We start from the raw sequence: 57671 nt of genomic DNA, 5'->3' as shown, positions 1-57671 counted from the left end.
GAGGGCAGGAAGCCGCGCGTGGGGTCCTCGGCGCAGACGCGGGCCTCGACGGCGTGCCCGGTCAGGCGCACGCCGTCCTGACCGAAGGGCAGATGCTCGCCCGCCGCGACCCGGAGCTGCCACTCCACCAGGTCGAGCCCGGTGATCAGCTCGGTGACCGGGTGCTCCACCTGGAGGCGGGTGTTCATCTCCATGAAGTAGTACGAGGACGGGTCGCTGCCGGGGACGATGAACTCGACCGTGCCCGCGCCGACGTAGCCGCAGGAGCGCGCGGCCTCGACGGCGGCGGCGCCCATCGCGGCGCGCGTCTCCTCGTCGAGGAGGACGCTCGGCGCCTCCTCGATGATCTTCTGGTGGCGGCGCTGGAGGGAGCACTCGCGCTCGCCCAGGTGCACCACGTTGCCGTGGGCGTCGGCGAGGACCTGGATCTCGATGTGCCGGGGGCGGTCGACCCAGCGCTCCACGAGGAGGGTGTCGTCGCCGAAGGAGGCGCGCGCCTCGCGCCGCGCGGCGGCGATCTCCTCGCCGAGCAGCGCGGCGTCGCGGACCAGGCGCATGCCCTTGCCGCCGCCGCCCGCGGAGGGCTTGAGGAGGACCGGCGTGCCGATCTCCCGCGCGGCGGCCACCAGTTGCTCGTCGGTCAGGCCGCTGCCGGACGAGCCCGGCACCACGGGCACCCCGGCCGCGCGCACGGTCTCCTTGGCGCGGATCTTGTCGCCCATGAGGTCGATCGCGGCGGCGGGCGGCCCGATGAAGGCGAGCCCGGCGTCCGCGCAGGCCTGCGCGAAGGCGGCGTTCTCCGCGAGGAAGCCGTAGCCCGGGTGGACGGCCCGGGCGCCGGAAGAGGCGGCGGCCGCGAGGAGGCGCTCCGCCGAGAGATAGCTCTCGGCGGCGGGCGCCGGGCCGAGCCGCACGGCCGTGTCGGCCTCCCGCACGTGCCGGGCGTCGGCGTCCGCGTCGGAGAAGACGGCCACCGAGCGGACGCCGAGGGAGCGCAGCGTGCGGATGACGCGCACGGCGATCTCGCCCCGGTTGGCGACAAGGACTGTCTCGAACATGCTCATCCCGTCCGTACCCCTCACATCCGGAAGACGCCGAAGCCGCGGTCGCCCAGCGGGGCCCCGGCACACGCGGTCAGGGCCAGGCCGAGCACCTGGCGGGTCTCCAGCGGGTCGATGACGCCGTCGTCCCACAGGCGTGCCGTGGCGTAGTAGGCGTTGCCCTGCTGTTCGTACTGGGCGCGGACGGGGGCCTTGAAGGCCTCCTCGTCGTCCTGCGACCACTGCTCGCCGCGCGCTTCGAGCTGGTCGCGCTTGACGGTGGCGAGCACGGACGCGGCCTGCTCGCCGCCCATCACGGAGATCTTGGCGTTCGGCCACATCCACAGGAAGCGGGGTGAATAGGCCCGGCCGCACATGGAGTAGTTGCCCGCCCCGTACGAGCCGCCGACCACGACGGTCAGCTTGGGCACGCGGGCGCAGGCCACGGCTGTGACCATCTTGGCGCCGTGCTTGGCGATGCCGCCCGCCTCGTAGTCCCGGCCGACCATGAAGCCGCTGATGTTCTGGAGGAACACCAGCGGGATGCCGCGCTGGTCGCACAGCTCGATGAAGTGGGCGCCCTTCTGGGCGGACTCGGAGAACAGGATGCCGTTGTTGGCGACGATGCCCACCGGGTGGCCGTGGATGTGGGCGAAGCCGGTGACGAGCGTCTGGCCGTACTCCGCCTTGAACTCCGCGAAGCGGGAGCCGTCGACCACGCGCGCGATGACCTCGCGCACGTCGTACGGGGTGCGGGAGTCCACCGGCACCGCGCCGTACAGACCGAGGGGGTCGACCTTCGGCTCCTCGACGGGCCGCACCTCCCAGGGCAGCTGTCCGCGCGCGGGGAGCGTGGAGACGATCGTGCGCACGATGCGCAGCGCGTGCGGGTCGTCCTCCGCGAGGTGGTCGGTGACGCCGGAGACGCGGGAGTGGACCTCGCCGCCGCCGAGCTCCTCGGCGGTGACGACCTCGCCCGTGGCGGCCTTCACCAGGGGCGGGCCGCCCAGGAAGATCGTGCCCTGGTTGCGGACGATCACGGCCTCGTCGCTCATCGCCGGGACGTACGCCCCGCCGGCCGTGCAGGAGCCGAGCACCGCGGCGATCTGCGGGATGCCCGCGCCCGACATCCGCGCCTGGTTGTAGAAGATCCGCCCGAAGTGCTCGCGGTCGGGGAAGACCTCGTCCTGCATCGGCAGGAAGGCGCCGCCGGAGTCCACCAGGTACAGACACGGCAGGCGGTTCTCCAGGGCGATCTCCTGGGCCCGCAGGTGCTTCTTGACCGTCATCGGGTAGTACGTGCCGCCCTTGACGGTGGCGTCGTTGGCGACGATCACGCAGTCGCGGCCGCTGACCCGGCCGATACCCGCGATGACACCGGCCGCCGGGGCGTCGCCGCCGTACATCCCGTCCGCCGCGAGCGGGGCCAGCTCCAGGAACGGCGAGCCCGCGTCGAGCAGCGCGTCGACGCGGTCGCGCGGCAGCAGCTTGCCGCGCGCCACGTGCCGCTGCCGGGCGCGCTCGCCGCCGCCGAGCCTGGCCGCGGCGAGCTTGGCGCGCAGTTCGGCCAGGAGTGCGGCGTGCGCCGACTCGTTCGCCCGCCAGGCTTCCGAGGCGGGGTCCGCCGCGCTCGTGAGGACCGGTGCCTGTTGCATCCGCTTGTGCTCCCCGGGTTAGTGAGCGTTAACGTCTGCCCTTAGGTTAACGACCGCTAACGGCGCTGTCTAGAATTGTTTCCATGGCCACCAGGACCGACGCCCCCACCCGCCGCGAGCAGATCCTCAAGGAAGCCGCCCGGCTCTTCGCCGAGCGCGGTTTCCACGGCGTCGGCGTGGACGAGATAGGAGCCGCCGTCGGCATCAGCGGGCCCGGTCTGTACCGCCACTTCGCGGGCAAGGACGCGATGCTCGCCGAGCTGCTCGTCGGCATCAGCGAGCGGCTCCTCACCGGCGGCAAGCGCCGCTCCGCGGAGGCCGCGGGCTCGCCGGACGCCGCCCTGGACTCGCTCATCGAGGGCCACATCGACTTCGCCCTGGACGACCGCCCGCTCATCACTCTCCACGACCGCGAGCTGGACCGCCTCCGGGACAGCGACCGCAAGATGGTGCGCCAGCTCCAGCGGCAGTACGTGGAGCTGTGGGTGGCCACCGTCCGCGAGGTCTATCCCGGTCTGCCCGAGGCCGAGGCCCGCGCGTCCGTCCACGCGGTCTTCGGCCTCCTGAACTCGACCCCGCACCTGGGCCGCCCTGGAGCCCTGCCGGGCCGGGACGCCATGGCGGACCTGCTGCACCGGCTCGCCCGGGGAGCGCTGGGAGCGGCGGCGGAGGGCCGCCGGTAACGCTTCTGGCTCTGGACGGTCACAGTGACCCACGGGTAACGTCGATGAGCAAGCGCTTAGTCGTGCCTGTCATCGAGGGAGTCCAACCGTGCGGCGCACTGTTTTCAATGAGGACCACGAGGCATTCCGGGAGACCGTCAGGGCCTTCATCGAGGCCGAGGTCGTGCCCGTGTACGACGACTGGTACGCGGCGGGCCAGGCGCCCCGCGACTTCTACTACAAGCTCGCCGAGCTCGGGGTCTTCGGCATCCGCGTCGAGGAGGAGTACGGCGGCGCGGGCATCGACTCGCACAAGTTCGAGGCGGTCATGTACGAGGAGACGGCCCGCGCGGGCGTCTCCTTCGGCGGCTCCGGCGTGCACGTCCTGCTCGGCCTGCCGTACCTCCAGATGCTCGCCACCGACGAGCAGAAGAAGCGCTTCCTGCCCAAGTTCGTCTCCGGCGAGGAGATGTGGGCCCTTGCCATGACCGAGCCGGGCACCGGCTCCGACGTCGCGGGCATGAAGACCACCGCCAGGCTCTCCGAGGACGGCACGACTTACGTCCTCAACGGCGCCAAGACCTTCATCACCGGCGGTGTGCACGCCGACCGCGTGATCGTCTGCGCCCGCACCGCCGCGCCGCGCGAGGACGACCGCCGCTTCGGCATCTCGCTGTTCGCCGTCGACACCAAGTCCGCGGGCTACTCCGTCGGCCGCAAGCTCGACAAGCTCGGCCTGAAGGTCTCCGACACCGCCGAGCTGGCCTTCGTCGACGTCGAGGTGCCGGTCGACGACCTGCTCGGCGAGGAGAACAAGGGCTTCGCCTACCTCGGCCACAACCTGGCGTCCGAGCGCTGGGGCATCGCCTTCGGCGCCTACGCGCAGGCCAAGGCCGCCGTCCGGTTCGCCAAGGAGTACGTCCAGGAGCGCACGGTCTTCGGCAAGTCCGTCGCCTCCTTCCAGAACACCAAGTTCGAACTGGCCGCCTGCCAGGCCGAGGTGGACGCCGCGGAGGCCGTCGCCGACCGCGCCCTCGAAGCCCTGGACGCGGGCGAGCTGACCCCGGCCGAGGCCGCGTCCGCGAAGCTCTTCTGCACCGAGGTCGCCCACCGCGTCATCGACCGCTGCCTCCAGCTCCACGGCGGCTACGGCTTCATGAACGAGTACCCGATCGCCCGCCTGTACGCCGACAACCGCGTCAACCGCATCTACGGCGGCACCAGCGAGGTCATGAAGATGATCATCGCGAAGTCGATGGGTCTGTAAGTCCGCGCATGAGCCGGGAACTTCAGGACCTCCTCGACCTGCTCGACCTGGAGCGGGTCGAGGAGGACATCTTCCGGGGCACGAGCCGCTCGGCCCTGGTGCCGCGCGTCTTCGGCGGGCAGGTCGCGGCCCAGGCGCTTGTCGCGGCGGGCCGTACGGTGCCCGACAGCCGGCCCGCCCACTCCCTGCACGCCTACTTCCTGCGGCCCGGCGACCCCGGCGTGCCCATCGTCTACACCGTCGACCGCATCCGCGACGGGCGCTCCTTCACCACCCGCCGCGTCGTCGCCGTGCAGCACGGCCAGCCGATCTTCCATCTGTCGGCGTCCTTCCAGGCGTACGAGGAAGGGCTCGAACACCAGGTGGGGATGGTCGCGGCGCCCGACCCGGAGACGCTGCCCACGGCCGCAGAGGCGCTGCCCCTGCACTTGCCGCCGGACGTCGCCCGGCGCCTGGTCGAGGCGCGCGCCGCGGTCGACCTGCGGTACGCGGACCTGCCGCCGTGGGGCACGGTGGGCCGCCCCCGGGAGCCGCGCTCGCAGGTCTGGTTCCGTACGAACGGCAAGCTCGACGGGGAGCACGCGGGATCGCTGCTCCACCTGTGCCTGGCCACCTACGTGTCCGACATGACGCTGCTCGACTCGGTGCTGCTCGCGCACGGGCGCGGCGGCTGGGCCGTCGGGGACGTGGTGGGCGCGTCCCTTGACCACGCGATGTGGTTCCACCGGCCCTTCCGGGCGGACGAGTGGCTCCTCTACGACCAGGAGTCCCCGTCGGCGGGCGGCGGGCGCGGCCTGGGGCAGGGGCGGATCTGGACGAGGGACGGGAAGCTGGCGGTGACCGTGATCCAGGAGGGCGTGGTCCGGGTTCCCCGCGGCTGAGGTTTCCCCTCAATTCCGGCATACTGCCCCACCATGGGTGAACCCGCGGAACCCGCAGCCGAAAGCACCTTCACCGTTCTCGTCGCCGCCCTGGCCAACCTCGGCATCGCCGTCGCCAAGGCCGTCGCCGGGGTCGTCAGCGGATCCAGCGCGATGCTGTCGGAGGCGGCGCACTCCGTGGCCGACACCGTCACGGAGCTGATGCTGCTCCTCTCGCTGAAGAGCGCGCGGCGCCCCGCCGACGAGGACCACCCGCTCGGCTACGGCGGCGCGCGCTACGTCTGGGCGCTGCTCGCCTCCGTCGCCACCTTCGTCGGCGGCGGCGTCTTCGCCCTCTACGACGGGATCCACACCCTCACGCACGGCGAGGAGCCCGGCGACCCGCTCGTCTCGTACGTCGTCCTCGGGATCGCCTTCCTCCTGGAGGGCTACTCGCTGCGCACCGGCCTGAAGCAGGCGCGCGGCGCGGCCGAACGGTTCGACGTGCGCGTCGAGCACTATCTGCGGCACACCCCCGACACCGCGGTGAAGGCGGTCGTGATGGAGGACTCCGCCGCGCTCGCGGGCCTCGTGCTCGCCGCGGGCGGCCTGCTCGGCGGCCAGCTCACCGGCTCGGGCGTCTGGGACGGCGTCGCCTCGCTCGCCATCGGCGTACTGCTCGTGTACGTCGCCTGGGTCCTCGGACACGCCAACGCGGAACTGCTCATCGGCCGCCCCCTGCCGAAGCCGGTGCGCGAGCGGGTGCGCGCCGAACTCCTCGCGGACCCGCACGTGGTGGACGTCCTGGAGCTGACCACGCTGCTCCAGGGGCCGCGGGAGGCGCTCGTCGCGGCCAAGGTGAACTTCCGTGACGTGTCCACGGCCGCGGAGGTCGAGCGGGCCTGCGACCGCATGGCCCGCCGCCTCCAGGCCCGCTTCCCCGCGGTGCGCCGGGTGTACCTGGACCCGACGCCGGGCCCGGATCAGGCCTGCGCAAGCCCCGCCGCGTCGAGCAGATAGGCCGTCATCGGGTCGTAGAAGCGCGGGCTCGTCACGTGGTCGTCCAGGGGGACCGTCACCTGGAGCGTGCCCTCGGCCTCCGCGATGAACAGGGCCGGGTCGTTGCAGTCCGCGTAGCCGACGGAGTCGATGCCGCGCTGGCCCGCCCGGCCCGCCCAGCCGTGGTCGGCGACGACCAGGTCCGGCAGGGGGCGCTCCGCGCGCAGCAGGCCGTCCAGGACCGCGTTCATCGGCTCCGGCGAATGCGTGTGCCACAGGGTCGCGCCGCGCTCCAGGACGGCCACGTCCGCGAACTGGAAGAGGAAGCCCTCGTCCGCCGTCAGACCGTCCGGGATGACGACGATCTCGCAGCCCGCGGCGCGCAGCGCGGCCGCCGTCGCCCGGTGCACGTCGAGCAGGCCTCCGGGGTGGCCGGTCGCGAACAGGACGCGCTCCTTGGCGTCGGCGGCCTTGCGAAGGCGGCCCGCCATCCGCTCCAGGGCGTCGACCGTCAGCTCCGGGTCGATGGTGTCCTGGCCCTGGCGGTGCTGCGGGTCGTCGATCACGCCGCAGCGTTCGGCCATCACCGCGAGCACGTCCTGCTCGTCGCTCCAGCGGTCGCCGAGTTCCAGGCCGAGCCAGTAGTGACGGTCGCCGTTCGCGAGCTTGCGGTAGTGGGAGAGGTTGTTCTCGCGGGGCGTGGCCACGTCTCCCGCTATGCGGGTGCGGACGAGGTGGTCTACGAGCGCTGCGCGGGTCGGTGTCGGCATGGGTCCATTGTGCCGTCGGCCCTGCGGGCCGGGCGGGGTGCGGGTCGTCTGTCGGGTGCGGCTCCGCCGGTGGTTGCTCGCGCAGTTCCCCGCGCCCCTTAGGGGCGCTGCCCGTGGTTCAGGGCGAACCACAGTTCCATGCGTACGTCCGGGTCGTCGAGGTCGGCGTCGAGCAGCGCGGCGCAGCGGGCGACGCGCTGGCGGACGGTGTTGCGGTGCACCGACAGGGCGGCGGCCGTCCGGTCCCAACTGCCGTGCAGGGAGAGCCAGGTGCGCAGCGTCTCGGTCAGGGCCGGGCTCTCGCCGAGCGGGGCGAGCAGCTCGCGCGCGTGCGCGGCGGCCTCGGCGGGCGCGACGAGCGAGGCCAGGCCCGTCTCGCGGTGGCGCACCAGCGGGACGCGGGTCGCCCCGGCCCTGCGCACGGCCCGCGCGGCCTGCGCGTCGGCGGCGGCGAGGGCCTCGACGGCGGCGGGCGCGGAGACGCCGAGGGTCCAGCCGTCCTGCGCGGTGACCTCGCGGTCCGCGGGCAGCAGCAGCCTGGTGACCTCGGGCGCGGCATCCACCAAGGTGCTGCCGAGGGCCGTGGCCAGGGCGGCGGAGGTGGGCGGGGGAGTGCCGGAGCCGCGCTGCACGCGCGCGTGGACCACGGTCCAGCGGTCGGCGCCGAGCAGGGGCGCCACCTCGTGCGGGTCCGCGCCGAGCAGCAGCCGGACGAGGGCGGCGGAGCGCGCGGACTCGGTGGCGCCCTGATGTCCTGCGGTGAGCAGGGCGAGCAGGACGGCGGCGACCTGGGCGATGGTGTGGTCGCCCGGTTCGCGGCGGCGCGTGGCGACGCCGAGGGCCAGGCCCCGCGGCCCGGCGAGCGCGTACGCGGCGAGGTGCGTGGCCCCGGCGGTGTCCGTGCCGGACGCGGGCGCCGGGCGGGGCTCGGCCGGGTGCAGCACGACTCCGGCGAGCCGGTCGAGGGCGGCGAGCGCCGCGTCGCCGGGCGGGGTGCCCGCGCTCTGGGCGGGCGTGCCGTCGGCGGTGTGCAGGGCCGCGTACCCGTCGAGGCGCGTCGCGAGCTGCCGCAGCAGCGCGGGCACCGGGTCGGGCCGTGCGGCGGCCACCGCGAGGCCCTGCTGGGCCCGGGCGACGCGGCGCAGCTCGGTGTGCCTGGCCTCCGCCATGAGCTGCCACACGGCCCGCGCGACCCCGCTGAACGTCGTCTGCGGCGGCACTTCGAGCAGCGGGAGGCCATGCCGGTCACAGGCCTCCACCAGCGCGCGCGGCACGGTGTCGTGCACGGGCGCGACGCCGAAGCCGAGGGCCGCGCCGCCCGCCGTCACGATGCGGGACACGTAGGTGTCCAAGGAGGCGTCGCCGGTGCGCACGTGCACCCCCGCCGTCAGGAGCAGCTCGCCGCCCAGGAGGTACGGGTACGGGTCGGCCATCTCCGAGGTGTGCACCCAGTGGATGTCGGTGCCCGCGGCGTCCGGGCCCGCGATCTGGCGCAGCCCGAGGCCCTCGTGGGCGAGCAGGGCGGCCAGCGGCACGGGCGGGGTGGGCGGGGCCGGGGGCGGCGCGGCCGACGGCGACGGTGACGGGGTGGACTCCGCCATGGTGGACGATCCCTCCATCTGGCCCGGTGAAAGTAGAGGAAACGTACACTTCAGCGATGCTTTCCGGCCACCTAGGGTCGTGCCGACCGAGGGCCGTGGGTACGGGCGGATGTCCCCACGGCCGGTCCTCCGCGGTGCGGTCGCCTCGCCGTCGCGCCGCTGCCAACTGCACGACACGCCACCGAGGTGCGTAAGGAGGCCAGCGCATGGCCGTCGACTACACAGTGATCGTCGTCTATCTCGCCGGGATGCTCGCCATGGGCTGGTGGGGCATGCGCCGCGCCAAGTCCAAGAGCGAGTTCCTCGTCGCGGGCCGCCGCCTCGGGCCGTGGATGTACTCCGGCACGATGGCCGCGATCGTCCTCGGCGGCGCCTCCACCATCGGCGGCGTCGGCCTCGGCTACACGCACGGCCTGTCCGGCGCCTGGATGGTCTTCACCATCGGCCTCGGCCTGCTCGCGCTCTCGGTCTTCTTCTCCGCCCGCATCGCCCGGCTGAAGGTCTACACCGTCTCCGAGATGCTCGACCTGCGCTACGGCGGCCGCGCGGGCGTCCTGTCCGGCGTCGTCATGTGGGGCTACACGCTGATGCTCGCGGTGACCTCCACCATCGCGTACGCCACGATCTTCGACGTCCTCTTCGACGTGAACCGCACGCTCGCCATCGTCATCGGCGGCTCCATCGTCGTCGCGTACTCGACGCTCGGCGGCATGTGGTCGATCACGCTCACGGACATGGTGCAGTTCGTGGTCAAGACGATCGGCGTGCTGCTCCTGCTGCTGCCCATCGCGGTGGTCAAGGCGGGCGGCTTCGGCGAGATGAGGGCCAAGCTGCCGGACGACTACTTCGAACCGTTCGGCGTCGGCGGCGAGACGATCTTCACCTACGTACTGATCTACACCTTCGGCATGCTCATCGGGCAGGACATCTGGCAGCGGGTGTTCACCGCGCGCAGCGACAAGGTCGCCCGCTGGGGCGGCACGGTCGCCGGTACGTACTGCCTCGTCTACGCCCTCGCGGGCGCCGTCATCGGCACCGCCGCGAAGGTCATGTACCCGAACCTGCCCAGCCCCGACTCCGCCTTCGCCACCATCGTGAAGGACGAACTGCCCATGGGCGTGCGGGGGTTGGTGCTGGCCGCCGCGCTCGCCGCCGTGATGTCCACCTCGTCCGGCGCGCTCATCGCCTGCGCGACCGTCGCCAACAACGACATCTGGTCGCGGCTGCGGGGCGCCGCCGGGCAGGGCGACCCGCACGACGAGGTGAGGGGCAACCGCGCCTTCATCCTCGTCATGGGGGTCGCCGTCATCGGTGTCGCCATCGCCCTCAACGACGTCGTCCAGGCGCTGACCGTCGCGTACAACCTGCTGGTCGGCGGGCTCCTCGTGCCGATCATCGGCGGGCTGCTCTGGCGGCGCGGGACCGGGGCGGGCGCCCTTGCCGCCGTCGTCGCGGGCGGGCTCTCCGTGATCGGCCTGATGTGGCACTACGGCATCCTCGCCAACGAGCCCATCTACTACGGGCTCCTGACCTCGCTTGTGGTCTACGTGGCGGTCTCGCTGGCCACGCGGCCCACCGATGCGGGGACGCTCGCGGCTTGGCGTGAACGGGTCGCTGGGCGTGACCCGGAGGTGCCCGTGACGGCCTGACCCCTGGGGGCTCCGCCCCCAGACCCCCGCTCCTCAAACGCCGGAGGGGCTGAAACCCTCGCGTCCGTGGGGCGCACCGTGAGGGTTCACACTGTTTACGTACATTCGTTGCACCAGGAGACACCGACCATGACCACCCCCGAGAACACCACCCCGCGCGGCCCCGTGGACTCCTCGCGGATACCGCGCTACGCGGGCCCCGCGACCTACGCCCGCCTCCCGCGCCTCGACGAGGTCGGCACCGCGGACGTGGCGGTCGTCGGCGTCCCCTTCGACTCGGGCGTGTCGTACCGGCCGGGCGCCCGCTTCGGCGGCAACGCGATCCGGGAGGCGTCCCGCCTCCTGCGCCCGTACAACCCGGCCCAGGACGCGTCGCCGTTCGCGCTCGCCCAGGTCGCCGACGCCGGCGACATCGCGGCGAACCCGTTCAACATCAACGAGGCCGTGGAGACCATCGAGGCCGCCGCCGACGACCTGCTCGGCACCGGCGCCCGGATGATGACCCTCGGCGGCGACCACACCATCGCGCTGCCCCTGCTGCGCTCGGTGGCGAAGAAGCACGGCCCGGTCGCGCTGCTGCACTTCGACGCGCACCTCGACACCTGGGACACCTACTTCGGCGCCGAGTACACGCACGGCACCCCGTTCCGCCGGGCCGTGGAGGAGGGCATCCTCGACACCGAGGCGCTCAGCCACGTCGGCACGCGCGGTCCGCTGTACGGCAAGAAGGACCTCACCGACGACGAGAAGATGGGCTTCGGCATCGTCACCTCGGCGGACATCTACCGCCGCGGCGCCGACGAGGTCGCCGACCAGCTGCGCCAGCGCATCGGCGACCGGCCGCTGTACATCTCCATCGACATCGACTGCCTGGACCCGGCCCACGCCCCGGGCACCGGCACCCCGGAGGCGGGCGGCATGACCTCCCGCGAGCTCCTGGAGATCCTGCGCGGCCTGGCCTCCTGCAACCTGGTCTCCGCCGACGTCGTCGAGGTCGCCCCGGCCTACGACCACGCCGAGATCACCGCCGTGGCCGCGTCGCACACCGCGTACGAACTGACGACGATCATGTCCCGCCAGATCGCGGAGGCCCGCGCCAAGTGACCCACGACCACGACCTGGAACTGAGGCCCACCGCCGCGCAGACCGAGGCCGCCCTGAACCCGCCCGCCGGGCGCAACGGCGGCGACCTCGTCGTCGAGACCCTGTCCGGGCTCGGCGCGTCCACCGTGTTCGGGCTGCCCGGGCAGCACGCCCTCGGCATGTTCGACGCGCTGCGCCGCTCCCGCCTGCGGTACGTCGGCCTTCGGGTGGAGAACAACGCCGGGTTCGCGGCGGACGCCTACGGGCGGGTCACGGGCGAGGTCGCGCCGCTGCTGCTCTCGACGGGGCCCGGCGCGCTGATGTCGCTCGCCGCGCTCCAGGAAGCGGCCGCCGCCAGCGCCCCCGTGCTCGCCATCGGCAGCCAGGTCCCCGTCGCCGGGCTCGGCGGCGGGCGCCACGGCTATCTGCACGAACTGCGCGACCAGCAGGCCTCGTTCCGGGACGTGGTCAAGTCCGTCCACACCGTCCGCACGCAGTCCCAGATCCCGTCCGCGATCGCGGCGGCCTGGGAGTCGGCGCTCACCGCGCCGCACGGCCCGGTGTGGGTGGAGATCCCGCAGGACGTGCTGCTCGCGGAGACTTCGCTGCCGCAGGTCACCGCCGTCGACGCGACCCCGCGCGAACTGGTGCCGCGCCCGGAGCTGACCGCCGTGGCCGCCGATCTGCTGACGCGGGCCGAGCGCCCGGCGATCATCGCGGGCGGCGGGGTCGTCCGCGCCGACGCCTCCGGCAAGCTCCGCGCGCTCGCCGAGAGGCTGGACGCGCCGGTCGTCACCACCTTCGGCGGCAAGGGCGCCTTCCCCTGGGAGCACCCGCTGTCCCTCCAGTCCTGGCTGGAGGACCGGCACACGACCGACCTCCTGGAGGACGCGGACGTCCTGCTCGTGGTCGGCTCCGGGCTCGGCGAACTGTCCTCCAACTACCACACGTTCAAGCCCCGCGGCCGGGTCGTCCAGATCGAGGCCGACCCCGGCAAGCTGGAGTCCAACCACCCGGCGCTCGGCATCCACGCCGACGCCCGGCTCGCCCTGACCGCGCTCCTGGAGACGGTGGGGGAGCGCCGGGACCCGGCGGCGCCCGAGCGGGTCGCGGCCCTGCTCGCGAAGGTCCGCGCCCGCATCGAGGGGCAGGGCCTGACCCTGGAGCAGGAGGTCCTCGCGTCCGTGCGGGCCGCCCTGCCGGACGGCTCGCCGTCGTTCTGGGACATGACGATCCTGGCGTACTGGGCGTGGTCCGCCTTCGACGCGCGGCGCCCCAACACCATGCACTCGGCGCAGGGCGCGGGCGGCCTCGGCTACGGCTTCCCCGCCGCCCTCGGGGCGGCCGCCGCCGACCCCACCCGGCCTGTGCTCGCCGTCTCCGGTGACGGCGGCGCGATGTACTCGATCGCCGAGCTGGCCACCGCGAGGCAGTACGGCCTGAACGTGACCTGGCTGATCGTCGACGACGGCGGCTACGGCATCCTGCGCGAGTACATGGCCGACGCCTTCGGCGAGGCGACGGCGACCGAGCTGACCCGGCCCGACTTCGTCGCGCTCGCCGAGTCCTTCGGGGTGCCGGGCGTACGGACCTCGCCCGAGACGCTCCGGGACGACCTGGCGAAGGCACTCGCCGAGCCGGGCCCGAGCGTGGTCGTGCTGCCCGCGCTCCTGCGCATGTTCGCGCCGACGCACCTCGGCTGAGGACGGCCGGTCCCGTCGGCGGTCGGTTTCGTCACAGTACTGTTCGCCGTACAACCATTCACTCGTGTAGGTGAGTCATGGGATGCGCGTGCGCCGGGGGCGCACGCGTGTACCGACTACGGGGGGAACCTCCATGACTCACCGCATATCCCGGCGTGCCCGCGTGCTGAGCGCCGGTGCGGCCGCCGCCGTCCTCGTGCCGCTCGTGGGGACGGCCGCCGCCACCCCCGCTGCCGCCGCGACGGCCCAGGTCAAGTGCACCTCGGCCCAGCCGGAGCTGGCGAAGAAGCTCACCAAGGACATCACCGCCGCCCTGAAGAACCGCAAGGGCACCATCGCCGTCGGCCTGTACGACAAGGCCACCAAGACGACGTGCACCCTGCGCGGCACGACCTCGTTCGACTCGGCGAGCGTCGTCAAGGTGACCGTCCTCGCCACGCTGCTGTGGGACGCGAAGAAGAACAACCGGTATCTGACCGACCGCGAGTCCAGCCTCGCCAAGGCCATGATCACCAAGTCCGACAACAACGCCACCACCGCGCTGTGGCGCCAGCTCGGCGCGGGCAAGGTCAAGAAGTTCCTGGCCGCCGCGAAGATGACCAAGACCGTGCCCGGCTCCGGCGGCTACTGGGGCCTGACCCGGATCAACGTCAACGACGAGCAGAAGCTGCTCTCGCTGATCACCGCGCCGAACTCCGTGCTCAGCGACAACGCCCGCGCGTATATCCTGAAGCTGATGAACCAGGTCGTCCGCGACCAGCGCTGGGGCACCCCGGCGGGCGCCCCCTCCGGCGTCAAGACCCACGTCAAGAACGGCTGGCTGCCCCGCGCCACGCACGGCTGGCGCGTGCACAGCGTCGGCGCCTTCAAGGGCCGCGGCCACGACTACACGATCTCCGTGCTCACCCACGGCAACGGCTCCATGAACTACGGCGTCGACACCATCCAGCGGGTCGCCAAGGCCATCCACAAGGACCTGACGCCGATCAGCCAGGCCCCGCAGCGCTACGCCCCGACGGACACCCCCAAGGAGGCGGCGGTCCCGGTGCCGCAGGCGTAGCTCCCGGATCCCCACCCACCCGCCCGCCCCCAGCGGCGGGCGGGTGGGGAAAAGCCCGTCCGGCGTTTGAGGACGAGCCGCGGAGCGGCGACGGGCCCGCGCGGCGCAGAGCCCGTCGTTTTGTTGCGGCGGGATGAAATCGGGCCCCCGCCGTGTTGGGCCTCTCGGCAGGTCAGGACGGCGGGAGGAACGCGGTGACGGAGCGGCCGGAGCGGCAGGGCTGGGCGAGACGGCTGTGGGGGTACGCCTGGCGCTACCCCAAGGACGTGGTGCTCGCGCTCGGCTCGTCCCTCGGGGGCATGGCCGTCATGGCCGTGGTCCCGCTGCTCACCAAGGTCGTCATCGACGACGTGATCGGCGACCACAGCCGGTCCATGGGCCCCTGGGCGGGCGCCCTGCTCGGCGCCGCCGCCCTCGTCTACGTCATGACGTACATCCGCCGCTACTACGGCGGCCGCCTCGCCCTCGACGTGCAGCACGACCTGCGCACGGAGATGTACGACACCATCACCGCGCTCGACGGCAGGCGCCAGGGCGAGCTGTCCACCGGGCAGGTCGTGGGGCGCGCCACCAGTGACCTCCAGCTGATCCAGGGCCTGCTGTTCATGCTGCCCATGACCATCGGGAACGTCCTGCTGTTCGCGATGTCCCTGGCGATCATGGCCTGGCTCTCGCTGCCGCTCACCCTCGTCGCGCTCGCCGTCGCGCCCGCCCTGTGGTGGATCGCCCGCCGCAGCCGCACCCGGCTGCACCCGGCGACCTGGTACGCGCAGGCGCAGGCCGCGGCCGTCGCGGGCGTCGTGGACGGGGCCGTCAGCGGCGTGCGCGTGGTGAAGGGCTTCGGGCAGGAGGAGCAGGAGACCGGGAAGCTGCGCGAGGTCGGCCGCAGGCTCTTCGCCGGGCGCCTGCGCACCATCCGGCTCAACTCCCGCTACACGCCCGCCCTCCAGGCCGTGCCCACCCTCGGGCAGGTCGCGATGCTGGCGCTCGGCGGCTGGCTCGCGGTCGAGGGGGAGATCACGCTCGGCACCTTCGTCGCGTTCTCCACCTACCTCGCCCAGCTCGTCGGCCCGGTGCGGATGCTCGCCATGGTCCTGACCGTCGGCCAGCAGGCCCGCGCGGGCGCCGAGCGCGTCCTGGAGCTGATCGACACCCGGCCCGCCATCGCGGACGGCACCAAGGAGCTGCCCGCCGACGCCCCCGCGACCGTCGAGTTCGACGACGTGGCGTTCTCCTACGACGACGAGGGGAAGCCCGTCCTCGACGGGCTCAGCTTCGAGATCCGCGCCGGCGAGACCCTCGCCGTGGTCGGCTCGTCCGGCAGCGGCAAGTCCACCGTCTCGCTGCTGCTTCCCCGCTTCTACGACGTGACGCGCGGCGCCGTCCTCATCGGCGGCCACGACGTGCGCGAGCTGACGCAGGACTCCCTGCGCGCCGCGATCGGCCTCGTGCCCGAGGACTCCTTCCTCTTCTCCGACACCGTGCGCGCCAACATCGCGTACGGACACCCGGAGGCGACGGACGAGGAGATCGAGCGGGCCGCACGCGCCGCCCAGGCGGACCGTTTCATCAGCGAGCTGCCCGACGGCTACGCCACCAAGGTCGGCGAGCACGGGCTCACCCTCTCCGGCGGCCAGCGCCAGCGCGTCGCGCTCGCCCGCGCCATCCTCACCGACCCGCGCCTGCTTGTGCTCGACGACGCCACCTCCGCGGTGGACGCCCGGGTGGAGCACGAGATCCACGAGGCGCTCGCGCAGGTCATGGCGGGCCGGACCACCCTGCTGATCGCGCACCGGCGCTCCACGCTGAATCTCGCCGACCGCATCGCCGTCCTCGACGGCGGCCGCCTCGCCGCCATCGGTACGCACGCCGACCTCGAGCGCACCTCGCCGCTGTACCGGCGCCTGCTCACCGACCCGGACGAGCTCGGCGGCGTCTCGCCCGGCCACACCGTGCCCCGCACGGCACAGGCCCCCGAGGACACCTCCGTACGCGACGAGCTGGACGCCGAGTTCGACGCCGAGCGCGGCATCACGCCGCGCCTATGGACGGGCGACCGCGAGCCCAAGGACGCCGCCCTCGCCGGGGCCCCGGCCACGCCCGAGCTGCTCGCGCAGGTCGACGCCCTGCCGCCCGCCGTCGACACGCCGGACATCGACGAGGCACGGGCCGTCGCCCCCGAGGAGGCCTACGGCCTGCGCCGGCTCCTGCGCGGCTTCGGCCTCCCGCTGCTGCTCAGCCTGGCGCTCGTCGCCGTGGACGCGGGCATGGGCCTGCTCCTTCCCGTCCTCATCCGGCACGGCATCGACGAGGGCGTCTCGCAGACCGCGCTCGGCGCGGTGTGGGCCGCATCGGGGCTCGCGCTCGCCGCCGTCGCCGTGCAGTGGCTGGCGCAGACCGGCGAGATGCGGATGACGGGCCGCACCGGCGAACGCGTCCTGTACTCGCTGCGGCTGAAGATCTTCGCGCAGCTCCAGCGCCTCGGGCTCGACTACTACGAGCGGGAGCTGACCGGGCGCATCATGACCCGGATGACGACGGACGTGGACGCCCTGTCCACGTTCCTGCAGACCGGGCTCGTCACCGCGTTCGTCTCCGTCGTCACCTTCTTCGGCATCATGGCCGCCCTGCTCGTGATCGACCTCCAGCTGGCGCTCGTCGTCTTCGCGACGCTCCCGCCGCTCGTCGTCGGCACCTTCTTCTTCCGCAGGTCGAGCGTGAAGGCGTACGAACTGGCGCGTGAGCGCGTGTCCGTGGTCAACGCCGACCTCCAGGAGACCGTGGCCGGGCTGCGGATCGTGCAGGCGTTCCGGCGCGAGCGGACCGGCGGCGCCCGGTTCGCGGCCCGCAGCGACGACTACCGCCGGGCGCGGGTGCGCGGCCAGTGGCTGATCTCGGTGTACTTCCCGTTCGTGCAGCTGCTGTCCTCGGTCGCGGTCGTCGCCGTCCTGATCGTGGGCGCGCACCGCGTGGACGCGGGCACCCTGACGACCGGCGCCCTCGTCGCCTATCTGCTCTACATCGACCTGTTCTTCGCCCCCGTGCAGCAGCTGTCCCAGGTCTTCGACGGCTACCAGCAGGCCACCGTGTCGCTCGGCCGCATCCAGGAGCTGCTGCGCGAGCCGACCTCGACGAAGGCCCCGGACGAGCCGCTCGACGTGCTGTCCCTGCGCGGCGAGATCGCCTTCGAGGAGGTCGAGTTCGCCTACTCCGGCGAGGCGGACGCGGCGGCCGACGGCACCGCCGCCGCGGCGGAGACCGCGCTCAGCGGCATCGACCTGCGCATCCCCGCGGGCCAGACCGTCGCCTTCGTCGGCGAGACCGGCGCGGGCAAGTCCACCCTGGTCAAGCTCGTCGCCCGGTTCTACGACCCCACGGGCGGCCGCGTCACCGTCGACGGCACCGATCTGCGGGCCCTCGACCTGACCGCGTACCGGCACCGGCTCGGCGTCGTGCCGCAGGAGGCGTACCTGTTCGCGGGCACCCTGCGCGACGCCATCGCCTACGGCCGCCCCGACGCCACCGACGCGGCGGTCGAGGCGGCGGCCCGCGCGGTCGGTGCGCACGACATGATCGCCACGCTCGACGGCGGCTATCTGCACGAGGTGGCCGAGCGCGGCCGCAACCTGTCGGCGGGGCAGCGCCAGCTCATCGCCCTGGCCCGCGCGGAGCTGGTCGACCCCGACATCCTGCTCCTCGACGAGGCCACCGCGGCGCTCGACCTCGCCACCGAGGCCCAGGTCAACCTGGCCACCGACCGCATCGCGGGCAAGCGCACCACGCTGGTGGTGGCCCACCGCCTGACCACGGCAGCCCGCGCGGACCGCGTGATCGTGATGGACCACGGCCGGGTCGCGGAGGACGGCACCCACGACGAACTGCTCGCCCGCGACGGCCAGTACGCGAAGCTGTGGCGCACGTTCGTGGGGGAGCCGGTCGAGGCCTGAGCCCGGCCCTCCCGGGCCGTTACGCTGCCGTCCGGTCGAGCGCGATGACCTCGACCTCGATCAGCCAGTCGGGCTGCGCGAGCGAGACGACCTCGACGAGGGTGTCGGCGGGGTAGGGCTCGGCCAGGAACTCCTCGCGCAGCGTGATGGTGTGCGGCAGGTTCTCCGCCATGCCGCGCACGAAGATGCCCACCTTCACCACGTCGGCGAAGGTCAGCCCCGCGGCCTCCAGGACCCGCGCCACGTTGCGGAACGCCTGCCTGCCCTGGGCGAGGAAGCCGCCCTCAACGGTGGTCCCGTCCTCGTCGAAGCCCGCCTGGCCCGACACGTACACGAACCCGCCGGCCTTCACGGCCTGCGAGATCCGGTACGACGCGTACCAGTCCGGCGTGGTGGCGACCTTCTCGATGCGGGCCCCGGCGGCGGTGCTCCGGTCGTTCGACATGGCTCTCCCCTTTGCTCGACGGGTCCGGCGGACGGGCCCGATGTCGGCGTTACGAAACGTTCCGTAACGTGAGTGAAAGCTAGAGCGACCCCGGGCCTCTTGTCAAAACGAAACGTAACGTCACGCCTGGGGTAGGGTGGCGGCATGCCCCCTGAGCCCAGCAGCGAACGACGCAGCGAACGCGCCCGCCGAGCGGTCCTGGACGCGGTCTACGAGCTGGCGACGAGCAAGGGCTACGCGAAGCTGACCATCGAGGCCATCGCCTCCCGGGCCGGTGTCGGAAAGCCCACGATCTACCGCTGGTGGTCCTGCAAGGGCGCGGTGGCGCTCGACGCCCTGGACGAACGGCTCGGCGCGGCGTCGGACCTCCCCGACACCGGGGACGTCGCGGCCGACCTCGCCGCCCAGATCACCTCGGTGACGGCCATGCTCACCGGCGACCTCGGCCGGGTCTACCGCGGCATCATCGGCGAGGCCCAGAGCGACCCCGAGCTGATGGAGACCGTCCGCGAGATCATCGTCGACCCGCGCGTCCGCGTGTGCCGGGAGCGGCTCGACCGGGCCGTCGCCGCCGGACAGCTCCGCGCCGACGTGCCCACGGCCGTCATGGTCGACCTCTTCTACGCGCCGGTGTACTACCGCTTCCTCATGGGGTTCGACGACGCGGACGTCGAGCGGAGCGGGGACCTCGTGCGGGAGGTCCTGCGCGGTCTCAGTACTTCGACTTGATGTCGGTGATCGTGCGGGTCGCCAGATCGGACTGGACCGACAGATAGGTGTACGTGCGCTCGGCGCCGGTGCCCCAGGTCAGGCGCACCGTCGAGGTCGTCTTGCCCATGCCGCTGTCGCCCGCCGTCACGCGCCAGGCGCTCGGCACGTGCTGCGCGCGCAGCACGCCGTCGGCGTCGTGGCGCCGCTCCCAGTCGAGCAGCCGCCCGCGCAGGTCGGCCGTCAGATAGAAGGTGCGCAGGGCGGCGGCGGCCTTGTTGGAGCCGGGGTCGTTCGCCACGTCGACGTAGGCGCCGTAGAAGTGGGCGACCCGCTCGTAGGCGGGGCCCGGGCTGCCGCTGCGGGCGGGCGCCTTGCCCGGCTCGGCGGCGGGCGCGGCGGCCGGTGCGCCGGTCTCGGGCGTCGCGGAGGCCGCGGACGGCACGGCGGCCACGGAGGCGAGGAGGGCGGCGGCGACGAGCAGGCGGGGACTGCGGGGGCCGGAGCCGCGGCGTAACGGTCGTGTCGGGGTCATCGGGGTCATCGGAGTCCTGCCTTTCACGCTCTGATCCCTTCGACCACGGGTGGCTAAGGGAAGTTGTGTCAAACCTGGAAAATGGCAGGGACCATTCCGCAACCGTCGGATGGTTGTCCGGCGTCCGTACGTCCGTACGCTGAGGCCGGGGTGGCGGGAGGGGTCATCGTGAAGAGTGGTCGGATACGGCGCCGCGTGGCGGGGGGCGCCGCGGCGCTTGCCGCTGCCCTCCTGTTCACGCTCGTGGGCCCCGGCGCGGGCGCGGCGCAGGCCGCCCCGATCTGCCCCGGCCAGAAGATCCGCACCCTCACCTTCGCCACCGGCAAGGTCGTCCTCTACAAGAAGCGCGGCTTCGTCTGCGCCGTGACGTACGCGAAGAGCGCCCGCAACCGCAAGCCCATGTCCGTCAGCGTGCAGGCGCGCGGCAGCCGCCCCGTGCGCGACGCGGGCCGCTACGTGCGCCTCGCGGGCCCGGTGAAGGTGCACGCGGGCCACCGCTGCGTGTGGATCAAGGGCAATGTGAGCGGCCGCGGGGTCAGCTCGGGCTGGATCCTCTGCTGAGGACGCGGCGCGGGCCCTCGGGGCGGCGCGCGTCCGCTGGGCGGACCCGGCTGTCCCCTAAGTGAATTTCCCTCTGCCCCCGATGGCACTGAATCGCCCCTTTGTCCTCAATGCGGCCTGGTGTGCGGCCAGTTGCTCCGTTAGGTTCCGGGGGATCGCCGCGCCGACAGGGGAGGACGCATGCGCAAGACGCTCAGATGGGTGTTGTCACTCGTGGTGCTGATAGGCACCGTGAGCTTCACCGGAGCCACGGCGGCCACCGCCGCCGAGTCCGGGGCACCCGCCGCCAGGACCGACATCAAGGACCGGCTCCTCGCCATCAAGGGCATGAGCCTCATCGAGGAGAAGCCGTACGACGGCTACCGCTTCTTCGTCCTGAACTACCGACAGCCGGTCGACCACCGGCGCCCCGCCAAGGGCACCTTCCAGCAGCGCATCACCGTGCTGCACAAGGACACCGCCCGGCCCACCGTCTTCCACACCTCGGGCTACGGCCTGAACACCAACCCGGGCCGCTCCGAGCCCACCCGCGTCATCGACGGCAACCAGGTCTCCATGGAGTACCGCTTCTTCACGCCGTCGCGCCCGGCCCCGGCGGACTGGAAGAAGCTCGACATCTGGCAGGCCGCCAGCGACCAGCACCGCATCTTCAAGGCGCTCAAGCCGATCTACGCCAAGAAGTGGCTGTCCACCGGCGCCTCCAAGGGCGGCATGACCGCCACGTACTTCGAGCGCTTCTACCCGCGTGACATGGACGGCGTCGTCGCGTACGTCGCGCCCAACGACGTGAACAACAAGGAAGACTCCGCCTACGACCGCTTCCTCGCGACCGTCGGCACCAAGGAGTGCCGCACGAAGATCGAGGCCGCGCAGCGCGAGGCGCTGGTGCGCCGCGAACCCCTGGAGAAGCTGTACGCCGCCTACGCGGCCGACAACGGCTACACCTTCAAGACCATCGGCAACCTCGACAAGGCCTTCGAAGCCGTCGTGCTCGACGTGAACTGGGGCTTCTGGCAGTACCAGCAGTCGGCGACCGCCTGCGCGAAGGTGCCCACCGCGGCGACGGTCAGCGACCAGGCCCTCTTCGACTGGATCGAGCAGGTCGGCGGCTGGTCCTCCTACGCCGACCAGGGCCTGGAGTACTACACGCCGTACTACTACCAGGCCGGTACGCAGCTCGGCTCGCCCGACATCAAGCAGCCCTGGCTCGCCGACCTGAGCCGCTACGGCTACCAGCCGCCGCGGAACTTCGTGCCGCGCGAGATCCCGATGAGCTTCCAGAAGCACGCCATGAAGGACGTCGACCGCTGGGTGCGCCACAACTCCCACCGGATGATGTTCGTGTACGGCGAGAACGACCCGTGGGGCGCGGAGCCGTTCCGCCCCGCGCGCGGGGCGAAGCACGACTCCCACGTCTTCACGGCGCCGGGCGCCAACCACGGGGCGAACGTCGCCGGGCTCACGTCCGCCGACCGCACCAAGGCCACCGAGCGCATCCTCGCCTGGGCCGGAGTCCCCACGGCGAAGCCGGCCCCGTACGACGCGAAGCTGGACCGCCAGCGCCAGCGCACGCTGCGGCCGTAATCGGCGCTGCGCGCCTCGTCCTCAAACGCCGGACGGGCTGGATCTGTCGCCGGTTGCGGCAGCGTTTTCAGCCTCTCCGGCGTTTGAGGAGCGGGGGTCTGGGGGCGGAGCCCCCAGGTCGGGAAGGGGATCACACCCGGATCGCGCAGCCCACCGGGTGGGCCCCGCCCAGGGAGACGTACAACGCGGTGCCGGGGGCGCAGGCCGTGCGGACGGCGACCGCCGCCACGACGCGGTACTCCGGGGAGCGGGGGCCCGAGGCGTCGCAGGGGGTCTCGCGGACCTCGCCACGCCCGGCCCCGTACACACAGTCGCCCACGACGGTCCGCGGCCCGCCCCCGCCCCCGGGATCCCCGGGGTGCGGCGGCTCCAGGTTCCGCATGCAGGCGTATCCGCGCGACACCTCCCCGTCGCCGTCCTCGTCGACGGAGGGCCGGCTCTCGCTGATGTGCAGGACGTAGTCGCTGCGGCCGGGGCAGGCGGGACCGTCGCCCACGGGCCCGTCGTGGCGGGCGATGACGCGCGCGGCGGCGCGCTCGCTGCCGCAGGGCACCTCCGTGACGCGCTCGCGCCCCCGCGAGGCGCAGTCGTCGGCGCCGAGGAAGACGGCCCCGTGCCCACCGGCCGTACCGGTGAGGGTGGGCCGCCCCGAGGCGGCACCCGAGTCCCCGCCCCACTGACATCCGGCCAGCGCGAGGGCGGCGAGCAGCACGCCCCCGCACGCCGCTCTCGCCCTGGTCGTCCGCATGGCAGCCCCCCGCCCCCATGGCCATGTGTACCCAGCGTGACCCCGCCGCGCGCGGGCACGCCAGGCGCTCGGGGGGCTTTGCGCTCGTTGGTGTCGGGGCGGGTCACGCGCTGCGTACGGCCGGTACGTCCGTCAGTCGGACGCGGCGTACGCCTCGTACGAAAGGCCGTGGCCGACGGGGTACAGCACCTGCCCGGGGTCGTCCGACCGCACCACGGGCACCGGCAGGCGGCCCGCGGGCCGGGCGCGGCCTGCGACGACGCGGGCGGCGGCGCGCAGTTCGACGTCGGTCCAGGAGTAGGTGGCGAGCGCCGCGGCCGTGCCCGGCAGGTCCTGCGGGGTGCGGACCGCGAGGGTGACGACGGGCACGCCGGTGGCGGCGAGCGCGGCGACGAGGCCGTCCTGGGCGTCGCCCTCCGTGACGTCGTACGCCGTGACGAGGACCGCGGCGCGCCCCGCGGCGGCGGCCACCGCCTCGTCGACGGCCTCCTTGGAGGGATCGATCCCGGTGCTCAACGTCGTGACGGAGAAGCCGAGCCCGGTGAGCGCGGCGGCGAGGACGGCGGTGGGCGGGCCCGTCGTGCCGGAGGGCGACACCGGGTCGGCGCCGACGACGAGCAGGTCGCGGTGGGTGTCGGGGGAGAGCGGGAGCAGGCCGCCGTCGTTGCGCAGGAGCGTGGTCGTGCGGTCGGCGATGCGGTCGGCGGCGGCGCGGTGGGCGCTGCTGCCGACGGTCTCGTCGACGGCGTCGAGGGAGACGTACGGATCGTCGAAGAGGCCGAGCCGCACCTTGAGTTCGAGGATCCGAAGGACGGACGCGTCGATGCGCTCCTCGCTCAGCTCGCCCTCGCGCACGGCGCGCAGGACCGCGTTCCAGGCGAGTTCCGGCTGCGGCGGGTCGAGGAGCTGGTCGACGCCCGCCTTCAGGGCGAGCACGGCCACGCGGTCGTCGCCGTACTTGGTGCGGACGCCCCGCATGGAGAGCGAGTCGGTCACCACCAGGCCCTGGTGGCCGAGCTGTTCGCGCAGCACACCGGTGACGATCGGATACGAGAGGGTGGCCGGGTCGAGCGCCGGGTCGAGGGCGGGGACGACGAGGTGCGCGGTCATGACGGCGTCCACCCCGGCGGCGAGCGCGGCGCGGAACGGCGGCGCGTCGAGCTCCTCCCACTGCTCGCGGCTGTGGTGGATGTGCGGGAGCGCCGAGTGGCTGTCGGTCTCGGTGTCGCCGTGGCCGGGGAAGTGCTTGGCGGCCGTGGCGATCCCGGCGCTCTGGTACCCCTCGATCTGGGCGGTCACGAAGCCGGAGACGGCGTCGGGGCCCGCGCCGAAGGACCGTACGCCGATGACGGGGTTGGCCGGGTTCACGTTCACGTCGGCGGACGGCGCGTAGTTCTGGAAGACGCCGAGCGCGCGCAGCTCGGCCCCGGCGATGCGGGCCGCCTCGCGCACGTCGTCGTGGGAGCCGCCCGCGCCGAGCGCCATCGCGCCGGGGAGCAGGGTGGCGGGCGCGCCGACGCGGGCGACGACGCCGTGCTCCTGGTCGATGGTGAGGAGCAGCGGCACGCCGGGCGATCGGCCGAGGGCGGCGCGCTGGACGTCGTTGGACAGGGTCGCGAGCTGGCGCGGGTCCCTGGTGTTGTGGGCCCAGCCGAAGTAGATGAGCCCGCCGGGCCGGAACTTGGCGATGGCCTCGGCGGCGGTGCGCACGCCCAGCTCCCGCTCGTTGACCTCCATGTCGGCCGGGTCCGGGTCGGTGGCGTGGTGTCCGTACACGTGCAGGACGAAGAGCTGGCCGACCTTCTCCTCCAGCGTCATGCGGGCGAGGAGGGCGCGCGGGTCGTCCACGGTGACAGGGGCAGCGTCAAGAGAGTCGTGAGGCACCTGCCACGGATATCCCGTGGCGTGCGGCGGGTCAAGGCCGCCACCGGCGCAATGGAGGGGGCGCACCGGTGGCGGCGCGCTGCCGGCCACGGGCGGCGGAGAGGGAGGTCAGCGGTCGCAGCCAGCAGCGATGCCGACACCGCCTCGCGGAGACTCTCCGGCAGCGTGTCCGTTGGACGAGCGGGCGCGCCTCCGGGTTCCCCGAGGGGCGCGGAACGCGGCAAGTCGGTGCGGGCGGTGAGGATGGGGCGCGGGAGCCGCTCAACCGGCCCGCGGCGGGGCCTCGTCGGGCCAGGTCTCCTGCAACACCCGTACGGTCTCCGCGATCGCGGGCCGCCGGGCCGCTCCGCTCCGCCACACCGCGTACAGCCTGCGCATCGGCATCGGGTCCAGGCGCACCGCGGTCACGCCGGGCGGCAGCGGGCCGCGCCCGAGGCGGGGGAGCAGCGCGATGCCGAGCCCGGCGGCGACGAGCGCGATCAGCGTGTGGTTCTCCTCGGCCTGGTGGACGATGTCCATCTCGCACCCGGCGGCCCGCATCGTCCGCACCAGCCAGTCGTGGCAGATCTGCCCCGGCGGCTGCGAGACCCAGCGCTCGCCCTTCAGGTCGGTGCGGGGCACCGCGTCCCGTCCGGCGAGCGGATGCCCCTCGGGCACCAGGAGATCGCACAGGTCGTCGCCGATCACGGCCTGGTCGACGCCGGGCGGCGTGGCCAGCGGGGTGATGTCCCAGTCGTGCACGACCGCGAGGTCCACGACGCCCTTGGCGACGAGGTCGACCGACAGATGCGGCTCGACCTCCGAGAGCCGGGCGTCGAGCGCCGGGTGGCGCCGCCCGAGCTCGGCGAGGACACCGGGCAGCAGTCCGCGCGCCGCGGAGGCGAACGCCATGACGGTGAGGCGCCCCGCGGGCACGCCGCGCCGCTCCTCGAGCTCCGTCTCGGCGCGCTCCACGATGGCCAGCAACTCCCGCGCCGTGGCGGCGAGATGGAGCGCCTCCTCAGTGAGCGCGACGCCACGGCCGCGGCGTTCGAGCAGGGTGGTGCGGGTCTCCCGCTCCAGTTTGGCGATCTGCTGGGAGACGGCGGACGGCGTGTAGCCGAGCGCGGCGGCGGCCGCGCCCACGGTCCCGTGCACGGACACGGCGTGCAGCGCCTTCAGCCGGGCCAGATCGAGCAAGGAGTCCTCCTCGGATCACGGACGAGCGCAGGACTGCGCACGAACGAACAGCCCCGGCTCGGGCAGCGAACGAGCAGCCCGACTCGGGCAGCGAACGAACAGCCCCGGATCGGGCGGCAAACGAACACACCTAAGCAACGCTAAATCCAATCATGAAGAAATCCGAGCTAGTGCTACACACTGCGGCGGGCGATCCTCGACACATGCGTCCCACCCACATCTGCCTAGCCGTGCTCGTCGCCGCCATCTGGGGCGTCAACTTCGTCGTGATCGAGATCGGCCTCGACCACTTCCCGCCGCTGCTCTTCTCGGCCCTGCGCTTCCTCGTCGCGGCGCTGCCCGCCGTGTTCTTCGTGGGCCGCCCCAAGGTCGCCTGGAAGTGGCTGATCGGCGTGGGTCTGTCCCTGGGCGTGGCCAAGTTCGGCCTGCTGTTCATCGGCATGGACGCGGGGATGCCCGCGGGCCTGTCCTCCCTGGTCCTCCAGGTCCAGGCGGTCTTCACCGCGCTCATCGCCTTCGCGGTCCTGGGCGAAGTCCCCACGCGCATACGGGTGGTGGGGATGGCCGTGGCCCTGACCGGCATCGGCGTGGCGGCGGTCGACGAGGGCGCGTCCGGGCCGCTGACCGCTTTCGGCCTGACGGTCGCCGCTGCCGCCGCCTGGGGCGTGTCGAACGTCCTCACCCGCAAGGCGGCACCCCCGGACGCCCTGAACTTCATGGTGTGGGTGAGTACGGTCCCCGTCCTGCCCCTCCTCGCCCTCTCGCTCCTCTTCGAGGGCCCGTCCCGCGACCTGGACGCGCTGGGCTCCCTGGACTGGCAGGGCGTGGCCGCCGTCGTCTGCGTGGCCTGGGTCGCGACGGTCTTCGGCTTCGGCACCTGGGGCTATCTGCTGCGCCGCTACCCGGCGTCGACCGTGGCCCCCTTCACGCTCCTGGTCCCGGTGTTCGGCATGTCGTCGTCGGCGCTGTTCCTCGGCGAGCCGGTCAGCGGCCTCCAGCTGTGCGCGGCCGCCCTCCTGGTCGGCGGAGTGGCGCTGACCTCCTTCGCCCGCCCGCCGAAGCCTCCGGCGTACGCCGCGCCCCTGACCCCCGCGGCCTCGAAGGAACCCGCCACCCCGGTATGACCACCGAGCGCGCCGTGCGGCCGGGCGCAACCACTCAGGCGCTGTCGCTCACCAACCGCGCGAGCAACTCACGCCCCCCACCGAAAACTTCGGGGAGCGGCGCAGCATCCTCATACGGGCGCGCCCTGTGCCCCGTCCGGTTCTGGAGGGCCTGCGCGAGACGGGCGCGTGAGCGCTTCGCTGGAGAGGCGGTCTGTCGCCTGCGGGTCCGTAGTGGCTGGTCGCGCAGTTCCCCGCGCCCCTAGGGGGGCGCAACCACTCAGGCGCTGTCGCTCACCAACCGCGCGAGCAACTCGCGCCCTCCGCCCAACAATTCGGGAAGCGGCGCAGCGGCGTCGTACCAGCGCTTCTCGTACTCCCAGCACAGCCAGCCGTCCCACCCGTGCCGTCCGAGCAGCTCCACGCACTCGGCCACCGGGAGCACGCCGTCCCCCAGGGCGAGGGGAGTGGTGTCATCGGCGCTCGCGACGTCCTTCACCTGGACGTATCCGAGGTACGGCCCGAGCGCGGCGAAGGTGTCGGCGACGTCCTCGCCACCCAGCCAGGTGTGCATGAGGTCCCAGAGCGCACCGGCGTGCAGATGCCCGACGGCGCCGAGGACGCGGGCGGCGTCGGCGCCGGTGCGATGCGAGTCGTGGGTCTCCATCAGGATCCGCACTCCCGCGTCGGCGGCGAACTCGGCGGCGACCCCGAGCCGCCGAGCGGCGACGACATCGGCGTCAGCGCTCTCCCCACCCCCCGGAAAGACCCGCACGAACGGAGCCCCCAGGTCCCGAGCGAGCTCGACAAGCCCCCGAACCTCACCCAGCACCACATCATCGGCAGACTCATCGGCGAGCCGCGCATACCCGGCGACACCCACCACCGACACCCCCGCTTCCTTGAACGCGGCGACCACATCGGCCCGTTGGGCAGGCGTGATCCCGGGATGAACGGGCTCCTCGGGATGCGCGCGCAGCTCGACGCCGTGGTAGCCGTGCGTGGTGGCGAGGCGGAGGACGTCCGCGACGGGCAGACCGGGCACGCCGAGCGTGGAGAAGGCGAGTTTCATGGCGTGGAACCTATCCAGAAGACCGCCCCTCATTCATCGCCCAGGGCGAGCCGCCAGTCCTGCCCCACCAGATCCACACCGAAGGACCGATGGGCCTTCTCCTCCACCAGCACGAAACCGTGCCGCTCATAGATCCCCCGGGCGGAGGCCAGCACGTCATTGGTCCACAGGACGACTTCCCGATACCCCACCCCGCGCGCGAACCGAACGACGGCCCGCACCAGCCGGTCCCCGATCCCGAGCCCCCGCGCGTCGGGCTCCACGAGGAGCAGCCGGAGCCGGGCGACTCCCGGCACCTCGTCCCGTACGCACATCACGCACCCCACGGGCCGCCCGTCGAGCTCGGCGATCCAGACCCGCTCCACATGCGGATCGTGGTCCTGGGCGAAGTCGGCGACGATGCGCGCGACGAGCCCTTCATACTCCGCGTTCCACCCGAACTCCGAGGCGTAGACGGCCCCGTTGCGCTGCACGATCCACCCGAGCTCCCCGGCCCCCGGCTCCCGCAGCAGCACCCCGGCGCCCTCGGGAGGGCGCCGCTTGCCCAGGATGTCCCGTACCACTCCCATGGCGGCCACGAGCCGCTCCCGCTCATCGGCGCCGACGCCCCCCAACAGCGCCCCCACGGCCTCCCGCGACCGCTCGTCCAGCAGATCGGCAGCCTGCCGCCCCCGGGCCGTCAGCGAGACGTGCCGCCGCGGGGGATCCCGCTCCGACGGCGCCCGCGCCACCAGACCGTCCTCCTCGAACCGCGCCAGGATCCGGCTCAAGTACCCGGCGTCCAAGGACAACTCGGTCCGCAGATCCACGGCATCGGTCCGCACCGAGTGGGCGAGCTCGTACAACACGCGGGACTCGGTCAGCGTGTAGGGGGCGTACAGGTGACGGCTGTAATCGAGAGCGCCGATGAGGTTCGTGTAGAAGCGATTGAACGAACGGATCTCCTGAACGCTCATGAGCACCCCAGACGGTTGACTCAGTCAGAAATAACGAGCCTACGCCCGCACCCCCGCACAACCAGGCAGCTTGAGACTTTCAACCCCAGAACGCACTCACCCACACACCAAAGCCCCAACACCAACTTCAATGAAAGCTGGACGATCAGCCACTGACGGCGGTCGGTCGCCGACGAACAGAAGGGGACGTGGCGGTATGTCCGCCCGCAGCACCTCGACATCGCTGCCCCGCACGGGAGTCCACCCCGCGCACATGACGGCGAGGACGGACATACCGCCGCGGCCCCGACCCCCCGGCGCGTGGGGCGCACGACACGGCGGGAAAGAGAAAAAGAACGGACAGCCGAGACGGAGCGGCACCTACCGCCGGGCACCTACCGCCGAGCACCCCCGCCAGGGGCCCCCGTCGACCCCCGCACCATCAACTCCCCGTGCACCGTGGCGATCCCCCCGGGCGGCTCCTCCTCCCGCCCCATGGCGATCCGCCCCGCCCGGGCCCCCGCCTCGTACAACGGCAGCCGCACGGTGGTGAGCGCCGGCACCGCGTCCACGCTGAACGGAAGATCGTCGAACCCGGCGACGGACACGTCCCCGGGAATGGAGAGCCCCCGGTCCCGCAGAGCGGCGCACGCGCCCAGGGCCACGGTGTCGTTCGCGGCGACCACGGCGGTCAAGTCGGGCGCGCGACGCAGGAGTTCGACCGTGGCGTCGTACCCGGACCGCCGGTCGTAGGGCCCGTGCAACGTCAGTCGCGGATCGTCCACGAGCCCGGCCGCCGCGAGAGCCTCCTGGTGCCCTTCGAGGCGGTGGCGCGTGGTGGTCCGGTCGACCGGCCCCGCGATGTACCCCACGCGCCGGTGCCCGAGCCCCAGGACATGCTCCGTGAGCCGCCGCCCGCCGCCCCGGTTGTCGAAGGTGAGGGCCACGGAGTCCGCCGCCCCCGCGGCCGGAGGGCGCCCGCAGAGCACGACCCGCGACCCCGCGTCCCCGAGCCGCCGCAGCTTCGCCCCGATGGCGGCGGCGTGCTCGGGATCCTCGCTGGCGCCCCCGGTGAGGACGACGGCGGCGGCCCGCTGCCGCTGGAGCAGCGTCAGATAGGTCAGCTCGCGCTCGGCGGAGCCGCCCGTGTTGCAGACGACGGCCATCCGCTCGCCCCCGGCCCGCCCGCCAGGACCGCCTATCTCGGACTGCACGGCGGACGCGATGATGCCGAAGAAGGGGTCGGCGATGTCGTTGACCAGGATGCCGACCAGGTCGGACGTCGCGGCGGCGAGCGAACTCGCGGGCCCGTTGAGGACGTAGTCGAGGTCGTCCACGGCCCGCAGCACGCGTTCGCGCGTGGCGGCGGCGACGGGGTAGTTGCCGTTCAGTACGCGAGAGACGGTGGCGGGGGACACCTGGGCGCGGGCCGCCACGTCCGCCAGGGTCACGGTCATCTAGTGGTCCTCCGGTCCTCCGGTCTTGTACGAACGTTGTCCGCAGGCTAGCTTCTCCCCCGTAGAAAGCGCTTGCTACGCCTCGAAGGGCAGGTGGATCGACGCGGCCCTGCCCCAAGAGCCACCCCGGGCTCCAGGGAGGAACTCACGTGACACGCAGGACGGTCCGCATCGCCGTGAACGGCGTGACCGGACGCATGGGTCACCACCAGCACCTGGTCCGCTCGCTGCTCGCGCTGCGCGAGCAGGGCGGCCTCGGCCTGGGGGACGGCACCCGCCTCTGGCCGGAGCCGGTCCTGGTGGGCCGCAGGGAGGCGGCGCTGCGCGAGCTCGCGGACCGCTACGGCCTGACCGCGTGGTCGACGGACCTGGCCGGGGTCCTGGCGGATCCGGCCGTGGAGGTCTACTTCGACGCGCAGGCGACGTCGGCCCGCGAGGCGGCGCTGCGGCAGGCGATCGCGGCGGGCAAGCACGTCTACACGGAGAAGCCGACGGCGACGACCCTGGACGGGGCCCTGGCCCTGGCCCGGGCGGCGCGCGCGGCGGGGGTCAAGCACGGCGTCGTACAGGACAAGCTGTTCCTGCCGGGCCTGCGCAAGCTCAAGCGCCTGCTCGACGGCGGCTTCTTCGGCCGGGTCCTGTCCGTGCGGGGGGAGTTCGGCTACTGGGTGTTCGAGGGCGACTGGCAGCCCGCGCAGCGGCCGTCGTGGAACTACCGGGCCGAGGACGGCGGCGGGATCGTCGTGGACATGTTCCCGCACTGGGAGTACGTGCTGCACGAGCTGTTCGGCCGGGTGCGCACCGTACAGGCGCTGACGGCGACGCACGTCCCGCAGCGCTGGGACGAGCGGGGCAAGCCGTACGACGCGACGGCGGACGACGCGGCGTACGGCATCTTCGAGCTGGAGGGCGGGGTGGTCGCGCAGATCAACTCCTCCTGGGCGGTGCGGGTGCACCGGGACGAGCTGGTCGAGTTCCAGGTCGACGGCACCGAGGGCTCGGCGGTCGCGGGCCTGCGCGGCTGCCGCTTCCAGCACCGCGCCGCGACGCCGAAGCCGGTGTGGAACCCGGACCTGCCGTCGCCGCACGCCTTCCGCGACCAGTGGCAGGAGGTGCCGGACAACGGGGAGTCCGACAACGGCTTCAAGGCCCAGTGGGAGCTGTTCCTCAAGCACGTGTACGCGGACGCGCCGTACCACTGGGACCTGTTCGCGGGGGCCCGTGGGGTGCAGCTGGCGGAGCTGGGCCTGAGGTCGGCGGCGGAGGGCCGCAGGATCGACGTACCGGAGATCGCGCGGTGAAGGAACGAACGGAAAGGAAAAAGACAACCCAAGCCACATCAAAACAAAGCGAACCACCCCAGGCCCAGGCCCGCACCATCCTCGCCGCACCCCACATCGTCGCGAACCCGCAAGCCGACGTCCCCCCGGAGGGCCCCGCCGCCGTCGACTGGGACGCCACCCTGGCCTTCCGCCACCACCTGTGGGCGCACGGCCTGGGCGTGGCCGAGGCGATGGACACCGCACAGCGCGGCATGGGCCTGGACTGGCAGGGCGCGGCGGAGCTGATCCGGCGCTCGGCGGCGGAGGCGAAGGCGGCGGGCGGCCGGATCGCGTGCGGGGCGGGCACCGACCAACTCGCCACGCCCGCCCCCACCGTGGCGGACGTGCGCGCCGCCTACGAGGAGCAGCTGACCCTCGTCGAGGAGGCGGGCGCGCAGCCCGTCCTCATGGCGTCCAGGGCCCTCGCGGCGACGGCGACGGGCCCCGACGACTACCTGGCCGTGTACGGCGGGCTGCTGCGCCAGGTCACCGCGCCCGTGATCCTGCACTGGCTGGGCCCCATGTTCGACCCGGCCCTTGAGGGCTACTGGGGCACGCGCGACCTGGACGCGGCCACGGAGACGTTCCTCCAGGTCGTCGCCGCCCACCCGGAGAAGGTGGACGGCGTGAAGATCTCCCTCCTGGACGCGGACCGCGAGAAGGCCCTGCGCCGCCGCCTCCCGCCCGGCGTCCGCTGCTACACGGGGGACGACTTCCACTACCCCGAGCTGATCGCGGGCGACGAGCACGGCTTCAGCGACGCGCTCCTGGGCGTCTTCGACCCGCTGGCGCCCCTGGTGGCGGAGGCGGTGCGCGCGCTGGACGCCGAGGGCCCCGCCGCGTTCCGCGCGATCCTGGACCCCACGGTGGCGCTGGCCCGCCACCTCTTCGAGCCCCCCACCCGCTACTACAAGACGGGCGTGGTCCTCCTCGCCTGGCTGGCGGGCCACCAGCGCCACTTCACGATGGTCGGCGGCCTCCAGTCGGCCCGCTCGCTTCCGCATCTGACCAGGGCGTACGAACTGGCCGCGGAGCTGCGCCTGTTCCCCGACCCGGGCCTGGCGGAGCACCGCATGCGCCTGCTCCTCGAACTCCACGGAGTGACGCGATGACGCCTCCGCCCCAGCCCCAGCCCCCGGCCGCGCCCGCGGACTTCAGCATCAACCAGATGACGGTCAAGCAGCTCGCGCTGCCCGAACTGGTCGCCGCCTGCGCCGACTTCGGCATCCGGGGCGTCGGCCTGTGGCGCGAGCCCGTGCGGGAGTACGGCGTGGAGGCCGCGGCGAAGCTGGTGCGCGACGCGGGCCTGACCGTCACCACCCTGTGCCGCGGCGGCTTCCTCACCGCCGCGGAACCGGCGGAGCGCGCCCGCGCCCTCGCCGACAACCGCGCCGCCGTCGACGAGGCGGCGGCGCTCGGCACCGACACGCTCGTCCTGGTCTGCGGCGGCCTCCCGCCCGGCGACCGCGACCTGCCCGCGGCCCGCGCCCGCGTCGGCACGGCCCTGGCGGAGCTCGCCCCGTATGCCGCCGCCCGCGGCGTCCGCCTCGCCGTCGAGCCCCTCCATCCCATGTACGCGGCCGACCGCAGTGTCGTGTCCACGCTTGCGCAGGCGCTTGCCCTCGCCGCGCCCTTCCCCGCGGAGCGGGTGGGCGTCTGCGTGGACACGTACCACCTCTGGTGGGACGACACCGTGCCCGACGCCCTCGTCCGGGCGGGCGCTGCGGGCCGTCTGCACGCCTTCCAGCTGGCCGACTGGACCACGCCGCTGCCGCACGGCGCGCTCACCGGGCGCGGCCGGCTCGGTGACGGCGCGGTCGACTTCCCCCGCTGGCGCCGTCTGATGGCGGCGGCGGGCTACGCGGGTCCTGTCGAGGTGGAGCTGTTCAACGAGGAGCTGTGGGCGCAAGACGGCCGCGAGGTCCTCGCGGAGACGGTCAGGAGGTACGCGGAGGTGTGCGGCCCGCACGCTTGCTGAGCACCGCGAGCACCACCGGGATCAGCAGTTCGATCACCCGGGTCACCGTGGCCACGGGCACGCCCGTCTTCTTGGAGACCGCCGTCGCCACGGGCTTGGCGACCTTGGCCAGGACGCCCGCCATCATGCCGCCGCCCAGCAGCCCGCCGAGGCCGCCGCCCAGGGTGGCGACGCCTTGCAGCGGCGGATCCGGCGCGGGGGCGGGAGCCTGCGCGGCCGCCTCCTCCTGGAGGGGAGCGGACAGGGTGGAGGCCGTGGTGCCCACCACGCTCCGCGCTCCGTCGGTGTCCGTGCCGAGCAGGGTGGCGATCTCCTGGAGCCCGTCGTCACCCAGCTCTACGAGTACGTCTTCTTCGAATGATTCGGATGAGGTGTCGCTCATGTACGGAAAGCTACGTCCGGGCGGGTTTGTCGGCACCCTGAAATCTTCCGGAGTAACTTTCCGCAGCCGTGCAACCGTTCCCGGGTGTCACGGGTCGTAGTGGGTGTCATGCGCTCTGGAGGGGGGATCTGGGGGGATCCGGAAGAGCGCGTGGCAAGGGAGGGGAAACGAGGGGGCCCGGTCGACGGACCGGGCCCCCTCGAAAACGTCCGCGCCCCGCGGCGCCCCCCGGCCCCGGCACCCGGAGCACCTCAGAAGAAGACTCCGCAGGTCAGCAGCACATTCGCATACGGCCGCGCCTCCCCGGTGCGCACGACGAGCCGCGCGCCCGCCGACCGCCGCTTCACCTCGTCGTGCGGCACGAAGTCAAGGGCGGCCCCCGGGAAGCGCTCCGCGAGCAGCCCGGCCGCCGCCGGATTCGCCTCCCGCACCTCGACGGCCGCCACCGCGCCCTCCACCACGAGCTCCGCCAGCAGCCCGTCCAGGACCTGCGCGAACGACGGCACCCCGGCCGTGAACGCCAGATCCACCACCCGCGGACCCACCGGAATCGGCATACCCGCGTCGCACACCAGCAGCCGGTCACCGTGGCCGAGCTCCGCGAGCGCGCCCGCGAGATGGCGGTTGAGTATGCCCGCCCGCTTCACCGCGCCGCGTCCTCCCCGCCGAGCCCCGCCACCTCGGCACCCGTCGGGTACGAGGCCTGCGCGCCCGCCCGCGTCACCGCGAGGGCACCCACCCGCACCGCGTAGCGCGCCGCCGTCACCAGGTCGTCGCCCACACCGAGCCGCCACGCCAGAGCCGCCGTGAACGCGTCCCCCGCACCCGTGGTGTCCACCGCGTCGACCTTCACCGACGGCACCCGCTCGCCCCCCTCGGCCGTGGCCACCAGCGCGCCCTCGGCGCCAAGGGTCACCACCACCGACCGCGGGCCGAGCGCGAGCAGCCCCCGCGCCCACTCCTCGGGCGCGTCCGGCACCCGGGCCCCCGCGCCCTCAAGGACCACCCGCGCCTCGTGCTCGTTCACGATCAGCGGATCGCAGGCCTCAAGGACCTCCGGCGGCAGCGGAGCGGGCGGCGACGGATTGAGCACGAGCCGGGCCCCGGGCGCAAGCGCCCCGGCCGCCTCCGCGACCGTCTCCAGCGGGATCTCCAGCTGGAGGGAGACCACCCGCGCCGCCTCGAACAGACCCCGCGCCGCCCGTACGTCCGCGGGCGTCAGACGCGCGTTCGCGCCCGGCGCCACCACGATGCTGTTGTCGCCCGACGGATCCACCGTGATCAGCGCGACCCCGGTCGGCGCGCCGCCCACCAGGACCCCCGCGGTGTCGACGCCCGCCGACTCCTGCGCGTCCAGGAGCAGCCGCCCGTACGCGTCGTCGCCGACCCGCGCGAGCAGCGCCGTGCGCGCCCCGAGCCGGGCCGCCGCCACCGCCTGGTTGGCGCCCTTGCCGCCCGGGTGGACGGCCAGGTCGGAACCGAGGACCGTCTCGCCCGCGCCGGGCCGCCGCGTCACGGCCGTCACCAGGTCGGCGTTGGCCGACCCCACGACCAACAGGTCGTACTCATCCATTCCCGCACTGCCTTTCGCGCTGTTCACGCCGCCTGAAGTGGCCGCCCTGCCACCGTACGGTCACTGGAAGTCCCGCACGTTCTTCGCGGTGACCACCTTCACCGGCACCTTCACCAGGGACGGCACCTTCTCGTCGTCCGCCGCGGCCACCGCGTTGCGCACCGCGATCCGGCCGAGCTCCTTGGGCTGCTGCGCCACCGACGCGTACAGGGTGCCGTCCGCGACCGCCGCCAGACCGTCCGGCGTACCGTCGAAGCCGACCACCGACACCGACTTCCCGGCCTTGTCGCCGAGGGCCTTCACCGCGCCGAGCGCCATCTCGTCGTTCTCGGCGAACACGCCGTCGACGCCGGAGTGCGACTGGAGCAGGTTCGTCATCACGTCCAGGCCCTTGGTGCGGTCGAAGTCCGCGGGCTGCTTCGCGACGACCTTGATGCCGGGGAAGGCCTTGATGCCCTCGGCGAAGCCCTGGCCCCGCTCCCGGCTCGCGGACGTGCCCGCCGTGCCCTGGAGGACCACCACCGTGCCCTTGCCGCCGAGCTTGCCGGCGAGGGCCTTCGCGGCCTGCCTGCCGCCCGCCACGTTGTCGGAGGCGACGAGCGTGGCGACGTCCGCCTTGTTCACGCCCCGGTCCGCGGCCACCACCGGGATGCCGGCCTTGTTCGCGGCGCGCGCCGCCGGGCCCACCGCGTCGGAGTCGACCGGGTTGACGATGACGGCCTTCATGTTGCCGCTGGCGAAGTTCTGCAACTGGTTGGCCTGCTGCGAGGCGTCGTTCTGCGCGTCCGTGACCGTCAGGTCCACGCCCGCCTTCTCGGCCTCGGCCTGCGCGCCCTCCTTCATCTGTACGAAGAAGGGGTTGTTCAGGGTCGACAGGGACAGGCCGACCTTCGTCGACGTACCCGAAGAACCGTTGTTCCACAGGGACACCGCCGCGATGACGGCCGCCGCGACCACCGCCGCGAGCGTGTACTTGAGCGCCTGCGGGCCCTTGCGCCCGGCCCCCGACGACGTACTGCCCGCCGGGGTCCCCGCCGTCGCCGACGTACGCCTGCGCAGCGAGTCCAGGAGCACGGCGAGCGCGATCACGACGCCGATGACCACCTGCTGCCAGAAGGCCGACACCGAAAGGAGGTTGAGGCCGTTGCGCAGGACCGCCAGGATCAGCGCGCCGATCAGCGTGCCCGACGCCTTGCCGACGCCGCCCGCGAGGCTCGCCCCGCCGATGACGACCGCGGCGATCGCGTCCAGCTCGTAGCCCTGCGCGGCCTGCGGCTGCGCGGACACGAGGCGCGAGGCGAGCACGATGCCCGCGACGGCCGCGAACAGGCCGGAGAGCGCGTAGATCGCGATCTTCTGCCGCTTGACCCGCAGCCCCGACAGGCGCGCCGCCTCCTCGTTGCCGCCGATCGCGTACATGGAGCGGCCCAGGTACGTACGCGCCAGGATCACCGCGGTGATCAGGCCCATCGCGACCATCACGAGCACCGGCACCGGCAGCCAGCCGCCGAGCGTGTCACCGACCTTCGACACGGACTCCGGGAACGCGATCGGGCTGCCCTGCGAGATCACCAGGGACAGGCCGCGGCCGATCGACAGCATCGCGAGCGTCGCGATGAACGGCGGCAGCTTCCCGTACGAGACGAGCAGGCCGTTGACGACACCGCAGGCCAGGCCAGTGGCGACGGCCAGGATCAGCGCGAGCCAGACGGGCACGCCCTCCTTCGTCGCCGACCAGGCCAGGACGGTCGCCGAGAGCGCCGCCACCGAGCCGACCGACAGGTCGATGCCGGCCGCGACGATGACGAAGGTGACGCCGAACGCGAGGATCGCCGTCACGGCCGCCTGTACACCGACGTTGAGCAGGTTCTGCGTGGTGAGGAAGTCGCCGGAGAGCAGCGACATCGCCACCACCAGGACCACCAGGGCGCTCAGCGCGCCGTTGTCGAGCAGCACGCGGCGCAGGTCGAGGCCGCCGCCCGTGCCGGATGCGCCGGGCTTGTCCGGACGCAGGTCAGTGGTCGCCACGGGAGGCTCCCTTCTCGTCGTCGCCCTCGGGGGCGGTGTCGTGCCGCTCGGCGGCGGCCCGGTCAAGGGCGGTGGTGGTGCTGACGGCCAGGGCCATCACGGCGTCCTGCGTCGCGTCCTCGGCGGCGAGTTCGCCCGCGAGGCGCCCCTGGGCCATCACCAGGACCCGGTCGCTCATGCCGAGCACCTCGGGCAGGTCGCTGGAGATCATCAGGACGGCGTGCCCGGCCGCCGTGAGTTCGTTGACGAGCTGGTAGATCTCGACCTTCGCGCCGACGTCGATGCCGCGCGTCGGCTCGTCGAGGATCAGCACCCGCGCCTTCGCGAGCAGCCACTTGCCGATGACGACCTTCTGCTGGTTGCCGCCGGAGAGGGTGCGCACGTGCTGGTGCAGGCCCGCCATGCGCACGCCGAGCTGGGCGGCGATGCGCTCGGCCGCCGCGCGCTGGCCCGCGCGGTCCACGAGCCCGGCCCGGGTCGCCGAACGCAGCGTCACCAGGCCGAGGTTGTCCGCCACGGAGGCGTCGAGGACGAGGCCCTGGCCCTTGCGGTCCTCGGGCACGAGCCCGATGCCCGCGGTCATCGCCGCGTACACGTCGTGCTTCGGGAGCGGGCGGCCCGCGACCTCCACCGAGCCCGCGTCGTACGGGTCGGCGCCGAAGACGGCCCGCGCGACCTCGGTGCGGCCCGCGCCGACCAGGCCCGCGACGCCCACGACCTCCCCGGCGCGCACCTCGAAGTCCACGCCGTGGAAGACACCTTCGCGGGTCAGGCCGCGCACCCGCAGCAACGGCGCGTCGTCGCCCGCCACGTCGGTCCGCTCCCTCGGGTACTGCTGCTCGATGGATCGGCCCACCATCAGACGCACCAGCTCGTCCTCGGGCGTGCTCGCGGGGACCTGGCCGACGCTGCGGCCGTCGCGGATGACGCTCACGCGGTCGCCGAGCGCGGCGATCTCCTCCAGGTGGTGCGTGATGAAGACGATCCCCACGCCGTCCTCGCGCAGCGCCCGTACGAGCGAGAAGAGCTTGTCCACCTCTCCGGAGGTGAGCACGGCGGTCGGCTCGTCCATGACGAGCACGCGCGCGTGCAGGCTCAGCGCCTTGGCGATCTCCACCATCTGGAGCCGGGCGATGCCGAGCTCGCGGCAGCGGGCGCGCGGGGACACGTCGACGCCCACGCGCGCGAGGAGTTCGGCCGCGTCGGCCTCCATCTTCTTGCGGTCGATCAGGCCGTAGCGGCGCGGCTGGCGGCCCAGGAAGACGTTCTCGGCCACCGTCAGGTCGGGGACGAGGTTGAACTCCTGGTAGATGGTGGCGATCCCGAGCCGCTCGGCGTCCTGCGCGCCGTGCACGCGGACCTCGGCGCCGTCCACCAGGATGCGCCCGGCGTCGGGCTGGTGGGCGCCGGACAGCATCTTGATCAGCGTGCTCTTGCCCGCGCCGTTCTCGCCGAGCAGCACGTGCACCTCGCCCGCGCGCAGGTCGAAGTCGACGCCGTCGAGGGCCACGACGCCGGGGAAGGCCTTGCGGATGCCCTCGACGCGCAGCAACTCACCGTCGTGGCTCACGGGGTGCTCCTTCCAGCAGGGGTTTCCTCGGTGGGGGCCTCGGTGGGGGCTTCGGGCGGGGCCGCCTCGCCGCACGAGCGCCGCACGACCAGGCGGGCGGGCAGCGTCACCGACTGCGGCGTGCGCCCCTCGATGCGGTCGGCGAGCGCCCGTACGGCGGCCCGGCCGAGCTCGCCGGTGGGCTGCGCGATCGCGGTGATCGGCGGATCGGTGTGCACGAACCACGGGATGTCGTCGAACGCGGCGAGCGCGATGTCGTGCGGAACGCGCAGCCCCCGCGCGCGGACGGCGTCGAGCGCGCCGAGCGCCATCAGGTTGTCCGCGGCGAAGACCACGTCGGGCGGTGTCGGCAGGTCCAGGAACCGCTCGGTGGCGCGCCGCCCGCTCGCCGCCTGGAAGTCGCCCTGGCCGACATAGGCGGCGGGCAGGTCGAGGCCGTACTCGGCGAGCGCGTCGCGGAAGGCCTCGACGCGCTCGCTGCCGGTGGTCGTGGCGGCCGGGCCCGCGATGATGGCAAGCCTGCGGTGGCCGAGCGCGTACAGATGGGCCACCAGGTCGCGCACCGCGCCGCGCCCGTCCGCCCGGACGACGGGCACGTCCGCGCCCGGGATCCACCGGTCCACGAACACCATCGGGGTGCCCGCGCGCGCGGCGTCCAGGACCAGCGCGGAGCCGCCGTCGGCGGGGGAGACCAGGAGGCCGTCGATGCGGCGGTCCAGGAGGGTGCGGATGTGGTGGTCCTGCACCTCGGGCCGCTCGTCGGCGTTGCCGAAGATGATGCTGTAGCCGAGCGCGCGGGCCTCCTCCTCGACGGAGCGGGCCAGCTCGGTGAAGTACGGGTTCAGTACGTCGCTGATGACGAGCCCGAGTGTGCGCGTCTGGTCGGTGCGCAGGGACCGGGCCAGGGTGTTGGGCCGGTAGCCGAGCTCCGCCACGGCGTCGAGCACGCGGGCGCGGGCGGCCGGGCTGACGGACGCGTGCGCGTTCAGGACCCGGGACACCGTCGCCACGGAGACTCCCGCCCGGGCCGCGACGTCTTTGATGCCGACGCTTGCCACTGCCGATGCCACCTCCTCGTGGAATCGATTACACGAGGGAGTGAAAACGATTACACGGGTGGCTGACAACCCCTTGACAGCTGGCCGAAACCAGATCGTGACCCACGCCACGCCCGCCCCTCGCGCATCCGCTCGCGGGGGACCGGGGCGCGTTGTCGGTGCCCGGCGGTAGCGTCGGATCATGTCGACTGCTGCCCGGCAGGGTGCGCCCGGAGTCCCCGCGCCCCGAATGGCCGTCATCGAGGGCGTCCTGGAGCGGATCACGTTCGCCAGCGAGGAGACGGGGTACACGGTCGCGCGCGTGGACACCGGGCGCGGCGCCGGGGACCTGCTCACCGTCGTCGGGTCGCTGCTCGGCGCGCAGGTCGGCGAGTCCCTGCGGATGGAGGGCCGCTGGGGCTCCCACCCGCAGTACGGCAAGCAGTTCACCGTGGAGAACTACACGACGGTGCTGCCCGCCACGATCCAGGGCATCCGCCGCTATCTCGGCTCCGGCCTCATCAAGGGCATCGGCCCCGTCATGGCCGACCGGATCACGACGCACTTCGGCGTGGACACCCTCGACGTCATCGAGCACGAGCCCAAGCGGCTCATCGAGGTGCCGGGCCTCGGCCCCAAGCGCACCAAGAAGATCGCCGATGCCTGGGAGGAGCAGAAGGCGATCAAGGAGGTGATGGTCTTCCTCCAGGGCGTCGGCGTGTCCACCTCCATCGCCGTGCGGATCTACAAGAAGTACGGGGACGCCTCCATCTCCGTGGTCAAGAACCAGCCCTACCGCCTGGCCGCCGACGTCTGGGGCATCGGCTTCCTCACCGCCGACCGCATCGCCCAGGCCGTCGGCATCCCGCACGACAGCCCCGACCGCGTCAAGGCCGGCCTCCAGTACGCCCTGTCGCAATCCACCGACCAGGGCAACTGCTTCCTGCCCGAGGAGCGCCTCATCGCCGACGCGGTCAAGCTCCTTCAGGTCGACACGGGCCTGGTCATCGACTGCCTCGCCGAGCTCGCGGGCGAGGAGGAGGGCGTGGTGCGCGAGACCGTGCCGGCGCCCGACGGCGGCCCGGACGTCACCGCCGTCTATCTGGTGCCCTTCCACCGCGCCGAACTGTCCCTGTCCGCCCAGCTGTTGCGCCTCCTGCGCGCCGACGACGACCGGATGCCCGGCTTCCAGGACGTGGCCTGGGACAAGGCGCTCGGCTGGCTCGCGGGGCGCACCGGCGCCGAGCTCGCGCCCGAGCAGGAGGCGGCCGTCCGGCTCGCCCTCACCCGGAAGGTCGCCGTGCTCACCGGCGGGCCCGGCTGCGGCAAGTCCTTCACGGTGCGCTCCATCGTGGAGCTGGCCCGCGCCAAGAAGGCCAAGGTGCTGCTCGCCGCGCCCACGGGCCGCGCCGCCAAGCGCCTGGCCGAGCTCACCGGAGCCGAGGCCTCCACGGTCCACCGCCTGCTCGAACTGAAGCCGGGCGGCGACGCCGCGTACGACCGGGACCGGCCCCTCGACGCCGACCTGGTGGTCGTGGACGAGGCGTCCATGCTGGACCTGCTGCTCGCCAACAAGCTGGTGAAGGCCGTGCCGCCGGGCGCGCACCTGCTGTTCGTCGGCGATGTGGACCAGCTGCCGAGCGTCGGCGCGGGCGAGGTCCTGCGGGATCTGCTGAGCGACGGCAGCCCGATCCCCGCCGTCCGGCTGACCCGCATCTTCCGGCAGGCGCAGGAGTCGGGCGTGGTCACCAACGCCCACCGGATCAACTCGGGGCAGTCGCCCCTGACCCAGGGCCTCGCGGACTTCTTCCTGTTCGTGGAGGAGGACACGGAGGAGGCCGGGCGGCTCACGGTCGACGTCGCGGCCCGCCGCGTCCCGGCGAAGTTCGGGCTCGACCCGCGCCGGGACGTCCAGGTCCTCGCCCCCATGCACCGCGGCCCGGCGGGCGCCGGGACGCTGAACGGCCTGCTCCAGCAGGCCATCACCCCCGCCCGCCCCGGCCTGGCCGAGAAGCGCTTCGGCGGCCGCGTCTTCCGTGTGGGGGACAAGGTCACCCAGATCAGGAACAACTACGACAAGGGGAGCAACGGCGTCTTCAACGGCACGGTGGGCGTCGTCACCGCCCTGGACCAGGACGAGCAGCATCTGACGGTCCTGACCGACGAGGACGAGGAGATCTGCTACGACTTCGACGAACTCGACGAACTCGCCCACGCGTATGCGGTGACGATCCACCGCTCCCAGGGAAGTGAGTATCCAGCGGTGGTGATCCCGGTCACCACCGGCGCCTGGATGATGCTTCAGCGGAATCTGCTCTATACGGCCGTGACACGCGCCAAGAAGCTGGTCGTACTCGTCGGTTCGCGCAAGGCTCTGGGGCAGGCCGTACGCACGGTCTCCGCGGGCAGGCGCTGTACGGCCCTGGACCACCGGCTCGCGGGCCGCCACACGGCTTGACGTCAACGCCCCCACGCGGTTGATCGATCATTTGAGTCGTAAAGGTCACACACCACTTTCGGAACGGGAACGAAGGGGGCAGGATGACCAGGTTGGCGGCACTGAGTGCCGCCAGTAGGCCCAATGGTCGACCCCGAGTGCACTCTCCAGGGCCAAATGGGGGATGGTAGAGACAGTCAGGGCACCTCGAAGAAGAGGCACAACGTCGGTGAGGGATGACGTGAGCGAGAACGCTAACAAGGCTGTAGTACTGCGGTACGGCGATGGCGAGTACACCTACCCGGTGATCGAGTCCACTGTCGGCGACAAGGGCTTCGATATCGGCAAGCTCCGCGCCCAGACCGGTCTGGTGACCCTGGACAGTGGCTACGGCAACACCGCCGCCTATAAATCCGCCATCACCTACCTCGACGGCGAGCAGGGCATCCTGCGCTATCGGGGCTACCCGATCGAGCAGCTGGCCGAGCGCTCCACCTTCCTCGAGGTGGCGTACCTGCTGATCAACGGCGAGCTGCCGAAGGTCGACGAGCTGGCCACGTTCAAGAACGAGATCACCCAGCACACCCTGCTGCACGAGGACGTCAAGCGTTTCTTCGACGGCTTCCCGCGCGACGCCCACCCGATGGCGATGCTGTCCTCCGTGGTCAGCGCGCTGTCCACGTTCTACCAGGACAGCCACAACCCGTTCGACGAGAAGCAGCGTCACCTCTCCACGATCCGGCTGCTCGCCAAGCTGCCGACGATCGCGGCGTACGCCTACAAGAAGTCGATCGGCCACCCCTTCGTCTACCCGCGCAACGACCTCGGGTACGTCGAGAACTTCCTGCGCATGACCTTCTCGGTCCCCGCCCAGGAGTACGAGCTCGACCCGGTCGTCGTCTCGGCCCTCGACAAGCTGCTCATCCTGCACGCGGACCACGAGCAGAACTGTTCGACCTCGACGGTCCGCCTGGTCGGCTCCTCGCAGGCGAACATGTTCGCCTCGATCTCCGCGGGCATCTCCGCGCTGTGGGGCCCGCTGCACGGCGGCGCCAACCAGTCGGTCCTGGAGATGCTGGAGGGCATCCAGGCCAACGGCGGCGACGTCGACTCCTTCATCAACAAGGTGAAGAACAAGGAGGACGGCGTCCGCCTGATGGGCTTCGGCCACCGGGTGTACAAGTCCTTCGACCCGCGCGCCAAGATCATCAAGGCGGCGGCGCACGATGTCCTCTCGGCCCTCGGCAAGTCCGACGAGCTGCTCGACATCGCGCTCAAGCTGGAGGAGCACGCGCTCTCCGACGACTACTTCGTCTCGCGCAACCTCTACCCGAACGTGGACTTCTACACGGGTCTGATCTACCGCGCGATGGGCTTCCCGACCGAGATGTTCACGGTCCTGTTCGCCCTCGGCCGCCTGCCGGGCTGGATCGCGCAGTGGCACGAGATGATCAAGGAGCCCGGATCCCGCATCGGGCGTCCCCGCCAGATCTACACCGGCGAGGTCATCCGGGACTTCGTCCCGGTCGAGGCCCGCTAGCATCGCCCGCCCCTCCCCACAGCCCGCCGCCCCCTCGCGGCGGGCTGTCGCACATCAGGGGGCAGGCAGTCTGCGATGGCGCCCGGCCGAGTCCATCCAGCCCGTCCGGCGTTTGAGGACAAGCGCGTCAGCGCGGTGCTTGAACCGATGCGGGAGCTCGCGGACGGGGGAGGGCGGTTCAAGGCGCCCACGCCAGCGAAAAGCGCCCCGCCGTCGATCCCCCCACGGGTCGACGGTCGGGGCGCTTTCCTTTGCCCCGGTGCGGATTCCCCCCACGGGATCCGGCCGGGAGTCTGAGGTGCTGCCCAAGTCAGGGTGCGGAGCTGCGATCTGCCGGGACGCGTACGGATTCGGGAGGGCCGCTCAAAGCTCCCCGGTGCACGTGCCCCGGCCAACGCTCCCCCAGGCTCTCAAGGAGCAGGGGGTTCCCCCTTCGGGGACATCCCCCAAGATGTCCCCGAACACCCGAGAGATCCCCCAAGATCCCTCTGGTGTCGCCCTCTTAGACTCACGAGCCCCCTCGATGGTTACGTTCCGATCGCTGTGATCTACGTCTCTTGCATATGTCCTGAATGCGCACAAGAGGACCCATATGTGGATTGGCATTCCCACGTGAGGGTCCCGCGAAGACAGTGTGAAGGATCGCGGGGCTATGTGAAAGACCGCAAGCGGAGGCTGTTCGTCACTACGAACACCGACGAGCAGGCCATGGCCGCTCCGGCGATCATCGGATTGAGCAGTCCGGCGGCGGCGAGCGGCAGCGCGGCCACGTTGTAGCCGAAGGCCCAGAAGAGGTTGCCCTTGATGGTGGCGAGGGTCCTGCGGGACAGCCGGATGGCGTCCGCCGCGGTCCTCAAGTCACCGCGTACGAGGGTGAGATCGCTCGCCTCGATCGCGGCGTCCGTGCCGGTGCCCATGGCCAGGCCCAGGTCCGCCGTGGCGAGGGCGGCCGCGTCGTTGACGCCGTCGCCGACCATGGCCACCACCCGCCCCTCGGCGCGCAGCCGCCGCACCACGTCCGCCTTGTCCTCGGGCAGCACGTCCGCGTACACGGTCCCGATGTCCACGGCTCGCGCGACCGTCTCCGCCACGGCCCGGTGGTCACCGGTCAAAAGGACCGGGGTGAGGCCGAGTCGGCGCAGCTCGCGGACGGCTTCGGCGCTGGTGTCCTTGACCGCGTCGGCGACCGCGAGCAGCCCGCGCGCGACGCCGTCCCAGGCGACGAGCACGACGGTGCGGCCCGCCGCCTCGGCCCGCTCCCGGGCGTCGGCCAGCGCGTCGAGGCCCGTGACCCCGGCCTCGGCGAGCAGCCGCGCGCTGCCGGCGAGGACCGCGTGCCCGTCCACGGTGCCGCGCACCCCGGCCCCCGGCACGTTCTCGAACCGCTCCGGCGCGGGCAGGTCCGCCACGTCGAGCCCCGACCGCCGCGCGGCGCCCGCCGCCACGGCCCGCGCCACCGGGTGCTCGGAGGCGTGCTCCAGGGCGCCCGCGAGCCGCAGCAGCTCCTTCTCGCCGGTGCCCTGGGCCGCGTACACCTCGTGGAGGGTCATCTTGCCGGTGGTGACGGTGCCGGTCTTGTCCAGGACGATGGTGTCGACGCGCTTCGTGGACTCCAGGACCTCGGGGCCCTTGATGAGGATGCCGAGCTGGGCGCCGCGTCCGGTGCCGACCATGAGCGCGGTCGGGGTGGCGAGTCCGAGGGCGCACGGGCAGGCGATGATCAGGACGGCCACGGCGGCCGTGAACGCGGCGGACGCGCCGACGCCGTTGCCGAGCCAGAAGCCGAGCGTGGCCACGGCGAGCGCGATGACGACGGGGACGAAGACCCCGGAGATGCGGTCGGCCAGGCGCTGCGCGGCGGCCTTGCCGTTCTGGGCGTCCTCGACGAGCCGGGCCATGCGGGCCAGCTGGGTGTCGGCGCCCACGCGGGTCGCCTCGACCACGAGCCGCCCGCCGACGTTCACGGTGGCCCCGGTCACCGTGTCCCCGGCGGTGACGTCCACGGGCACGGACTCGCCGGTCAGCATGGAGGCGTCCACGGCGGAGGCCCCCTCGACGACGCGCCCGTCGGTGGCGATCTTCTCCCCGGGCCGCACCAGGAACCGGTCCCCGGTCATCAACTCACTGACTAGAACGTTCTTTCAGTGCCATGACGAAGTACCGTGACGTCCTTGGCGCCCAGCTCCAGCAGCGCGCGCAGCGCCGCGCCCGCCTTCCGCTTCGAGCGCGCCTCCAGATAGCGGCCGAGCAGGATGAACGTGACGACGCCCGCGGCCACTTCGAGATAGATCGCCGACGAGCCGTCGGTGCGCCGCACCGTCAGATCGAAACCGTGCCGCATCCCGGGCTCCCCGGCCGTACCGAGGAACAGGGCCCACAGCGACCAGCCGAAGGCGGCGAGCGTGCCGAGGGACACCAGCGTGTCCATGGTGGCGGCGCCGTGCCGGGCGTTCAGGAGCGCGGCCCGGTGGAAGGGGAGCCCGCCCCACACCACGACCGGCGCGGCGAGCGTGAGCGACAGCCACTGCCAGTACGTGAACTGGAGCGCCGGGACCATCGCGAGCACGACGACCGGCAGCGCGAGCGCGGCGGAGACCAGCAGCCGCCGCAGCAGCCGGTCGGCCTCGGTGAGGTCGGCGGTGGTGGGGCGTCCGGCCGGGTCCGCCGACGCCCCCGGGCCGCCGGGCGCCTCGGGGCGCGGCGGGACGATCTCGCGCGCCGAGTAGCCGAGCTTCTCGACCGTGGCGACCAGGTCGGCGACCTCGACCCCGGCGGCGTAGCTGACCTTGGCCTTCTCGGTGGCGAGGTTGACCGACGCGGTCACCCCCTCCATGCGGTTCAGCTTCTTCTCGATGCGGGCCGAGCACGAGGCGCAGGTCATGCCGCCGACGGCGAGTTCGACCTCGGAGGTGTTCATGACGGCTCTTTCGCGGCGTGGGGGGACGAAGGCGTGCGGTGCGAAAAGGGGGCAGGGCCCCGCGCCGTGGTGGCGCAGGGCCCGTGGCCGGGGGAGGGGGTGCTCAGGCGGTCGTGCCGGCCAGTTCGTAACCGGCCTCGTCGATCGCGGCGCGGACGGCCTCCTCGTCGAGCGGGGCCGCGGAGACCACGGTCACCTTGCCGGTGGCGGCGACGGCCTGGACCGAGCTGACGCCCGCGATCTCGGAGATCTCGCTGTTGACCGCGGACTCGCAGTGGCCGCAAGTCATCCCCTTCACGTCGTACACGGTGGTGACGGCGCCGGGCTGCGAGGTCTGGGCGTTGGCGGTCATGTCGTTCTCCTCAGTGAAACGTGTGTGACGTGCGGGTTTTCGGAACGTCGGCGTGGCGAGCGGTTCCGATGGCTCCAGGGAACCCCTCGACACGCTTCACACTATACCCCTAGGGGGTATTTTCCAAGAGGGTCTCGAGTGGCGGGGCAAGACGGGGGTCACTCGCCCTTGCGCGCGCGGTTGCCGGGCCGCGACGCGACCCAGGCGCGGATGGTGTCGGCGTACCAGAAGGGCTTGCCGCCCTCGACGTGATCGGGCTCGGGCAGCAGACCGTGCTTGCGGTAGGAGCGCACGGTGTCCGGCTGGACGCGGATGTGCGCGGCGATGTCTTTGTACGACCAGAGCCTGCGGTCGGTCATCAGTGGCTCCTCCCTGTGCGCACCCAGGGCGGCCGGAACGGCCGACGGGGGAGCTGGGCGCGGCACCGGCGTCACTCAGCCTGTGCCCCGTGAACGACGGAGAGTGACCATGGAGGAGTGCTTGTCGACTGGCTGTGACGGGAAACCCGCGTACGTGTCACATGTGTGACAGGAGTGCAGTGTTTGTCACCTACGTGAAGCGCTCGACTGGCGCGGGCGCCCGGCGTGTTGGGGGCGCTTTCGCGCGTCGAGAGGGTATGGGGGCGACCGGGCGCGCCGGGACGCGGCTGAGGGGAGGCCGCGCGGTCGCGGCCTCCCCTCAGCCGTCAGGGGCGTGCGGGCCTCACGCCCCGCAGGAGCGCAGGAAGGCGCGGGTGCGGCGGGCGATGGGCAGCGGCTTGTCCGGGGCGCACGGGTACATGTCCTGCTCGACGATGGCGAACAGGTCGACGCCCAGCTTCTCGGCCGCCGCGAGGACCGGTTCGAGCGCGGGCACCCCGGCGGGCGGCTCGCACATCACGCCGCGCCCGACGGCGGGCCCGAACGGCATGTCCTGCGCCCGCACTTCGGCCAGGACCGCCGGGTCCACCTGCTTGAGGTGGAGGTATCCGACGCGCTCGCCGTACGTCTCGATCAGCTTGACGCTGTCGCCGCCGCAGTACGCGTAGTGGCCGGTGTCCAGGCACAGCGAGACGAGGGCGGGGTCCGTGGCGTCGAGGAAGCGGGCGACGTTCTCCTCGGTGTCGATGTGGGTGTCCGCGTGCGGGTGGACGACGATGTCCAGGCCGTAGCGCTCGCGCACCTCGTGGCCCAGGCGCTCGGTCTGGGAGGCGAGGTGGCGCCACTGCTCCGGCGTCAGCGTCGCGTCCTCCAGGACCTCACCGGTCTTGTCGTCGCGCCAGAAGGACGGGATGACGACGAGGTGCCGCGCGCCCATCGCCCGGGTGAGCCCGGCGATCGCGGACACGTGCTCCCACGTCCTGTCCCACACGGCCGGGCCGTGGTGCAGGCCGGTGAAGACGGTGCCCGCCGAGACCTTGAGGCCGCGCCGCCGCGTCTCGTCGGCGAGCAGGACCGGGTCGGTCGGCAGATAGCCGTACGGGCCGAGCTCGATCCACTCGTACCCGGACGCGGCGACCTCGTCGAGGAAGCGGCTCCACGGCACCTGCTGGGGGTCGTCGGGGAACCACACGCCCCAGGAGTCGGGGGCCGAACCGATCCGGATGCGGGTCAACCGGGAACCACGCGACATCTCCGTCTGCTGCGCCATGGCCGCAAGCCTCGCCGCCCGCCGAGAACAGTGTCAAGCAGTAGTCCGAATGTAAGGACAAAATGTTGACAGGGTTCCTGGGACGGGATTAGACCTGAGGGAAGCCACCACGAAGGGATGTGCAGGGTGACCGATCCGCACCCGGATCCGCACGCCGGCCCCGGCGCCGATCCGTACGACGTCATCACCATGGGCCGGATCGGTGTGGACCTGTACCCCCTCCAGGCCGGGGTGCCGTTGTCGCAGGTCACGACGTTCGGGAAGTTCCTCGGCGGCTCGGCGACGAATGTGGCGGTCGCGGCGGCCCGGCTCGGGCGGCGCGTCGGCGTCGTCACGCGGACGGGACAGGACCCGTTCGGCGAGTACCTCCGCGGCCGGCTGCGGGAGTTCGGGGTCGACGAGCGGTGGGTCGCCGAGGTGCCGGGGCTGCCGACGCCGGTCACCTTCTGCGAGGTGTTCCCGCCCGACGACTTCCCGCTGTACTTCTACCGGCAGCCCAAGGCCCCCGATCTGGAGATCCGCGCGGAGGAGCTCGACCTCGGCGCGATCGCCGCGGCCCGGATCTTCTGGATGACCGGTACCGGCCTCAGCGAGGAGCCGAGCCGGACGGCGACCCTGGCCGCGCTCGCGGCCCGCCCCGCCGCCGGGACCACCGTGTTCGACCTCGACTGGCGGCCCATGTTCTGGCACGACCCGGACGCGGCGCGCCCCCACTACGCGGCCGCGTTGCGGCACGCGACCGTCGCCGTCGGCAACGTGGACGAGGTGGAGATCGCGACCGGCGCCCGCGAGCCGCGCGCCGCCGCTGAGGCCCTGCTCGCGGCGGGTGTCGAGCTCGCCGTGGTCAAACAGGGCCCGAAGGGCGTGCTCGCGATGGACAGGTCGGGCGCGGTGGCGGAGGTTCCGCCGCTGCCGGTCTCGGTGCTCAACGGGCTCGGGGCGGGCGACGCGTTCGGCGGGGCGCTGTGCCACGGGCTGCTCGCCGGGTGGGAGCTCCCGCGGGTGATCCGGTACGCGAACGCGGCCGGGGCGATCGTCGCTTCGCGCCTGGAGTGCTCTTCGGCCATGCCGTACGAGACCGAGGTCGAGGCCGCGCTGGAAGCGGGGGCCGTGCGGTGAGCCCCTCCACTGCCGCAGGGGCCTCCGTCGACGTCTCCGCGCTCGTGCGTACGCGTGCGCACCACCCCGAAGCCATCGCCGAAGCCGCCGCCCGCCGGGTGCGGCGGCCGTTGGTCGGGGCTTCCGGGCGGTTGATGATCATCGCGGCGGACCATCCGGCGCGCGGCGCGCTCGGGGTCGGCAAGGACCCGCTGGCCATGGCCGACCGGGCCGACCTCCTGCAGCGGCTGTGCCTGGCGCTGTCCCGGCCCGGCGTCGACGGCGTGCTCGCCACCGCCGACATCCTCGACGACCTGCTGCTGCTCGGCGCGCTCGACGGCAAGGTCGTGATGGGGTCCATGAACCGGGGCGGGCTCGCGGGCGCCGCCTTCGAGCTGGACGACCGGTTCACCGGCCACCGCGCCGAGGACCTGGAGCGGCTCGGCTTCGACGCGGGCAAGCTGCTGCTGCGCGTCGACTACGACGACCCCGGGTCGCTCGCCACGCTGTACTCGACCGCGCGGGCGGTGGACGCGATGGCGGAGCGTCAGCTGCCGGTGTTCATCGAGCCGTTCCTGTGCCGCAGATCACCCGAAGGGCTCCGCAACGACCTGAGCGCGGACGCGGTCACCCGGTCCATCGCCATCGCCTCGGGCCTCGGCGGCACCTCGGCGTACACCTGGTTGAAGGTGCCCGTGACGGAGAACCCGGACGACATGGCGCGCGTCATGGAGACCTCGACGCTCCCCGCCGTACTGCTCGGCGGCGACATCGGCGACGGCAAGAACGGCAAGAACGGCAAGTACGGCCAGGGCAGCCAGGACGCCGACGCCGTGTTCGAGAAGTGGCGCGGCGCGCTCCAGTTGCCCACCGTGTACGGCCTGGTGGCCGGGCGGACGCTGCTGTACCCGGTGGACGGGGACGTGGCGGACGCGGTCGACACCGCCGTCGGGCTGCTGTAGCCGTGACGTACGCACCCGACAGGAGGCCCGCATGACGCACGTACCGAGGGGAAGCGCGGCCGAGGGCCCGTACGCCCTCGCCATCGACCCGAAACGCGCCGCCTGGACCTACTCCAGTCTGCGCGTCGTCGAACTGCCGCCCGGCGGGTCGCACTCCTTCGCCACCGGGGAGAGTGAATGGATCGTGCTCCCGCTGACCGGCGGCTGTACGGTGCACGCGGAGGGCGAGATCATCGAACTCCTGGGCCGGGAGAGCGTGTTCAGCGGAGCGAGTGACTTCGCTTACGTTCCCCGCGATACCCGCATCCAGATCGCCTCCGGCGTGGGAGGCCGCTTCGCCCTGGCAGGAGCGAAGTGCGAGCGCCGACTCCCCGCCCGCTACGGCCCCGCGCCGGAGGTCCCCGTCGAGCACCGCGGCAGCGGCACCTGCGCACGGCAGGTGCGCAACTTCGCGGCGGCGGACACGTTCGACTGCGACCGGCTGATCGCCGTGGAGGTCATCACGCCCGGCGGCAACTGGTCGTCGTACCCGCCGCACAAGCACGACGAGCACCGCCCCGGCGTCGAGGCCGAGCTGGAGGAGATCTACTACTTCGAGATCGAGGGCGAGTCCGGCTTCGGCTACCAGCGGGTCTCCCCCTCCCGCGAGGGCGGCACCGACGTGCTCGCCGAAGTGCGCTCCGGCGACGCCGTCCTCGTCCCCGACGGCTGGCACGGCCCGTCCGTCGCCCAGCCGGGCCACGCCATGTACTACCTGAACGTCATGGCGGGACCCGGGGACGAGCGGGAATGGAAGATCTGCTTCCACCCTGACCACACGGAGGGATACCGATGAGCGGCACGGTCCGGCTCACCACCGCCCAGGCCCTGGTGCGCTTCCTGGCCCGGCAGTTCACCGAGCGGGACGGCGCCCGGCAGCGCCTCATCGGCGCGACCTGGGGCATCTTCGGCCACGGCAACGTCGCCGGGATCGGCCAGGCCCTGCTGGAGCACGGCACCGAGATGCCCTTCCACCAGGGGCGCAACGAGCAGGCCATGGTGCACGCGGCCGTCGGCCACGCCCGGCAGTCGGGGCGCCTGACGACCCACGCCGTCACCACCTCCATCGGCCCCGGCGCCACCAACCTGGTCACGGGCGCCGCGCTCGCGACCATCAACCACCTGCCCGTGCTGCTGCTGCCCGGCGACGTCTTCGCGACCCGCCCGGCCGACCCGGTGCTCCAGCAGCTCGAAGTGCCGTACGCGGGCGACGTGTCCGTGAACGACTGCCTGCGCCCGGTGTCGGCGTACTTCGACCGCGTCACCCGGCCCGAGGCGCTGATCCCCGCCGCGCTCCAGGCGATGCGGGTGCTCACCGACCCGGTCGCCACGGGCGCGGTGACGCTCGCGCTGCCCCAGGACGTCCAGGCGGAGGCCCACGACTGGCCGGAGGACTTCTTCGCCGAGCGCGTCTGGGCGGTGCGCCGCCAGGCACCCGACCCCGCCGAGGTCCAGGCCGCGGCGCGGGCCGTGCGCGCCGCCGCGCGGCCCCTGGTCGTCGCGGGCGGGGGGGTCCACCACAGCGCCGCGGAGGACGCCCTGCGCGCCTTCGCCGACGCGACCGGCATCCCGGTGGCGTCCACGCAGGCGGGCAAGGGCTCCTTGCGCCACGACCACCCGGCGGACGTCGGCGGCATCGGCCACACCGGCACCGCCACGGCCGGAGAGCTGGCCCGCGGCGCCGACCTGGTGATCGGTGTCGGCACCCGCTACACCGACTTCACCACCGCGTCCGGCACGCTCTTCACCGGCGACGGCGTGCGCTTCGTGAACCTCAACGTCGCGCCGTTCGACGCCCACAAGATGGCGGGCGCCACGGTGGTCGCGGACGCCCGCGCGGGCCTTGAGGCGCTGACCGGGGCGCTCGCGGGCCACCGCGTCGACCCCGCGTACGTCGCCTCGTACACGGACGACAAGGAGCGCTGGGAGCAGCGCGTGGACGCCGCGTACGCGGCCGACGAGCCCGACGCGCGCCCCACGCAGGCGCAGGTGCTCGGCCTCCTCGACGCGCTCGTCACCGACGAGGACGTCGTCATCAACGCGGCCGGCTCGCTCCCCGGCGATCTGCACAAGCTGTGGCGGGCCCGCTCGCCGCGCCAGTACCACGTCGAGTACGGCTACTCCTGCATGGGCTACGAGATCCCGGCGGCGATCGGCGTCTCCCTGGCCGCGCCCGAGCGGCCCGTGTGGGCCCTGGTCGGCGACGGCACGTACCTGATGATGCCCACCGAGATCGTCACGGCGGTGCAGGAGGACATCCCCATCAAGGTCGTCATCCTGCAGAACCACGGCTACGCCTCCATCGGCGGCCTCTCGGAGTCCGTCGGCGGCGAGCGCTTCGGCACCGACTACCGCTACCGGGCGCCCGACGGCACGTACACGGGCGGGCCGCTGCCCGTGGACCTGGCCGCCAACGCGGCCTCGCTCGGGCTGCCCGTGAGGCGGGCGAAGACCGTCGACGAGCTGCGCGCGGCCCTGCGCGAAGCACGCGAAGCGGACGGCCCCACATGTGTCTACGTGGAGACGGAAACGGCAGACACAGTGTCGGGCCCGCCCCCGGCACAGGCGTGGTGGGATGTGCCCGTGGCCGAGATCGCGACCCGCCCGTCGGCGGTCAAGGCCCGCGAGGAGTACGACCGGCACGTGTCCGCCCGGCGCCGCCATCTGTGAAGGAGTTCTTGCATGACGAAGACCGTCGACCACTGGATCGGTGGCAAGAGCGTCGAGGGGACGTCCGGCACGTACGGTCCGGTCACCGATCCGGCGACCGGTGCCGTGACCACGCGCGTGGCCTTCGCGAGCGTGGACGAGGTGGACGCGGCGGTCGCCGCCGCCAAGGCCGCGTACGCGACCTGGGGCCAGTCCTCGCTCGCCCAGCGCACGTCCGTCCTGTTCAAGTTCCGCGCGCTCCTTGACGCGCACCGCGACGAGATCGCCGAGCTGATCACCGCCGAGCACGGCAAGGTGCACTCCGACGCGCTCGGCGAGGTGGCGCGCGGCCTGGAGGTCGTCGACCTGGCGTGCGGCATCAACGTGCAGCTCAAGGGCGAGCTGTCGACGCAGGTCGCCAGCCGTGTGGACGTCTCCTCGATCCGCCAGCCCCTTGGCGTCGTCGCGGGCATCACGCCCTTCAACTTCCCGGCCATGGTGCCGATGTGGATGTTCCCGCTGGCCATCGCGTGCGGCAACACCTTCGTCCTGAAGCCCAGCGAGAAGGACCCGTCGGCGTCGATGCGCGTCGCGGAGCTGCTCGCCGAGGCGGGCCTGCCGGACGGCGTCTTCAACGTCGTGCACGGTGACAAGGTGGCCGTGGACCGCCTCCTGGTCCACCCGGACGTGGCGGCGGTGTCCTTCGTGGGCTCGACCCCGATCGCCCGCTACATCCACACCACGGCCTCCGCGAACGGCAAGCGCGTGCAGGCCCTCGGCGGCGCCAAGAACCACATGCTGGTGCTTCCGGACGCCGACCTGGACGCGGCCGCCGACGCCGCGGTCTCGGCCGCGTACGGCTCCGCGGGCGAGCGCTGCATGGCCATCTCGGCCGTCGTCGCGGTCGGCTCGGTCGGCGACGAGCTCGTCGCGAAGATCAAGGAGCGCGCCGAGCAGATCAAGATCGGTCCGGGCAACGACCCGGCCTCCGAGATGGGCCCGCTCATCACGGCCGCGCACCGCGACAAGGTGGCGTCGTACGTGACGGGCGCCGCCGCGCAGGGCTGCGAGGTCGTCCTGGACGGCACCGGCCACACCGTCGAGGGCCACGAGGACGGCCACTGGATCGGTCTGTCCCTGCTCGACCGGGTGCCGGTGACGGCGGACGCCTACAAGGACGAGATCTTCGGCCCGGTCCTGTGCGTGCTGCGCGTCGAGACGTACGAGGAGGGCCTCGCCCTCATCAACGCCTCGCCGTTCGGCAACGGCACGGCCGTCTTCACCCGGGACGGCGGCGCCGCGCGCCGCTTCCAGCTGGAGGTCGAGGCGGGCATGGTCGGCGTGAACGTGCCGATCCCGGTGCCGGTGGGCTACCACTCCTTCGGTGGCTGGAAGGACTCCCTCTTCGGCGACCACCACATCTACGGCAACGACGGCACGCACTTCTACACGCGCGGCAAGGTCGTCACGACCCGGTGGCCGGACCCCTCGGACGCCCCGGCGGGCGTGGACCTGGGGTTCCCGCGCAATCACTGACAGCTCAAGACCACTGAACGAAGCCGTCCGCCCTGCGGACGGCTTCGTTCCTTTTTTCGCCGAACCGCTGCGGTTCCCGTACGGAGGGGACGAATGGGGTGGAGAAGGCATGATCAGAATTCGACCTTGCTATCAAAGGCGAGTGGGTCAATCATCCAGCTAATTGCCACCTTTAGTCGCCAACTTCTGCGATTCATTGGTCAGTTGAAGATCGTCAGAGCTGCGGATTCCGTAGGTAATCGGCCATTGACGTTTTCCTGACGCGGAGGTTTCCATGACGCTCTGCCGCCCCCTTGGTACGAGCCGATCGGAATCTTCGTATGACCGAAACGCTGCACACGCCGCCGCAGTCCGTGGCCGCCCCTGTGGCGGAGGGACCGGCCGGGTCCCCGGCCGCGCCCCGCAAGCTGAAGCGGTCCATCGGCGTCGTCGGCGGCACCCTGCTCACGCTGTCCTGCGTGACGCCCGCGTCCACGCTCTTCGTGGTCGTGCCCGACCTGTTCTCCACGCTCGGCACCGCCACCACCCTCACCATCGCCATCGGCGCGCTGCTCTGCGTGGGCGTGGCCTTCTGCTACTCCGAGCTCGGCACGCTGATCCCCAGCGCGGGCGGCGAGTACGCGATGGTCTCCACGATGGCCGGACGGCTCGCGGGCTGGCTCGTGTTCGTGCTCTCCCTGCTCGTCGTGATGATCGTGCCGCCCGTGATCGCCATGGGCACGGCCGACTACCTCGCGCCCCTGGTGAAGATCGAACCCGCCTACGCGGGCGCCGGCGTGATGCTCCTCGCCACCCTCGCGGGCCTGCTCGACCTGCGGGCCAACGCCTGGATCACCGGGATCTTCCTGGTCCTCGAAGTGGTCGCGGCCGCCGTCGTGGCCGTCCTCGGCTTCGCGCACGCCGAGCGCGGCGCGGGCAGCCTCGTCGACCTCTCCGTGGCCAGTGGCTCCGGCGACGGCACGAAGACCGTCACCGCGATGCTCATCGTCTCCGGGCTCGCCATCGCGCTCTTCGTCACGCAGGGCTTCTCCACCGCCGTCTACCTCTCCGAGGAGATGGAGAACCCGCGCCGCAACGTGGCCCGCACCGTGCTGCTCACCCTCGGCATCTCCGCCGTCGTGCTGCTCGTGCCGGTCGCCGCGATCACCATGGGCGCGCCGGACCTCGCCGCGCTCACCGGCGGCGACATCGGCGCCATGGTCACCGCCTGGTCCAGCTCCGGCGTCGGCACCTTCATCAGCCTGTGCGTGGCCCTCGCCATCATCAACGCGGGCATCGTCATGGTCATCCAGAACTCCCGCGTCCTGTACGCCTCCGCGCGCGACAAGGCCTGGCCGCAGCCGGTCAACGCGGTCCTGTCGCGGCTCGGCGGCCGCTTCGGCTCCCCGTGGGTCGCCACGCTCCTGGTGGGCGTCCCCGGCGCCGCGCTGTGCTTCGTGAACCTCGACACCCTCTACGGCGTCACCGGGGTGTCCGTGACCGGCATGTACCTGCTCGTCGCGGTGGCGGCGCTGCTCGCCCGCCGGGGCGGCCACGGGGCCGCTCCCGCCTGGCGGATGCCGCTGTGGCCCGGCGTCCCGGTGGTCCTCATCGCCGTCCTCGCGTACGTGCTCAGCCAGCAGGAGGCGCGCTACCTCCTGTGGACCGGCGGCATCGTGGGCGGCGCGACGCTGTACTGGCTCTGCTACCTGCGGCCGCGGGCGGCCACGCGCTGGCTGGTGACCGTCCCGGAGTAGCCCTGCGGTGCACGCCCCCGGGCCTTCATCGGCCTTCGGCCTCGTCCTCAAACGCCGGACGGGCTTGAAAGTCTCCGGTGCGGGCCGGAGGCCCCCTGCGGGCCGCGGACGGGATGCGATCCGCACTGGCGACCATCCAGCCCGTCCGGCGTTTGAGGACGAGGCGCGGAGCGCCGACAAACGGGGGGTACGGGGGGCGGAGCCCCCGGAGCGGGAAGAGGCGGGTCTGGGGCGCCCCGCGAGGCTACTGGGGCAGCAGGTCCCGGTCCTTGAAGCCGCTGGAGGTGGAGACGCACACCACGGGACCCTCCACGCCCCGCCCGAGCTGCCGCAGGCCCGCGAGGCCCGCCGCCGCGGACAGCTCCGCCCACACCCCGCC

General features: G+C 72.6%; 46 protein-coding genes and 1 pseudogene (2 of these 47 running past the window's edge). 24 read left to right on the top strand and 23 right to left on the bottom strand.

Annotated features, from left to right (window positions below; all coding sequences use genetic code 11):
* Both CP982_RS16505 and CP982_RS16500 read right to left on the bottom strand, forming a co-directional pair.
* A protein-coding gene (locus CP982_RS16505) for an acetyl/propionyl/methylcrotonyl-CoA carboxylase subunit alpha (protein ID WP_150511245.1) crosses the window boundary here: on the bottom strand, positions 1 to 1058 show its 5' portion. The gene continues 889 nt to the left of window position 1, outside the view; the window shows 1058 of its 1947 coding nt (coding positions 1-1058); the start codon lies at positions 1056 to 1058; its stop codon lies beyond the left edge, outside the window.
* A 20-nt stretch (positions 1059 to 1078) separates the two neighbouring features.
* Positions 1079 to 2695: a carboxyl transferase domain-containing protein gene (locus CP982_RS16500; protein ID WP_150511244.1), complete on the bottom strand. Its 1617-nt coding sequence runs from the start codon at positions 2693 to 2695 to the stop codon at positions 1079 to 1081.
* Positions 2696 to 2778: 83 nt separating this feature from the next.
* Between CP982_RS16500 and CP982_RS16495 the strand changes: the two genes are divergently transcribed.
* From CP982_RS16495 to CP982_RS16480, 4 genes are all read left to right on the top strand, one after another.
* Positions 2779 to 3378 (top strand): SACE_7040 family transcriptional regulator, encoded by a 600-nt coding sequence (locus tag CP982_RS16495; RefSeq protein WP_150511243.1) that lies wholly within the window; start codon positions 2779 to 2781, stop codon positions 3376 to 3378.
* 88 nt (positions 3379 to 3466) lie between these two features.
* Positions 3467 to 4624 (top strand): acyl-CoA dehydrogenase family protein, encoded by a 1158-nt coding sequence (locus CP982_RS16490; protein ID WP_150511242.1) that lies wholly within the window; start codon positions 3467 to 3469, stop codon positions 4622 to 4624.
* 8 nt (positions 4625 to 4632) lie between these two features.
* On the top strand, positions 4633 to 5505 hold the full coding sequence (locus tag CP982_RS16485; protein WP_150511241.1) for an acyl-CoA thioesterase: 873 nt from the start codon (positions 4633 to 4635) through the stop codon (positions 5503 to 5505).
* Between the two features lie 33 nt (positions 5506 to 5538).
* Positions 5539 to 6504 (top strand): cation diffusion facilitator family transporter, encoded by a 966-nt coding sequence (locus CP982_RS16480; RefSeq protein ID WP_150511240.1) that lies wholly within the window; start codon positions 5539 to 5541, stop codon positions 6502 to 6504.
* Here the strand turns inward: CP982_RS16480 and CP982_RS16475 are convergent.
* Entirely contained in the window at positions 6468 to 7253 is a 786-nt protein-coding gene (locus tag CP982_RS16475; RefSeq protein ID WP_150511239.1) for a phosphatase, read from the bottom strand. The two genes, CP982_RS16480 and CP982_RS16475, sit on opposite strands and share 37 nt — an antisense overlap.
* Before the next feature lie 98 nt (positions 7254 to 7351).
* A complete protein-coding gene (locus CP982_RS16470; RefSeq protein WP_150511238.1) occupies positions 7352 to 8854 on the bottom strand; it encodes a PucR family transcriptional regulator in 1503 nt (500 codons plus the stop codon).
* A 206-nt stretch (positions 8855 to 9060) separates the two neighbouring features.
* Here CP982_RS16470 and CP982_RS16465 point away from each other — a divergent pair, with 206 nt between their 5' ends.
* The 5 genes from CP982_RS16465 to CP982_RS16445 all read left to right on the top strand — a co-directional run bounded on the left by CP982_RS16465 (position 9061) and on the right by CP982_RS16445 (position 18296).
* Positions 9061 to 10503 carry a sodium:solute symporter family protein gene (locus CP982_RS16465; RefSeq protein WP_150511237.1) on the top strand — a complete coding sequence of 481 codons (1443 nt, stop codon included), beginning with the start codon at positions 9061 to 9063 and terminating at the stop codon, positions 10501 to 10503.
* A gap of 129 nt (positions 10504 to 10632) precedes the next feature.
* A complete protein-coding gene (gene speB, locus CP982_RS16460; protein ID WP_150511236.1) occupies positions 10633 to 11607 on the top strand; it encodes an agmatinase in 975 nt (324 codons plus the stop codon).
* A complete protein-coding gene (locus CP982_RS16455; RefSeq protein WP_150511235.1) occupies positions 11604 to 13289 on the top strand; it encodes a thiamine pyrophosphate-binding protein in 1686 nt (561 codons plus the stop codon). Before speB ends, CP982_RS16455 begins: the two co-directional genes overlap by 4 nt.
* Before the next feature lie 133 nt (positions 13290 to 13422).
* Positions 13423 to 14349: a serine hydrolase gene (locus CP982_RS16450; protein WP_150511234.1), complete on the top strand. Its 927-nt coding sequence runs from the start codon at positions 13423 to 13425 to the stop codon at positions 14347 to 14349.
* Between the two features lie 194 nt (positions 14350 to 14543).
* Entirely contained in the window at positions 14544 to 18296 is a 3753-nt protein-coding gene (locus tag CP982_RS16445; protein WP_150511233.1) for an ABC transporter ATP-binding protein, read from the top strand.
* Between the two features lie 19 nt (positions 18297 to 18315).
* On the opposite strand, the gene CP982_RS16440 is transcribed toward CP982_RS16445, so the two are convergent.
* On the bottom strand, positions 18316 to 18741 hold the full coding sequence (locus CP982_RS16440) for a RidA family protein (protein WP_150511232.1): 426 nt from the start codon (positions 18739 to 18741) through the stop codon (positions 18316 to 18318).
* Between the two features lie 144 nt (positions 18742 to 18885).
* Between CP982_RS16440 and CP982_RS16435 the strand changes: the two genes are divergently transcribed.
* Positions 18886 to 19470 (top strand): TetR/AcrR family transcriptional regulator, encoded by a 585-nt coding sequence (locus CP982_RS16435; protein ID WP_150511231.1) that lies wholly within the window; start codon positions 18886 to 18888, stop codon positions 19468 to 19470.
* Here the strand turns inward: CP982_RS16435 and CP982_RS16430 are convergent.
* Positions 19454 to 19984, bottom strand: a complete 531-nt coding sequence (locus CP982_RS16430; RefSeq protein ID WP_150511230.1) for a hypothetical protein — start codon at positions 19982 to 19984, stop codon at positions 19454 to 19456. The two genes, CP982_RS16435 and CP982_RS16430, sit on opposite strands and share 17 nt — an antisense overlap.
* A gap of 168 nt (positions 19985 to 20152) precedes the next feature.
* On the opposite strand from CP982_RS16430, the gene CP982_RS16425 reads away from it, so the two are divergent.
* Complete coding sequence (locus CP982_RS16425; RefSeq protein WP_150511229.1) at positions 20153 to 20545, top strand: hypothetical protein; 393 nt, start codon at positions 20153 to 20155, stop codon at positions 20543 to 20545.
* 180 nt (positions 20546 to 20725) lie between these two features.
* On the top strand, positions 20726 to 22129 hold the full coding sequence (locus CP982_RS16420; protein ID WP_150511228.1) for a S28 family serine protease: 1404 nt from the start codon (positions 20726 to 20728) through the stop codon (positions 22127 to 22129).
* Between the two features lie 130 nt (positions 22130 to 22259).
* On the opposite strand, the gene CP982_RS16415 is transcribed toward CP982_RS16420, so the two are convergent.
* The 3 genes from CP982_RS16415 to CP982_RS16405 form a co-directional block, all read right to left on the bottom strand.
* Entirely contained in the window at positions 22260 to 22877 is a 618-nt protein-coding gene (locus tag CP982_RS16415; protein WP_150511227.1) for a hypothetical protein, read from the bottom strand.
* A gap of 132 nt (positions 22878 to 23009) precedes the next feature.
* The gene (locus CP982_RS16410) at positions 23010 to 24761 is read right to left on the bottom strand and encodes a glycoside hydrolase family 3 protein (protein ID WP_372503369.1); all 1752 of its coding nucleotides are present in this window, start codon (positions 24759 to 24761) and stop codon (positions 23010 to 23012) included.
* A gap of 261 nt (positions 24762 to 25022) precedes the next feature.
* A complete protein-coding gene (locus tag CP982_RS16405) occupies positions 25023 to 25940 on the bottom strand; it encodes a LysR family transcriptional regulator (protein WP_150511226.1) in 918 nt (305 codons plus the stop codon).
* A gap of 203 nt (positions 25941 to 26143) precedes the next feature.
* On the opposite strand from CP982_RS16405, the gene CP982_RS16400 reads away from it, so the two are divergent.
* A complete protein-coding gene (locus CP982_RS16400) occupies positions 26144 to 27064 on the top strand; it encodes an EamA family transporter (RefSeq protein WP_150511225.1) in 921 nt (306 codons plus the stop codon).
* Between the two features lie 259 nt (positions 27065 to 27323).
* On the opposite strand, the gene CP982_RS16390 is transcribed toward CP982_RS16400, so the two are convergent.
* The 3 genes from CP982_RS16390 to CP982_RS16380 all read right to left on the bottom strand — a co-directional run bounded on the left by CP982_RS16390 (position 27324) and on the right by CP982_RS16380 (position 30507).
* A complete protein-coding gene (locus CP982_RS16390; RefSeq protein ID WP_150511224.1) occupies positions 27324 to 28115 on the bottom strand; it encodes a sugar phosphate isomerase/epimerase family protein in 792 nt (263 codons plus the stop codon).
* 29 nt (positions 28116 to 28144) lie between these two features.
* Entirely contained in the window at positions 28145 to 29071 is a 927-nt protein-coding gene (locus tag CP982_RS16385; protein WP_150511223.1) for a bifunctional helix-turn-helix transcriptional regulator/GNAT family N-acetyltransferase, read from the bottom strand.
* A 374-nt stretch (positions 29072 to 29445) separates the two neighbouring features.
* Positions 29446 to 30507: a LacI family DNA-binding transcriptional regulator gene (locus CP982_RS16380; protein WP_150511222.1), complete on the bottom strand. Its 1062-nt coding sequence runs from the start codon at positions 30505 to 30507 to the stop codon at positions 29446 to 29448.
* Positions 30508 to 30656: 149 nt separating this feature from the next.
* Here CP982_RS16380 and CP982_RS16375 point away from each other — a divergent pair, with 149 nt between their 5' ends.
* The 3 genes from CP982_RS16375 to CP982_RS16365 are packed head-to-tail and all read left to right on the top strand — an operon-like array spanning position 30657 to position 33807.
* On the top strand, positions 30657 to 31808 hold the full coding sequence (locus tag CP982_RS16375) for a Gfo/Idh/MocA family protein (RefSeq protein ID WP_150511221.1): 1152 nt from the start codon (positions 30657 to 30659) through the stop codon (positions 31806 to 31808).
* Positions 31805 to 32941: a dihydrodipicolinate synthase family protein gene (locus CP982_RS16370; RefSeq protein ID WP_150511220.1), complete on the top strand. Its 1137-nt coding sequence runs from the start codon at positions 31805 to 31807 to the stop codon at positions 32939 to 32941. Before CP982_RS16375 ends, CP982_RS16370 begins: the two co-directional genes overlap by 4 nt.
* Positions 32938 to 33807 (top strand): sugar phosphate isomerase/epimerase family protein, encoded by an 870-nt coding sequence (locus tag CP982_RS16365; protein ID WP_150511219.1) that lies wholly within the window; start codon positions 32938 to 32940, stop codon positions 33805 to 33807. The genes CP982_RS16370 and CP982_RS16365 overlap by 4 nt, the downstream gene beginning before the upstream one ends.
* On the opposite strand, the gene CP982_RS16360 is transcribed toward CP982_RS16365, so the two are convergent.
* The 6 genes from CP982_RS16360 to CP982_RS16335 form a co-directional block, all read right to left on the bottom strand.
* The gene (locus CP982_RS16360) at positions 33767 to 34189 is read right to left on the bottom strand and encodes a DUF937 domain-containing protein (protein ID WP_150511218.1); all 423 of its coding nucleotides are present in this window, start codon (positions 34187 to 34189) and stop codon (positions 33767 to 33769) included. The genes CP982_RS16365 and CP982_RS16360 overlap by 41 nt on opposite strands.
* A gap of 251 nt (positions 34190 to 34440) precedes the next feature.
* Entirely contained in the window at positions 34441 to 34836 is a 396-nt protein-coding gene (rbsD, locus tag CP982_RS16355; RefSeq protein ID WP_150511217.1) for a D-ribose pyranase, read from the bottom strand.
* Positions 34833 to 35762: a ribokinase gene (locus tag CP982_RS16350; RefSeq protein WP_150511216.1), complete on the bottom strand. Its 930-nt coding sequence runs from the start codon at positions 35760 to 35762 to the stop codon at positions 34833 to 34835. Before CP982_RS16350 ends, rbsD begins: the two co-directional genes overlap by 4 nt.
* A gap of 60 nt (positions 35763 to 35822) precedes the next feature.
* Complete coding sequence (locus tag CP982_RS16345; RefSeq protein WP_372503368.1) at positions 35823 to 37790, bottom strand: ABC transporter permease/substrate-binding protein; 1968 nt, start codon at positions 37788 to 37790, stop codon at positions 35823 to 35825.
* The gene (locus CP982_RS16340) at positions 37777 to 39360 is read right to left on the bottom strand and encodes a sugar ABC transporter ATP-binding protein (RefSeq protein WP_150511215.1); all 1584 of its coding nucleotides are present in this window, start codon (positions 39358 to 39360) and stop codon (positions 37777 to 37779) included. The genes CP982_RS16345 and CP982_RS16340 overlap by 14 nt, the downstream gene beginning before the upstream one ends.
* Complete coding sequence (locus CP982_RS16335) at positions 39357 to 40418, bottom strand: LacI family DNA-binding transcriptional regulator (RefSeq protein ID WP_184925464.1); 1062 nt, start codon at positions 40416 to 40418, stop codon at positions 39357 to 39359. The genes CP982_RS16340 and CP982_RS16335 overlap by 4 nt, the downstream gene beginning before the upstream one ends.
* Positions 40419 to 40599: 181 nt before the next feature.
* On the opposite strand from CP982_RS16335, the gene recD2 reads away from it, so the two are divergent.
* The gene (recD2, locus tag CP982_RS16330; RefSeq protein WP_150511214.1) at positions 40600 to 42855 is read left to right on the top strand and encodes an SF1B family DNA helicase RecD2; all 2256 of its coding nucleotides are present in this window, start codon (positions 40600 to 40602) and stop codon (positions 42853 to 42855) included.
* Between the two features lie 220 nt (positions 42856 to 43075).
* Positions 43076 to 44374, top strand: coding sequence for a citrate synthase (locus tag CP982_RS16325; protein WP_150511213.1), 1299 nt, complete (start codon positions 43076 to 43078; stop codon positions 44372 to 44374).
* 650 nt (positions 44375 to 45024) lie between these two features.
* Here CP982_RS16325 and CP982_RS16320 read toward each other — a convergent pair.
* The 4 genes and pseudogenes from CP982_RS16320 to CP982_RS16305 form a co-directional block, all read right to left on the bottom strand.
* Positions 45025 to 47291 (bottom strand): annotated as a pseudogene (locus tag CP982_RS16320) (heavy metal translocating P-type ATPase).
* A 103-nt stretch (positions 47292 to 47394) separates the two neighbouring features.
* The gene (locus tag CP982_RS16315; RefSeq protein WP_150511212.1) at positions 47395 to 47643 is read right to left on the bottom strand and encodes a heavy-metal-associated domain-containing protein; all 249 of its coding nucleotides are present in this window, start codon (positions 47641 to 47643) and stop codon (positions 47395 to 47397) included.
* A 158-nt stretch (positions 47644 to 47801) separates the two neighbouring features.
* Entirely contained in the window at positions 47802 to 48002 is a 201-nt protein-coding gene (locus tag CP982_RS16310; RefSeq protein ID WP_030687661.1) for a helix-turn-helix transcriptional regulator, read from the bottom strand.
* Positions 48003 to 48345: 343 nt separating this feature from the next.
* Complete coding sequence (locus tag CP982_RS16305) at positions 48346 to 49272, bottom strand: sugar phosphate isomerase/epimerase family protein (protein ID WP_372503367.1); 927 nt, start codon at positions 49270 to 49272, stop codon at positions 48346 to 48348.
* Between the two features lie 126 nt (positions 49273 to 49398).
* Between CP982_RS16305 and iolC the strand changes: the two genes are divergently transcribed.
* From iolC to CP982_RS16275, 6 genes are all read left to right on the top strand, one after another.
* Complete coding sequence (gene iolC / locus CP982_RS16300) at positions 49399 to 50391, top strand: 5-dehydro-2-deoxygluconokinase (protein WP_425329807.1); 993 nt, start codon at positions 49399 to 49401, stop codon at positions 50389 to 50391.
* Positions 50388 to 51332, top strand: coding sequence for a Cgl0159 family (beta/alpha)8-fold protein (locus CP982_RS16295; RefSeq protein WP_150511210.1), 945 nt, complete (start codon positions 50388 to 50390; stop codon positions 51330 to 51332). Before iolC ends, CP982_RS16295 begins: the two co-directional genes overlap by 4 nt.
* 31 nt (positions 51333 to 51363) lie before the next feature.
* Entirely contained in the window at positions 51364 to 52167 is an 804-nt protein-coding gene (gene iolB / locus CP982_RS16290; RefSeq protein WP_150511209.1) for a 5-deoxy-glucuronate isomerase, read from the top strand.
* Positions 52164 to 54041 (top strand): 3D-(3,5/4)-trihydroxycyclohexane-1,2-dione acylhydrolase (decyclizing), encoded by a 1878-nt coding sequence (gene iolD / locus CP982_RS16285; RefSeq protein WP_150511208.1) that lies wholly within the window; start codon positions 52164 to 52166, stop codon positions 54039 to 54041. Before iolB ends, iolD begins: the two co-directional genes overlap by 4 nt.
* A gap of 12 nt (positions 54042 to 54053) precedes the next feature.
* Positions 54054 to 55556 carry a CoA-acylating methylmalonate-semialdehyde dehydrogenase gene (mmsA, locus tag CP982_RS16280; RefSeq protein WP_150511207.1) on the top strand — a complete coding sequence of 501 codons (1503 nt, stop codon included), beginning with the start codon at positions 54054 to 54056 and terminating at the stop codon, positions 55554 to 55556.
* Between the two features lie 320 nt (positions 55557 to 55876).
* Positions 55877 to 57292, top strand: coding sequence for an APC family permease (locus CP982_RS16275; protein WP_150511206.1), 1416 nt, complete (start codon positions 55877 to 55879; stop codon positions 57290 to 57292).
* A gap of 244 nt (positions 57293 to 57536) precedes the next feature.
* Here the strand turns inward: CP982_RS16275 and CP982_RS16270 are convergent, their stop codons facing one another.
* Positions 57537 to 57671, bottom strand: partial view of a threonine synthase gene (locus tag CP982_RS16270; RefSeq protein WP_150511205.1) — the end only. Its footprint extends 1011 nt past the window's final position; the window shows 135 of its 1146 coding nt (coding positions 1012-1146); the start codon falls outside the window, past its right edge — the gene reads right to left on this strand; the stop codon is at positions 57537 to 57539.

Origin of the sequence: Streptomyces spectabilis (assembly GCF_008704795.1) — a bacterium.
Classification (GTDB): Bacteria; Actinomycetota; Actinomycetes; order Streptomycetales; family Streptomycetaceae; genus Streptomyces; species Streptomyces spectabilis.
The sequence above is the reverse complement of the archived record's forward strand: the minus strand, read 5'-3'. Positions and strand labels throughout refer to the sequence as shown.

What these genes read in the sequence shown, in the direction of transcription:
- CP982_RS16310 (WP_030687661.1), bottom strand. Translation starts at nt 48,002, where the DNA reads ATGACCGACCGCAGGCTCTGGTCGTACAAAGACATCGCCGCGCACATC.
- iolB (WP_150511209.1), top strand. Translation starts at nt 51,364, where the DNA reads ATGACGCACGTACCGAGGGGAAGCGCGGCCGAGGGCCCGTACGCCCTC.
- CP982_RS16435 (WP_150511231.1), top strand. Translation starts at nt 18,886, where the DNA reads ATGCCCCCTGAGCCCAGCAGCGAACGACGCAGCGAACGCGCCCGCCGA.
- mmsA (WP_150511207.1), top strand. Translation starts at nt 54,054, where the DNA reads ATGACGAAGACCGTCGACCACTGGATCGGTGGCAAGAGCGTCGAGGGG.
- CP982_RS16315 (WP_150511212.1), bottom strand. Translation starts at nt 47,643, where the DNA reads ATGACCGCCAACGCCCAGACCTCGCAGCCCGGCGCCGTCACCACCGTG.
- recD2 (WP_150511214.1), top strand. Translation starts at nt 40,600, where the DNA reads ATGTCGACTGCTGCCCGGCAGGGTGCGCCCGGAGTCCCCGCGCCCCGA.
- CP982_RS16365 (WP_150511219.1), top strand. Translation starts at nt 32,938, where the DNA reads ATGACGCCTCCGCCCCAGCCCCAGCCCCCGGCCGCGCCCGCGGACTTC.
- CP982_RS16450 (WP_150511234.1), top strand. Translation starts at nt 13,423, where the DNA reads ATGACTCACCGCATATCCCGGCGTGCCCGCGTGCTGAGCGCCGGTGCG.
- CP982_RS16275 (WP_150511206.1), top strand. Translation starts at nt 55,877, where the DNA reads ATGACCGAAACGCTGCACACGCCGCCGCAGTCCGTGGCCGCCCCTGTG.
- CP982_RS16350 (WP_150511216.1), bottom strand. Translation starts at nt 35,762, where the DNA reads ATGGATGAGTACGACCTGTTGGTCGTGGGGTCGGCCAACGCCGACCTG.
- CP982_RS16390 (WP_150511224.1), bottom strand. Translation starts at nt 28,115, where the DNA reads ATGAAACTCGCCTTCTCCACGCTCGGCGTGCCCGGTCTGCCCGTCGCG.
- CP982_RS16470 (WP_150511238.1), bottom strand. Translation starts at nt 8,854, where the DNA reads ATGGCGGAGTCCACCCCGTCACCGTCGCCGTCGGCCGCGCCGCCCCCG.
- CP982_RS16360 (WP_150511218.1), bottom strand. Translation starts at nt 34,189, where the DNA reads ATGAGCGACACCTCATCCGAATCATTCGAAGAAGACGTACTCGTAGAG.
- speB (WP_150511236.1), top strand. Translation starts at nt 10,633, where the DNA reads ATGACCACCCCCGAGAACACCACCCCGCGCGGCCCCGTGGACTCCTCG.
- CP982_RS16420 (WP_150511228.1), top strand. Translation starts at nt 20,726, where the DNA reads ATGCGCAAGACGCTCAGATGGGTGTTGTCACTCGTGGTGCTGATAGGC.
- CP982_RS16465 (WP_150511237.1), top strand. Translation starts at nt 9,061, where the DNA reads ATGGCCGTCGACTACACAGTGATCGTCGTCTATCTCGCCGGGATGCTC.
- CP982_RS16500 (WP_150511244.1), bottom strand. Translation starts at nt 2,695, where the DNA reads ATGCAACAGGCACCGGTCCTCACGAGCGCGGCGGACCCCGCCTCGGAA.
- CP982_RS16495 (WP_150511243.1), top strand. Translation starts at nt 2,779, where the DNA reads ATGGCCACCAGGACCGACGCCCCCACCCGCCGCGAGCAGATCCTCAAG.
- CP982_RS16430 (WP_150511230.1), bottom strand. Translation starts at nt 19,984, where the DNA reads ATGACCCCGACACGACCGTTACGCCGCGGCTCCGGCCCCCGCAGTCCC.
- CP982_RS16400 (WP_150511225.1), top strand. Translation starts at nt 26,144, where the DNA reads ATGCGTCCCACCCACATCTGCCTAGCCGTGCTCGTCGCCGCCATCTGG.
- CP982_RS16440 (WP_150511232.1), bottom strand. Translation starts at nt 18,741, where the DNA reads ATGTCGAACGACCGGAGCACCGCCGCCGGGGCCCGCATCGAGAAGGTC.
- CP982_RS16385 (WP_150511223.1), bottom strand. Translation starts at nt 29,071, where the DNA reads ATGAGCGTTCAGGAGATCCGTTCGTTCAATCGCTTCTACACGAACCTC.
- iolD (WP_150511208.1), top strand. Translation starts at nt 52,164, where the DNA reads ATGAGCGGCACGGTCCGGCTCACCACCGCCCAGGCCCTGGTGCGCTTC.
- CP982_RS16305 (WP_372503367.1), bottom strand. Translation starts at nt 49,272, where the DNA reads ATGGCGCAGCAGACGGAGATGTCGCGTGGTTCCCGGTTGACCCGCATC.
- CP982_RS16485 (WP_150511241.1), top strand. Translation starts at nt 4,633, where the DNA reads ATGAGCCGGGAACTTCAGGACCTCCTCGACCTGCTCGACCTGGAGCGG.
- CP982_RS16475 (WP_150511239.1), bottom strand. Translation starts at nt 7,253, where the DNA reads ATGCCGACACCGACCCGCGCAGCGCTCGTAGACCACCTCGTCCGCACC.
- CP982_RS16480 (WP_150511240.1), top strand. Translation starts at nt 5,539, where the DNA reads ATGGGTGAACCCGCGGAACCCGCAGCCGAAAGCACCTTCACCGTTCTC.
- CP982_RS16380 (WP_150511222.1), bottom strand. Translation starts at nt 30,507, where the DNA reads ATGACCGTGACCCTGGCGGACGTGGCGGCCCGCGCCCAGGTGTCCCCC.
- CP982_RS16415 (WP_150511227.1), bottom strand. Translation starts at nt 22,877, where the DNA reads ATGCGGACGACCAGGGCGAGAGCGGCGTGCGGGGGCGTGCTGCTCGCC.